This window comes from Brevibacterium sp. R8603A2, assembly GCF_023072605.1.
GTDB classification, from domain to species: Bacteria; Actinomycetota; Actinomycetes; order Actinomycetales; family Brevibacteriaceae; genus Brevibacterium; species Brevibacterium pityocampae.
In genome coordinates this window covers 1-57,671 of the sequence record NZ_JALLGN010000015.1, presented here as the reverse complement: position 1 = coordinate 57,671, position 57,671 = coordinate 1, and the positions used below count along the sequence as shown (strand labels likewise).

The following is a 57,671-nucleotide window of genomic DNA, read 5'->3' as shown; positions in this document are numbered from 1 at the left end:
GGCCGGGGTCGCCGCCCGGGCGATGGAATCCGAGCTCGGTGCCGGTACCCGGGTGCTCGTCATCGGCAGCACCGCGCTCGCCGACCTCGTCCGCGAAGCCGGCTTCACCGTGGTCGAGTCCGCCGACGACGGGCCCGACGCCCTCGTCCAGGGCTTCTTCCGCGACATCACCTGGCACGACATCGCCGAGGCCTGCGTCGCCGTGGCCGCCGGCGTCGACTGGTGGGCGACGAACCGCGACCTCACGATGCCGACCGAGCGCGGACTGCTGCCCGGCAACGGCGCCTTCGTCCGCATCGTCGCCGACACCACCGGGCGCGAACCCCGCGTCACCGGCAAGCCGGCTGCGCTCATGCTGCAGACGGCCGCCGCGACGATCGGCGGCACCCACCCGATCATGGTCGGCGACCGGCTCGACACCGACATCGCCGGCGGGCGGGCGGCCGGATACACCTCCGCACTCGTCCTCACCGGGATCCACGACATCCACGACGCGCTCACCGCACCCGCCGAGCACCGCCCCGACCGCATCATCGCCACCCTCGGTGATCTCCTCGCGCCCGCCCCCGCAGCGACGGTCGAGGCGCACACCGCACGCTGCGGGGACGCCGTCGTCACCCTGTCCGGCGGAGTGTTGAGCTCGACCGGCCCGGCGCTCGACGCGGCGGCCGCCGCCCTCGCACTGCTCGCCGAGCAGCCGGCGGACACCGCATGGGAGATCGACCCCGCATTCCCGCGGAGGGCCGATGGCTGACGATCCCCGCCCCGCTGTGTCGGAGTCCGCCCGCCCCGCTGCAGCGGAGTCCGCCCGCCCCGCTGCAGCGGAGTCCGCCCGCCCCGCTGTGTCGGATTCCCCCCGCCCCTCTGCGTCGGATTCCCCCCGCCCCACGGTGTCGGATTCCCCCCGCCCCACCCCGGCGAGCGTCGCCGGTCGGCGTGACACCGCGGCCTGGGAAGCCGAGCTCGCCCGTCTCCGCGCGCTTAAGCCGGCCGAGTCCCTCGCCGCGGCCGAGGCGCTGCTCAGCGACCTCGACGAGGGGCTGCGTTCCCTGTGAGCAGCCGCCCGCCCGGCGCGGATCCCGGCCCGCCCCGGCCGGATCCCGGCCGGTCGGATGCGGAAACCGGCAGTCCGGCCCGCCTCGACCGCGCGCTCGTCGCCCGCGGCCTCGTCCGCTCCCGCACCCGCGCCGCCCGGGAGATCGCCGCCGGCCGCGTGTTCGTCGACGACCGGGCGGTGACCCGAGCATCCCACCCCACGCACCCGGGATCCCGCCTCGAGGTCCGTGCCGCGGACCCCTGGGTCGCCCGGAGCGCCCACAAGCTCCTCGGCGCACTCACCGACCTCGACTGCGAGGACGCCCCGCGCGCGGCGGTGTGCCTCGACGCCGGGGCCTCGACCGGCGGTTTCACCCAGGTGCTGCTCGACCGCGGGGCCCGGCGCGTCCACGCCGTCGACGTCGGCCACGCGCAGCTCGACCCCGCACTCCGCTCCGACCCCCGCGTGCACTCCCTCGAGGGCCACAACCTCCGTGAGCTCGAGCCGTCCTGGCTCGCCCCCGACACCGCCGTCGACCTCGTCGTCGCCGACGTGTCCTTCATCTCCCTCACCCTCCTCCTCGACCGACTGCTCGCCGTCGCCCGCCCCGGCGGTCTGCTCCTCCTCATGGTCAAGCCCCAGTTCGAGCTCAGCCGCGCCGCGCTCGACAAGCACGGGGTCGCCCATTGCGCGGACGACCGCGCAGCCGCCGTCGTCCGGGTTTTCGACGCGGTGACCCGTCTGGGCGGCGCGGTGCTCGGCTGGGCGCCCTCCCGCCTGCCCGGCCCCACCGGCAACCGGGAGTACTTCGTGTGTGTTCGCGCGCCCCTGTCGGTAGGATCGTCCTCAGTGCCGCCGGAGCCCCAGGTCACGGCGGCCGACATCAGCCGCCGGATCAGCGAGGAGGACACATGAGCCGCACCATCGTCGTCGTCCTCCACCCGCACCGCGTTGACGCCCGGTCCGCCGCCCTCGAGGTGTGCCGGACGCTCGACAGCGACGGCATCCGCCCGGTCATGCTCGAGACCGAGTACCGCGCGCTCGTCGCCTACACCGGGGTGCCCGACACGGAGATCCAGGTCGTCCCCGACGCCGAGCTCGACTGCCTCGCCGAAGGCTGCGAGCTCGTCATGGTGCTCGGCGGCGACGGCACCATCCTCAAGGCCGCCGAACGCTTCCACCGCTCCGGCGTGCCGATCATGGGGGTCAACCTCGGCCACGTCGGGTTCCTCGCCGAGAGCGAGCGGGAGGACCTCGCCGAGGCCGTCCACCGCGCCTCGGCCCGCGACTACATCGTCGAGGAGCGGATGGCCCTCGACATCACCGTCTACGACCGCGACGCCGTCATCCACCGCACCTGGGCGCTCAACGAGGCCACGATCGAGAAGAGCGAGGACTGCCGGATGATCGACCTCGTGCTCGGGGTCGACTCGCGCCCGGTGTCGAGCTTCGGCTGCGACGGCGTCATCCTCGCCACCCCCACCGGCTCCACCGCCTACGGCTTCTCCGCCGGTGGCCCCATCGTGTGGCCCGACGTCGAGGCCCTCCTCATGGTGCCGATCAGCGCCCACGCGCTCTTCGCCAAGCCGCTCGTCGTCTCACCGGCGGCGCGCCTCGGCGTCGAGTTCCTGCCCTCGGCCCCCGGCGTGGGTGCCGTGCTGTGGTGCGACGGCCGACGTGAGATCGACGTCCCGCCCGGCGCCCGCATCGAAGCCGCCCGCGCCCGCACCCCGGTCGCGCTCGCCCGTCTCAACACGAGTCCCTTCACCGACCGCCTGGTGGCGAAGTTCCACCTGCCCGTCACCGGCTGGAGGGGACCGGTGAGGAACCCGCAGTGATCGTCGCGCTCCAGCTGGAGAACCTCGGCGTCATCCCCGCCGCCCGCCTCGAGCTGTCCCCGGGGCTCACCGTCGTCTCCGGTGAGACCGGGGCCGGCAAGACGATGTTCGTCACCGCGCTCGACCTGCTCACCGGCGCCCGCGCGGAGTCCCACGTCGTGCGCGCCGGGGCCGAGCGCGCAGTCGTCGAGGGCGTGTTCGACCTCAGCGGCGCCGACCCATCGGTCGCCGAGCGGATCGTCGAGGCCGGGGGAGAGGCCGAGGACGAGGCGATCATCGCCCGCATCATCCCGCGCGCCGGCCGGGCCCGGGCCACCGCCGGCGGGCGTACCGTGCCGCTCGGCGTCCTGAAGGACGCCGGCCACGGACTGGTGAGCATGCACGGCCAGTCCGAGCAGATGACCCTGCGGCAGGCCGCGACCCAGCGCGAGCTCCTCGACACCGCCGGGGGAGAGCCGGTGGCCCGGGCGCTCGCGGACTACCGGGAGGCCTACACCCGCTGGCGCACGCTCACCGCCGAGCACGAGCGCCTCCACGCCACCGCGGCCGAGCGCGCCGAGAAGATCGCCTACCTCACCGCGAGCCTCGAGACGATCGACCGGATCCGCCCGCAGGCCGGGGAGGACGTCGAGCTCACCGCGCTCGCCGCCCGCCTGGGCGCGGCGGAGGACCTCAAGTCCGCGGTGACCGGCGCCCACGACCTGCTCGTCGGCAGCGACTGGGAGGAGACCGCGAACGCCGCCGACCTCATCAACCGCGCCGCCGCCGAGGTGTCCCGCGCCGCCGCGACGGACGACACCCTGAGCCCGCTCGCCGCCGCCGTCACCGACGCCGCCCTCCGCCTCGCCGACACCGCCGCCGAGCTCTCCGGCTACCTCCAGGAGTTCGACGACCTCGGTGCGATGTCGCTCGAGGACGCCGAGGCCCGCCGCGCCGAGCTCGGCTCGCTCGCCGCGTTCGGCCCCGACGTCGAGGCCGTCCTGGCGTTCGAGCAGCGCGCCGGGGCCGAGCTCCTCGAACTGCAGAACTCCGAGAGCTCGCTCGGCGACATGGACGCCCGCGTCGAGGCCGCCGCCGCGGCGGTCGAGGCCGCCGGGGACACGCTGCGCACCGCGCGCGAGCACGCCGCCGCGGAGTTCGCCGCCGCCGTCGGCGCCGAGCTCGCCGCCCTGTCGATGCCGCGCGCCCGGCTGAGCTTCGAGATCGCCCCGGCCGCCCCGCACGCGCTCGGCGCCGACACCGTGCGGATGCTCTTCACCGCCCACGATGCCGCCGCCCCCGGCGACATCGGCAAGCTCGCCTCCGGCGGCGAGCTGTCCCGGGTGATGCTCGCGATCGAGGTCGTCAAGGCCGGGCACAGCGCATTCCCCACCTTCGTGTTCGACGAGGTCGACGCAGGGGTGGGCGGTCGCGCCGCGATCGAGATCGGCCGCCGCCTGGCGATCCTCGCCCAGCACTCGCAGGTCATCGTCGTCACCCACCTCGCGCAGGTCGCCGCCTGGGCCGACCAGCACCTGACGATCGTCAAGGACGACGCCGCCGACGGCGCGGTGTCCGGGGTCCGCACGCTCGATCGGGAGGGGCGCCTCAGCGAGCTCGCCCGCATGCTCGGGGGCATGGCCGATTCCGAGAACGCCCTCGCCCACGCCGCCGAGCTGCTCGACACCTCGACCGCGGAGAAAGCCGGGTTCGCCGAGGACGGCGTGACAGAATGAGGGCACCATGAGACTGCGCAAGGGCCGAGAGACCATTCCCACCGACACCCTCGTCGGACCGGCCGTCGTGCGCGCAGACCCGCGCACCAAGGACCTCACCAAGCGCCTCCAGGCCGGGGAGATCGCTGTCATCGGCCACGCCGACATCGACCGGGTGTCCGCCGAGGCCCTCGTCGCCTGCCGGCCCGCCGCCGTCGTCAACGCCGCCCGCTCGATCTCCGGGCGGTACCCGAACATCGGGCCCCGGATCATCGTCGAGGCCGGCATCCCGCTCGTCGACGGGGTCGGCGAGGAGGTGCTCGCCGCGGTCGCCGAGGGCGAGGAGCTCACCCTCCACGACGGCGAGCTGCTCCGCGGTGAGGAGGTCGTCGCCGCCGGCCAGGTGCAGACGCTCAGCCGCATCGAGACCTCCATGCGGGAGGCCGAGGCGGGGATGAACACCGTGCTCGTCGACTTCGTCGAGAACACCATCGAATACATCCGCAAGGACTCGGACCTGCTCGACGAGGAGATCGTCGTCCCGCACGTCCGCACCGACTTCACCGACCGGCAGGCCCTCATCGTGGTGCGCGGCTACCACTACAAGGAGGATCTCGCGATGCTCCGGCCCTACATCCGCGAGTACCGCCCGGTGCTCATCGGGGTGGACGGCGGGGCCGACGCGATCCTCGAGGCCGGTCACACCCCGGACATGATCGTCGGCGACATGGACTCGGTGTCCGACGCCGCCCTGACCTCCGGCGCGGAGCTCGTCGTCCACGCCTACCGCGACGGCCGCGCGCCCGGCGTCGAACGGCTCCAGGAGCTCGATCTCGAGTGCGTGCTCTTCCCGGCCTCCGGCACGAGCGAGGACATCGCGATGCTCCTCGCCGACGACAAGGGCGCCCCGCTCATCGTCGCCGTCGGCACCCACGACACCGTCATCGAGTTCCTCGACAAGGGCCGCCGCGGCATGGCCTCGACGTTCCTCACCCGCCTCCGCGTGGGCTCGAAGCTCGTCGACGCGAAGGGCGTGTCGCTGCTCTACCGGCAGCGGATCTCCAACACCCAGCTGTGGGTGCTCGCCCTCGCCGGCCTGCTCGCGGTGTTCGTCGCGCTCTCCGCGACCGCCGCCGGGCAGACGGTGTTCGGGCTCATCGCCGCCCAGTTCGACGGCATCGCACGCTGGTTCCAGAGCCTGTTCGGACTGGGCTCGGCGACCGCGGACGTCGCGGCCGCCGGCCTCGCCCCCCTCATCCCAGGAAGACTCCCGCTGTGATCGATTTCCGCTACCACCTCGTCTCGCTGATCTCGGTGTTCCTCGCGCTCGCGGTGGGCATCGTGCTCGGTGCCGGGCCCCTCAAGGAGCCGATCGGCGATTCCCTGCAGAGCCAGGTGGACGCACTGCGCACCGACCGGGACAACCTCCGCTCCGAGCTCGACGCGGAGCGTGCCTCCGCCGAGGAGCTCGACCAGTTCGTCGTCGCCTCCGCCCCGGAGCTGCTTGCCGACTCCCTCACCGACGCCGAGGTCGCGCTCGTCGGCTCCCCGGGGGCGGATGCCGACGCGCTCACCGCGCTCGACGAGCGGCTCACCGAGGCCGGCGCCGAGGTCGTCATGCAGGTGTCGCTCGCCGAGACCGCGCTCGACCCCGAGGGGGCCGGGGACCTCATCGAGACGCTGCGCGGCATCGACCCGAGCCTGCCGGACGGCGCGGCCGAGGCGCTCACCACCGCCCTGGCCCGTGCGCTCACCGCCGGTGCCGGGACGGCGGGCGGCAGCGGTGAGGAACCCGCGGACGCGGCGCAGCCCGGATCCGGCACCGCGCCGCGCGGCGCGGAGCCCACCGCGGCGCCCGAGGACGCCGGGCCCACCGTCTACACCGCCGACCAGGCCGCCCAGGTCGTCACCGCGTTCTCCGACGACGGTCGGCTCACCGGCTCGGACTACGCCGCCGCGACCGCCGTGATGTTCGTCGCCCCGCCGGCCGCGGAGACCTCCGCGGAGGCCGAGGCGACCGAGTCGACCGCCCCACCGCAGTCCGAACCGGATTCCACCGGCGCGACATTCGCCACCGCGCTCGCCTCCGGTGCACCCACCGTGGTCACCGGCACCCGCGCGTCGGCCGAGCGCGGCCTGCTCTCCGCACTGCGCTCCGACGACTCCGGCATCACCACCGCCGACGGCCTCGAGGTCACGGCCGGCCCCGTCATCGCCGCGCTCGCCCTCGAACAGGCGATCGCCGGCAACCCGGGCGCCTTCGGCTTCGCCGACAACGCGCAGTCCGTCGTGCCGAGGGCCGAGCAGTGATCCGCAGCCTCGTCCTCGCCGGAGTCGGCGCGGCCGCCGGGTTCGGCGTCGCCCGTGCGCTCACCGCCGCCCGCCCGCTGCTCGACCGAGCCGGTCGCCTCGACCGCCCCAACCACTCCGGGGCGAGCGTGTCCCTCATCGAGGGGCCTGCCGTCGCCGCCGGGCTCGCCGTCGCAGCGCTCGCCCTGCCGCGACCCGCCCACCGGTTCGCCGCCGTCACCGCGACCGCCGCGGCCGGCGTGCTCGGCGGGATCGACGACCTCATGGAGACCGGGTCCGCGAAGGGCCTGCGCGGCCACCTCAGCGCGCTCGCCCGCGGCGAGGTCACCACCGGCGGGCTCAAGGTCCTCGGCATCCCCGCCGCATCCCTGCTCGCCGCCGCGGTCGTCCGGGAGCCCCGCCCGCTCGCGGGTTCGGCGGTGTTCGGCCGCTGCGTGGACACCGTGCTCGCCGGCGGCGTCATCGCCGGCAGCGCGAACCTCGTCAACCTCCTCGACCTGCGACCCGGCCGCGCCCTCAAGGCTGCGGGACTCGTCACCGTCCTGGGGCCGCTGCACGGGCCGGCCGCGGTGCTCTCCGGCGGCGTGCTCGGCACCGCGGCGGCAGTGTGGGGCGAGGACCTCGCCGGACGCACGATGCTCGGCGACACCGGCGCCAACGCGCTCGGCGCAGCACTCGGCACCCGCACCGCCCTGCAGGGCTCCCGCGGGGAGCTCCTCGGCGTCCTCTCCCTGCTCGTCGCGCTCACCCTCGCGAGCGAGAAGGTCTCGTTCACCCGCGTCATCGAGGCCACCCCGGTCCTGCGCGAGCTCGACGCCTGGGGCCGGACGCCGGCCGCCCCCGCCGCTCCGTGACCTCCCGCTGGGTCCGGCTCCTCGCCAACGCCGCGCTCGCGGTCTCCGTCATCACCCTGCTCTCGCGCTTCGTCGGGTTCGCCCGCTGGCTCGTGTTCTCCCCGACGGTCGGCGCCGGCGCGGTGGGCACCGCCTACCAGACCGCCAACCAGGTGCCGAACATCCTCTACGAGGTCGTCGCCGGCGGCGCACTCGCCGGCGCGGTCGTGCCGCTGCTCGCCGCGCCGCTCGCCCGGGCGGACCCGCGCGCCGTGTCCCGCATCGCCTCGGCGCTGCTGACCTGGGCGATCACGCTCACCCTGCCGCTGGCCGTGCTCGTCGCGGTGTTCCACCGGCAGCTCGCCGGCGTGTTCGTCGAGGCGGAGTCCGACACCGGCCGGTTCGCCGGCCACTTCCTCCTCATGTTCGCCCCACAGCTCGTGCTCTACGCGATCGGCGCGGTCCTCACCGGGGTGCTCCAGGCCCACCGGCGCTTCCTCTGGCCGGCCTTCATGCCGCTGCTCTCCAGCCTCGTCGTCATCGCCACCTACCTGGCCTACGGCGCGGTCGCCGGCGGGCCGGAGACCGCGGAGCCGAGTGCGCTCGCGCTGCTCGGCTGGGGCACCACCGCCGGGGTCGCGATGCTCGCCCTGCCGCTCGCCCTGCCGACCGCCCGCACCGGGGTGCGGCTGCGCCCCAGCTGGAGGTTCCCCGCCGGTGTCGCGAGCCGTGCAGCACGCCTCGCGACGGCCGGGATGACCGCCCTGCTCGCCCAGCAGGTGTCCGTGCTCATCACCCTCGTCGTGTCGAACACCGTCGGCGGCACCGGCGTGTTCGTCGTCTTCAGCTACATCCAGGCGGTGTACCTGCTGCCCTATGCGGTGCTCGCGGTGCCGATCGCCACCGTCGTGTTCCCCACCCTCAGCCGGCAGGTGGCCGAGGCCTCCGCGGAGGTCGCCGCGACGGTGGCGACGACCACCGGGATGATCATCCGCGTCGGCTTCGCCGGCTCGGTCGTCCTCGTCGCCGCCGCCGCACCGCTCGCCGCGTTCTTCTCCTCCTTCGACGCCGCCGCCCGCAACCCGGACGTGCCCTTCGGCACGATGGCCGCCGGGATCACGCTCATCGCGCTCGCCGTGCCCGGCTGGTGCATGGTCGCCTGGGCCTCGCGCGTGTTCTACTCCCTCGAGCACTCCCGGTACGCCGCGATCGGCACCACCACCGGCTGGCTCCTCGTCGCGGGCACCGTGGCGCTCGGCGGGCTGGTCCTGCCCGGGCTCGTCGCCGGCGGGATCACGCTGCCGGGCCTCGCCGGCTCCCGCGCCGCGGCCGGCCCGGCCGGTGCCGGGGGAGCGCTGAGCGTGAGCGAGGCGACCCTCCTCCTCGTCTGCGCGGGCCACGCACTCGGCATGATCGTCGCCGGTGTCCTCCTCGTCGTCCTGCTGCGCCGGGCGGCCGGGCCGGAAGCGGTGCGCGGCACCGTGGGCGGCACGCTGCGCACGCTCGTCCTCGCCGTGGCCGCTGCGGTCGGCGCCGCGTGGACCTCCCACCTCCTGCTCGCCGCGTTCGCCGGCCTGCCGCCCACCGTGGGAGCCGTGCTCGCCGGGGTCCTCGCCGCGCTCGCCGGGCTCGCCGTCATGGGCGCCGGCCTGCTCGCGGTCGACCGCGGGCTGCTGCGTGCCGGGCTGCGTCTGGCGGCCGGCCGGGGCGAAGACCGGCCCGGCGGTGCGGCGGGCTCCGCGCGCCCGCACCCCTCCGATGCGGACCGTCCCGGGTCGGACCCGGCCGGGTCGGATTCCGCTCCCCGGATCGAATAGGCTGGAGACCGACGTCGACGAGGGGAGCGGTGGTGGCACGACATGGTGAGGCCCGCGCGCACAGCGCCGCCGGTGCAGCGGATGGAGGACCCCTGCGGATCCTGCTCGTGCTGGCCACCTCGACCGGCGGCGTCGGCACCCACGTCGCCGCCCTCGCCCGCGAGTACGCCGCGGCCGGGCACGCCGTCGGCGTCATCGGCCCCGCCGCCACCGAATCCCACTTCGGATTCACCGACCATCCCGGCGTCCGCTTCGCCCCGCTCGAGCTCGGCACCTCGGTGGGTCCGCGCGACTCCGCCGCGCTCGGCCGCCTGTCCCGCCTCGTCACCGCCTTCCGCGCCGACATCGTCCACGCCCACGGCTTCCGCGCCGGCCTCGTCACGCTCGCCGCGCTCGGCCGGATCCGCCGCCGCGAGCGCCCCGTGTCGGTCGTCACCTGGCACAACCAGGCCGCCGGCACCGGCGCCCGGGGCCTGGCGGAGAAGGCCGTGGAGCGCTACGTCGCCCGCCGCGCCGACCTCACCGTCGGGGCGAGCGAGGACCTCGTGCTGCGCGCCCGCGCCTGCGGGGCGCAGACGGCCGTGTTCGCTCCCGTCGCCGCCCCGGACGCCGCCTTCACCGAGGACGTCAACATCGCGCTCCTGCGCTCGCAGAAGATCCGTGAGCTCGGCCTGCCGCGCGGCTCCGTGCTCGTGCTCGCCGTCGGCCGCATCGCCCCGCAGAAGAACTACCGACTGCTCCTCGACGCGTTCTCCCGGATCACCGCCGAGCACCCGGAGGCGCACCTGCTCATCGCCGGCAGCGCCGACGCCCACGAGCTCGCCGCCCTCGAGCAGACGGTCGCCGAGCAGCGGCTGCCGGTGCGCTTCCTCGGGCAGCGCTCCGACATCGCCGCCCTCAACCAGGCCGCCGACGTCTTCGTCCTCACGAGCGGCTGGGAGGCGCGCGCCCTCGTCATCCAGGAGGCGATGATGGCCGGCCGCGCGATCGTCGCCACCGCCGTCGGCGGCGTGCCCGGGCTGCTCGGCGACGCCGGCCTCCTCGTCCCGCCCGGGGACCCCGAGGCGCTCGCCGCCGCCCTCGGCACCCTGCTCGCCGATCCCGCGGAGCGGTCCCGGCTGGGCCGGCGCGCCGCGCTCGCCGCCGTCGACCTGCCGCGCGAGCCCGAGGTCGCCACCACCCTCCTCCACCACTACCGCGCCGTCCTCGGACGGTAGGCTGAACCGCAGACCCGACGACCGTGAGGATGACGATGAGCCCGACCGCGATGACCTCTGCCGACACGACCCCGGTGACCCCGGAGGAGTCGGCCGACCCCGCAGGCGTCCCCGCGCTGCCCGCCGACCTCCGCATCCTCCACGTGCTCACCGGCACCGACGGCGTCGTCGAGGAGGTCGCCGCACTCGCCGTGGCCCGGCACCTGCAGGCCGGCTACAAGGTCGCCGTCGCCTCCGACCGGCGCACCTTCTCAGCCCTCGACCTGCCCGTCGACGACCCGCGGCTCGTCCATCTCGACATCGACGTCAAGACCGGCCCCCGCCCCGGCGATCCGGGCCGCGCCTATGCGCTCCACCGCTACTACCGGCACATCGACGTCGTCCACGCCCACGGCCTCCATGCCTCCGCGATCGCCGGCCTCGCGATGACCGGCCTGCCGGAGTCCCTGCGCCCGGCCCTCGTCGCGACCGTCGGCCGCTTCCAGCCGCGCAGCCCCTTCGCCGCCGCCGATGCCCGGGTCGTGGCACGCACCGCCGCCGTCGTGCTCGGCACCACCGAGCCCGTCGTCGAGCACTTCGCCGAGGACGTGCCCGTGGTGTCCCGCGCCCGGCTGCTGAACCCGGACGTCCGCACCGTCTACGAGCCCGTGCGGAGCCGTGCGCAGATCCGTGAGGCGCTCGGCGTGCGCGCCGGCACCTTCCTCGTCGCCGTGCCGCTCGAGCTCGTCGACCACCCGGCACTCACCACCGCGCTCGAGGCGGCCGTCCGGCTGAGCGAGCACCGCCCCGACCGCCGCTGGGCGACCGTCTTCACCGGCGCCGGCCGGCTCCGCAGCGTCATCGCGAGCGAGTTCGTGCCCCGCCGCGCGGACATCATCCTCGCCGACGTCGTCGCCACCGTCGACGTCGTGGCCGGCTCCGACATCGTCGTCGCCGGCGACCGGATGTCCGCGATCGGTCCCGAGGGCGTCATGCAGCTCGCCCGCCCGGCCATCCACCTCGGTGCCCCGCGGGGTGCTCGTGCCTGGGGCGACTCCGCCGTGCACGTCGACACCGACGACACCGACGGCCTGCTCGCCGCGATCGCCCACCTGTCCGACAGCCCGGCCGCCCGCGGCGCCTCCGCGATCGCCGCCAAGCGGCGGGTCATCGACATCAGCGGCCACGGCTACCTCGCCGGCGAGCTGCTCGACGTCTACGCCGCCGACGCGCTCCCGAACCGGCGCTGACCCCCACCCGCCCCTCCCAGCTGATAGGATCGAGTTCCGTGGTGAATCGATTGAGCACAAGCGGACAGCACGGCACCCGTCATATCTTCGTGACCGGCGGTGTCGCCTCATCTCTCGGCAAGGGGCTCACGGCCTCCTCCCTCGGGCATCTTCTCGCACAGCGCGGCCTCGCGGTCGCCATGCAGAAGCTCGACCCCTACCTCAACGTCGACCCGGGGACCATGAACCCGTTCCAGCACGGTGAGGTGTTCGTCACCGAGGACGGCGCGGAGACCGACCTCGACATCGGCCACTACGAGCGCTTCCTCGACACCGAGCTCGACGCGAGTGCGAACGTCACCACCGGCCAGGTGTACTCCAACGTCATCGCCAAGGAGCGCCGCGGCGCCTACCTCGGCGACACCGTGCAGGTCATCCCGCACATCACCGACGAGATCAAGACCCGGATGCGGGCGCAGGCCGAGCGCACCGACGGCGAGGCCCCCGACGTCATCATCACCGAGATCGGCGGCACGGTCGGCGACATCGAGTCCCAGCCGTTCCTCGAGGCCGCCCGCCAGATCCGCCACGACATCGGCCGCGAGAACGTGTTCTTCATCCACGTCTCGCTCGTGCCCTACCTGGGCCCCTCCGGCGAGCTCAAGACGAAGCCCACCCAGCACTCCGTGGCCGCGCTGCGCTCGATCGGCATCCAGCCCGACGCGATCGTGCTGCGCTCCGACCGCCCGCTGCCGGACTCGATCCGCAACAAGATCGCCTCCTCCTGCGACGTCGACTTCGAGGCCGTCGTGTCCTGCGTCGACGCCCCGAGCATCTACGACATCCCGCGCGTCCTCCACGACGGCGGGCTCGACGTCTACGTCATCCGCCGCCTCGACCTCGGCTTCCGCGACGTCGACTGGGACACCTGGGACCGGCTCCTCGAGCGCGTCCACCGGCCCAAGCACACCGTGGAGATCGGCCTCGTCGGCAAGTACATCGACCTGCCCGACGCCTACCTGTCGGTGACCGAGGCCTTGCGCCACGGCGGGTTCGCCAACGACGCGAAGGTCAACATCCACTGGATCGCCTCCGACGACTGCGAGACCCCCGCCGGGGCGGCCGAGCACCTCGGCGGCCTCGACGCGATCTGCGTGCCCGGCGGGTTCGGGATCCGCGGCATCGAGGGCAAGCTCGGCGCCCTGACCTACGCCCGCACCGAGGGGATCCCCCTGCTCGGCCTGTGCCTGGGCCTGCAGTGCATGGTCATCGAGTACGCGCGCAGCGTCACCGGCATCGCCGAGGCATCCTCGAGCGAATTCGACCCGGGCACCCCGGAGCCCGTCGTCGCGACGATGGCCGAGCAGCTCGACTTCGTCGAGGGCGAGGGCGACCTCGGCGGCACCATGCGCCTGGGCACCTATCACGCCAAGCTCCTGCCCGGCAGCGTCATCGCAGAGACCTACGGCGCCGAGGAGATCTCCGAGCGCCACCGGCACCGCTACGAGGTCAACAACGCCTATCGGGAGCAGATCGAGGCGAGCGGGCTCGTGGTGTCCGGCACCTCGCCCAACGGCCAGCTCGTCGAGTTCGTCGAGCTCCCCGCCGACGTCCACCCGTTCTACGTCTCCACTCAGGCGCACCCGGAGTTCAAGTCGCGGCCCACCGACCCGCACCCGCTGTTCGCCGGGCTCGTGCGCGCCGCGCTCGACCGCCAGCGGGATCTCTGAGCCGATGGCAGAGGCCGAGCTCCGCGACGCATTCGGCGCTCCGGAGATCCTCAGCAGCGAGGTCGCGTACTCCGGCCTCGTGTGGGACGTCGTCCGCGAGACCTTCCGGCTCCCGGAGTCCGACGAGCCGCTGACCCGCGACTTCGTCGCCCACCCCGGAGCCGTCGCGGTCGTCGCGCTCGACGCCGACGACCGGATCATGCTCATCCAGCAGTACCGCCACCCGATCCGTGCCCGCGATTGGGAGATCCCCGCCGGCCTGCTCGACGTGTCCGGCGAACCGCCTCACCTCACCGCCGCCCGCGAGCTCGCCGAGGAGGTCGACCTCGCGGCCGCCGACTGGCACCTGCTCGCCGACCAGCTGTCCTCCCCGGGCGGCATCAGCGAGACGCTGCGGATCTACCTCGCCCGCGGCCTGTCCGCCACGGCCGAGGAGTTCGACCGCTCCGGCGAGGAGAGCGGGATCGTGCCCCGCTGGGTGCCGCTGAGCGAGGCGAAGGCCGCCGTCGTCGAGGGCCGCATCACCAACGCGACCGCCGTTATCGGAATCCTCCAGGCCGACCTCGCCCGGGAGCGCGGCTTCACCGGGCTCCGGCCCGCGGACTCGCCGTGGCCGGCGCGCGCCGTGCACTCCCGGGAGCCGTCCTGAGCGGACCCGGGGACCGCTGATGGCGCGCCGCGGGGCGGAACTCCTGCCCGAGGCCGTCCCCGGCCTGCGCGGACCGGCCGCCGATTACCTCGCCCACCTCGAGCTCGAGCGCGGGCTCAGCCGCAACACGCTCGACGCCTACGCCCGCGACCTCGGCCGCTACCTCACCTGGCTCACCGCGCAGGACGCGCGCGACTACACCGCGGTCACCCCGGAGGACCTGCGGACCTTCGTCGCCGGGCTCGCCGACACCGGGCTCGCGGTGCGCAGCCGCTCCCGCATCACCGTCGCGGTGCGCCGCCTCCACGCCTTCCTCCACGCCGAGGGCCTCACCGGCACCGACCCCGGCGTCGACGTCCGCCCGCCCTCGGCCACCGAGCGGCTCCCCAAGGCGCTGAGCATCGCCGAGGTCGAATCCCTCCTCGCCACCGTCGTCGGGGACTCCGCCGCGGAGCTGCGCTCGCGTGCCCTGCTCGAGCTCCTCTACGCCACCGGGGCCCGGATCAGCGAGACCGTGGGCCTCGACATCGACGATCTCGACCTCGAGCACCGGATCGTGCGGCTCTACGGCAAGGGGAGCAAGGAGCGGCTCGTGCCGCTCGGCGCGCACGCCGCGCGGGCGCTGGACGCCTGGCTGGTGCGCGGTCGGCCGCAGATGAGCGCCGCCCGGGCCGCCGGCTCCGAGGGCGCGGCCCGGGGGAGGAGCGGGGACCCCGAGCGGCGGCAGCGCGCCGGGGCGGTGTTCCTCAACCAGCGCGGCGGCCGGCTGTCCCGGCAGTCGGCATGGCAGACCATCCGCACCGCCGCCGAGCGGGCCGGGCTCGCCGCCCACGCCTCCCCGCACACCTTTCGCCACTCCTTCGCGACCCACCTCCTCGAGGGCGGCGCGGACATCCGCGTCGTGCAGGAGCTCCTCGGCCACTCCTCGGTGACGACGACGCAGATCTACACCCGCGTGACCTCGGAGACCCTGCGCGAGGTGTATGCCACCTCCCACCCGCGGGCGCGATAGGGTGGACAGCAGCCGATCACGAGAAAGGTGACCATCCGCGTGGCCGATTCGCAGCAGAGACTCGACATCCCCGGGGCCGAGGACCGCCTCGGTCCCACCGGTCGTCCGACCCGGGAGTTCCCCGAACCCGCACCGCTGAGCGCGCACGGGCCGGCCCGGATCATCGCGATGGTCAACCAGAAGGGCGGGGTCGGCAAGACCACCTCCTCGATCAACCTCGGGGCGGCGCTCGCCGCCTACGGCCGCCGCGTGCTGCTCGTCGACTTCGACCCGCAGGGCGCCCTGTCGGTGGGCCTCGGCGTCAACCCCTACGACCTCGAGCTCAGCATCTACAACGTGCTCATGAGCTCCCGGGTCGACCCGCACGACGTCATCGTGGGCTCCAACGTCGAGGGCATCGACATCCTCCCGGCGAACATCGACCTGTCCGCCGCGGAGGTGCAGCTCGTCAACGAGGTCGCCCGCGAGCAGGTGCTCGCCCGGGCGCTCGCGAAGGTCGCCGGCGAGTACGACGTCATCCTCATCGACTGCCAGCCCTCGCTCGGCCTCCTCACCGTCAACGCGCTGACCGCCGCACACGGCGTCATCATCCCGCTCGAGACTCAGTTCTTCGCCCTGCGCGGCGTCGCGCTCCTCGTCGAGACGATCGAGAAGGTGCAGGACCGGCTCAACCCCGGCCTCGAGATCGACGGCATCCTCGCCACGATGTTCGACGGCCGCACGCTGCATGCGCAGGAGGTCATCGCCCGCGTCGTCGAGGCTTTCGGCGACAAGGTGTTCGACACCGTGATCAACCGGACCGTGAAGTTCCCCGACGCCTCCGTCGCCGCCGAGCCGATCACCTCCTTCGCCCCCTCGCACACCGGGGCGGAGGCCTACCGCCGCCTGGCGCGCGAGCTCATCGCCCGCGGAGGCGCCCCCTGAGCACCGGCGGATTCGTCGTCGAGCTGGACAACTTCTCCGGCCCGTTCGACCTCCTGCTCGGCCTCATCGGCAAGCGCAAGCTCGACATCACCGAGGTCGCCCTGTCCGAGGTGACCGACGAGTTCCTCGCCTACGTCTCCGAGCTCAAGGGCCGGACCGGGCTCGAGGAGCTCTCGAGCTTCCTCCTCGTCGCCGCCACCCTGCTCGACCTCAAGACCGCACGCCTGCTGCCGAGCGGGGAGGTCGAGGACGAGCTCGACCTCGAGCTCCTCGAGGCCCGCGACCTCCTCTTCGCCCGGCTCCTCCAGTACCGCGCATTCAAGGGCGTGTCCGCGGAGTTCGCGGTGCAGATGGCGACCGCCGCGACCCGCACGGCCCGCTCGGTGCCGCTCGAGCCGGAGTTCGCGAACATCCTGCCGCCGCTGCAGAGGACCGCCACCCCGCGCGTGCTCGCCGCGCTCTTCGCCACCGTCCTCCAGCGCGACCGCACGCCCCCGACGGTGTCGATCGACCACCTCCATCTGCCGCAGGTCAGCGTGCCGGAGCAGCGCTCGCTCATCCTCGCCCGCCTGCAGCCCGGCGTCACGCTCGACTTCGCGGAGCTCGTCGCCGATGCCGGGGACACCCTCGTCATCGTCGCCCGCTTCCTCGCGCTCCTCGAACTGTTCAAGGCCGGGCTGTGCGCCTTCGACCAGCCCGAACCGCTCGGCGCCCTGCGGATCAGCGGGGTGGAGCCGGAGGCGGGAGTCGCGGACGCCGGGGGAGGCACCGCGGGCGGGGCCGGGACGGCCGCACTCACCGACACCGACGAATGGGAGACCGCCGATGACTGACACCGGATCCGAGGCCGACCGCACGGGCGAGGGGACTGCGGTCGAGGGTGCCGGGACGGCGCCCGGAGCGGGGACACCGGCCGGGGAGGCCGCCGTCGATGAGGCCCTGCTCACCGCGCTCGAGGCCGTCCTCATGGTCGTCGACGAGCCGCTCGAACCGGTGCAGATCGCCGAAGCGCTCGGCACCACCCCGGACGAGGCGCTCGCCGCGCTCACCGAGCTCGCCGCCGACTACGACGGCCGCCGCGGCTCACGCCGCCGCGGCTTCGAGCTGCGCCGCGCCGCCGGCGGCTGGCGCATCTACTCCCGGGCGGACCACCACGGCACGGTCGCGGACTTCATCACCGCAGGCCAGTCCGCGAAGCTCTCCCAGGCCGCCCTCGAGACCCTCGCCGTCATCGCCTACCGGCAGCCGGTCACCCGCGCGCGGATCTCCGCGATCCGCGGCGTCAACGTCGACGGCGTCGTGCGCACCCTGCTCATGCGCGGACTCATCGTCGAATCCGGGGCGGATTCCACCTCGGGCGCGGTGCAGTTCGTCACCTCCCGGGTGTTCCTCGAGTCGATGGGCCTCGAGAGCCTCGACGAGCTGCCCGACATCGCCCCCTACCTGCCCGCCGGCGACGACGTCCCGACAGTCGACTGACGGGCCGACTGCGCGTCAGGGGTCGATCGAGTGCGGATCTCGGCCCGAAACCGCACTCGTTCGACACCTCAGCGCGCGATCGGGGCCTCGGTAGCGGGAGGCGAGGCGCGGGGGCGCGGGCGTGGTCGGCGGGAGGCGTGCGAGTTTGAGACAATGGACCCCATGAATGCCTCAGATCCCCGGTCGCCCGGTCACCGTTCCAAGCGCCCCAGCCGCAAGGAGCGCGGGCGGCAGACTCCCGCTCCCGCCGTCGACGCCCACCGGCCCGACGGCGTGCGCCTGCAGAAGATCCTCGCCGAGGCCGGCCTCGGCTCCCGCCGCGCCTGCGAGCAGCTCATCACCGAGGGCCGCGTGACGGTCGACGGGGAGACGGTGCGCGAGCTCGGCACCCGGATCGACCCCGCCACCCAGACGGTGAGCGTCGACACCATGCCGATCACCGCCCACACCGACAAGGTGTACCTCGCGTTCAACAAGCCCGCCGGGGTCGTCACCGCGATGAGCGACCCCGAGGGCCGCCGCTGCCTCGCCGACTACCTGCGCGACCGCCCCGAGCGCCTGTTCCACGTCGGCCGCCTCGACTACGAGACCGAGGGCCTGCTCCTCATCACCAACGACGGCGAGCTCTCCAACCGGCTCACCCACCCCTCCTACGAGATCTCCAAGACCTACCTCGCCGAGGTCCGCGGCCCCGTCCCCAAGGACGCCGGCGCCCGCCTGCGCGAGGGAATCGAGCTCGAGGACGGGATCTCCCGCGTCGACTCCTTCAAGCTCGTCGACTCCACCCCCGGCTACGCGCTCGTCGAGGTCGTCCTCCACTCCGGGCGCAACCGGATCGTGCGCCGCCTGTTCGACGCCGTCGGCACCCCCGTGCAGCGCCTCGTGCGCACCCAGTTCGGCCCGATCCCGCTCGCCGAGCAGCGCCAGGGCAAGGTCCGCGACCTGCGCCCCGACGAGGTCGGCGCGCTCACGGAAGCCGTCCGCCTGTGACCCTGCCCCACGTCCACATCATCGGCACCGGACTGCTCGGCACCTCGCTCGGCCTCGCGCTGCGCCGGGCCGAGTACCCGGTGACGCTGTCCGACCAGTCGCCGACCGCCGTGCGGCTCGCCGCCGACATGGGCGCCGGCACCGCCGCGGAGCCCTCGACCGCGGACATCGTCGTCGTCGCCACCCCGCCGGACGTCGCCGCCCGCACCATCGTCGCCGCACTCGACACCTGGCCGGAAGCCACCGTCACCGACGTCGCGAGCGTGAAGACCGCGGTCCTCGCCGAGGCCCGCGCGCTCGCCGGGGACCCGGTGCTCGCCCGCTACATCGGCTGCCACCCGATGGCCGGCCGGGAGCGGTCCGGGGCGATCGCCGCCCGCGACGACCTCTTCCTCGCCCGCCCCTGGGTGGTGTGCTCCGACGAGGACACCCCGGCCGACCGCCTCGCCGCCGTCGTCGCGCTCGCCGAGGCCACCGGCGCCGCCGTCGTCCACCTCGACCCCGAGTTCCACGACTCCGCCGTCGCCCGCGTGTCCCATGCCCCGCAGGTGCTCGCCTCGCTCATGGCCGGCCGGCTCAAGGACATGCCCGCCGACGGGGTGGCGCTCGCCGGGCAGGGGCTGCGCGACGTCACCCGGATCGCCGCCTCGGACCCGGGGCTGTGGACGCAGATCCTCGCCGGCAACGCCGCCGAGGTGCGCACGGTGCTCGCCGATGTCCGCGCCGACCTCGATGCGCTCATCGACGCCCTCGACCTCGCACCGGGTGCGCTCGCCACGATCGCCGGGCTGTTCGCCGCCGGCAACGAGGGCCACGACCGGATCCCCGGCAAGCACGGCCAGGCCCCGGCCCGGTACTCCTCGGTCACCGTGTTCATCGACGACGCACCCGGCACTCTCGCCCGCCTGTTCGCCGACGTCGGCGAGCTCGACGTCAACGTCGAGGACATCCGCATCGACCACGCCACCGGCATTAAGCTGGGCAGTGTGGACATCTCCGTCATCCCGTCCGCCCAGGTCACCCTCACCGAAGGACTGGCCGCGCGCGGCTGGTGGGTGCCGGAGGCGGCAATCGACACCGAAGGAAGAGAATGACAGTCATCGCCATCGACGGGCCCAGCGGCGTCGGCAAATCGAGCGTCTCCCGCGAGGTCGCCCGGCGCAGCGGGTACGGCTACCTCGACACCGGTGCGATGTACCGGGCCGTCGTGTGGCTGTGCCTCAACCGCGGGACCGCCGACCCCGGCGACGTCGTCGAGCTCGTCCGCGGCGCCGACCTCGAGATCTCCACCGACCCCGACATCGCCGAGGTGACGATCGACGGCATCGACGTCACCACCGAGATCCGCGAGCCCGAGGTGTCGGCGAACGCGCAGATCGTGTCCGCCGTGCCCGAGGCGCGCACCGAGCTCATCGAGCTCCAGCGGCAGATCATCGCCGCCGCCGCACCCGGGATCGTCGTCGAGGGCCGCGACATCACCACCGTCGTCGCCCCCGAGGCGGAGGTCCGGATCCTCATGACCGCCGACGAGTCCGTGCGCATCGCCCGCCGCTCGAAGGAGCTCCACGGCAGCGCCGACGCCGCGGCCGTGCAGGCCACCCGCTCCCAGATCGTCGACCGCGACGCGAAGGACGCACAGACCACGAGCTTCCTCACCGCCGCCGACGGCGTCCACACCCTCGACACCACCGACATCGATTTCGAGCAGTCCGTGGCAGCCGTCATGGGTCTGGTCGAGAAGGCCGAACATGACTGAATCAGACCCCACCGGCGGCTCCGCCGGCACCTCTTCCGGCACCTCCTCCGCGGCCGAGGACTTCCTCGCCCGCCCCGACGAGGACCTCGCCGACCGCGTCGCCGGGATCGCCGACGACGAGGCCGAGCAGCGCGCCTCCTCGCTGCGCGCCGGCCTCGAATCCTATGAGCTCGAGGACGAGGACCGGGCGCTGCTGAGCGCCTACGAAGACGGCGACACCGGCCCCGAGGTCACCGGGCCCGCTCCCGTGCTCGCCGTCGTCGGCCGTCCCAACGTCGGCAAGTCCACCCTAATCAACCGCATCCTCGGCCGCCGCGAGGCCGTCGTCGAGGACGTCCCGGGCGTCACCCGCGACCGCGTGAGCTACTCCGCGGAGTGGAACGGACGCCCGCTCACCCTCGTCGACACCGGCGGCTGGGACATCGATGCCAAGGGCATGGCGTCCCGGATCGCCGAGCAGGCCGAGGTCGCCGTCGAGATGGCCGACGCCGTCGTGTTCGTCGTCGACGCCACCACCGGCCCGACCGCCACCGACGAGCACGTCGTGCGGATGCTGCGCCGGGCCGGGAAGCCCGTGGTGCTCGCGGCGAACAAGGTCGACGACGAGCGCGGCGAGCTCGCCGCAGCCGAGCTCTGGTCGCTCGGCCTCGGCGAGCCGCACCCGGTCTCCGCGATGCACGGGCGCGGGGTCGCCGACCTCCTCGACGTCCTCGTCGACGTGCTGCCAGAGGTGTCCGGCATCGACGCCCTCTCCGAGGTCGGGGGACCGCGCCGCGTCGCCCTCGTCGGCCGGCCCAACGTCGGCAAGTCCTCTCTGCTCAACCGGCTCGTCGGGAGCGAGCGGGTGCTCGTCGACAACGTCGCCGGCACCACCCGCGATCCGGTCGACGAGCTCGTCGAGCTCGGCGGGCGGCAGTGGCGCTTCGTCGACACCGCCGGCATCCGCAAGCGCGCCCGGCAGGCGAGCGGTGCCGACTTCTACGCCGCGCTGCGCACGCAGACCGCGCTCGAGCGCGCCGAGGTCGCCGTCGTCCTCCTCGAGGCCGACCAGACGCTGAGCGAGCAGGACGTCCGCATCATCAAGACGGTGACGGAGACCGGCCGCGCGCTCGTCCTCGCCTTCAACAAGTGGGATCTCATGGACGAGGACCGCCGGCACTTCCTCGAGCGCGAGATCGAGCAGGACCTCCAGCACGTCGAATGGGCGCCGCGGGTGAACATCTCCGCCAAGACCGGACGGCACGCCGACCGGCTCGTGCCGGCGATGGAGCGCGCGCTCGACAGCTGGGACACCCGGATCCCGACCGGCCGGCTCAACGCCTTCCTCGGTGAGCTCGTCGCGGCCAACCCGCACCCGGTGCGCGGCGGCAAGCAGCCGCGCATCCTGTTCGGCACGCAGGCCTCGAACCGGCCGCCCAAGTTCGTCCTCTTCACCACCGGGTTCCTCGAGCCCGGCTACCGCCGCTACATCACCCGGCGCCTGCGCGAGACCTTCGGCTTCGAGGGCACCCCGCTCGAGATCGGCATGCGCATCCGCGAGAAGCGGAAGCGGCGGTGAGCACCGCGTCCGGCAACCCGGCAGGGCACCTCGGGCCCGGCGGGGAGCCGCTCACCGCTCCGGCGAGCAGCGCGGAGGCAGCCGCGGGCGCGCTCTGGCCGCGCTACCTCGTCGTCGTGCTCGGGGTGGCCGGGCTCGCCTACGGCGTGCACTTCTTCCAGTCGCTGCAGTCGATCGTCGCCCCGGTGTTCCTCGCGATGAACCTCGTCATCGTCGCCTACCCGCTGCAGCGCTGGCTCGTGCGGGTCCGGGTGCCGCGGTTCCTCGCCGCGATGGTCACCGTCGTCGTCGTGCTCGTCGTGCTCCTCGGGTTCTTCGGCCTCACCGCCTGGTCGATCGCCGAGCTCGTCATGGTCATCCCCGAGTACACCGAGGAGATCACCGCGACCTACGGCGAGGCGCTCGCCTGGCTGTCGACGCTCGGGGTGACGAGCGGGTTCGTCGAGCAGCAGCTCGCCGCCTTCGACGTATCCACCCTGTTCTCCACCGTCGGCTCGCTGCTGTCGAACGTCAGCCTCGTCCTCACCGCGCTCATCACCGTGATCATGGCGGTGTTCTTCGTCGCGATGGACTCGATGTCGTTCCCGCGGCGCCTGCAGGTGACCTCGGCGATCCGTCCGCGGTTCGGCCGCGCGATGCAGATCTTCGCCGCCGGAGTGCGCCGGTACTGGGTCGTCGCGACGATCTTCGGCCTCATCGTCGCCGTCCTCGACCTCGTGGCGCTGTGGATCATCGGAGTTCCGCTCGCGCTCGTGTGGGGCGTGCTCGCGTTCCTCACCAACTACATCCCCAACATCGGCTTCGTCATCGGCCTCGTCCCGCCCGCGCTCATGGCGCTGGTGAGCGGCGGCTGGTGGGACGCGCTGTGGGTGGTCATCGCCTACTCGGTGCTCAACTTCGTCATCCAGTCGATCATCCAGCCCAAGTTCACCGGCGAATCGGTGGGTGTCACCCCGTTCATGTCGTTCCTCTCCCTGCTGTTCTGGTACTGGGTGCTCGGCTGGATGGGCGCACTGCTCGCGCTGCCGGCGACCCTGCTCCTCAAGGCGCTCCTCGTCGATGCGGACCCGCGCGCCCGCTGGGTCAACAACCTCATCGCCTCCGACCTGTCCACCGGGTCGAGCCTGCCGGTGCGCCCGATCCGTGCCGCCCAGGGGATCACCGGGCGCTCCGTCGTGGTGCCGGGCGACCCCGGCGAGTTCGACCGGATGCGGGCGGCCACCGGTGCGAGTGCTGCGGGCGCCTCGGGCGCGGGGGCGGCGGCACCGGACAGCCAACCGGCGGAGCCCGCGCATGGGAACGTGGCCGACCGCGGCGCTGCGGGAAGCTCCGCGGAGAGCTCCGCGGTGGACGGTGCCGCGGCCACGGGGACGGGCGCCTCGGGCGCGTGGCCCGATGTCGAGGAGCCGGCGCCGGAGGAGCTCGTCATGCGCGCCCCCTTCCTCCGTCCGCCCGAACAGGTCGCCGACGAGTCCGTCGACCCCAACGATCCGGAGGGCGTGGAGAGCGCGGGATCCGGGGACGGAACCGGATCCACCCGGGGCGACCGGCGCGAGGGGTCCGACGGCGGAGACGGCCCGGCCGGGGGAGACCCGCGGACCCCCTGACGCGGGCGGCATCTGCGGTTACCATGACGTATGGCTGAAATACTCGAGATCCACCCCGACAACCCGCAGCCCCGCCTGATCCGCAAGGTCGCCGAGGTCATCGCCTCCGGAGGGCTCGTCGCCTATCCCACCGACTCGTGCTACGCGCTCGGCTGCGCGCTGGAGAACAAGCAGGGGATCGAGCGGATCACGCGGATCCGCAAGCTCGATTCGAAGCACCACTTCACGCTCATGTGCGACGACTTCGCCCAGCTCGGGCAGTTCGTCATCGTCGACAACTCCGCGTTCCGCACGATCAAGTCGCTCACTCCCGGGCCGTACACCTTCATCATGAAGGCCACGAAGGAAGTGCCGCGGCGGATGATGCACCCGAAGAAGCACTCGGTGGGCGCACGCATCCCGGAGAACCGCACCGCACTCGCGCTCGTCGGGGACGTCGGCGAACCGATCCTGTCCTCGACCCTGCTGCTGCCCGGAGCGGAGGACCCGCTCACCCACGCCGCGGACGTGCAGGACGAGATCGGCAACGAGGTCGACATCATCATCGACTCCGGCGTGCCCGGGGTCGTCCCGACGACCGTCGTCGACTTCACCGAGGGCGCCCCGGTGGTCCGCCGGGTCGGGGCCGGGAACGTCGACCGCTTCGACATCGACGAGACCTGACCACTCGATTTCAGGCGGTTCCTGTGAACGGATCCGCAGGATTCTGCGATCTCGATCGGGTCGGTTGAGATTGCGGAGAACGGCGGAATTGCTCTCAGGAACCTCCTGAAATTGCGGTCTCAGGGGGTGATGTCCCGCTTGCGGATCTTCCCCGTGGGGCCCTTCGGCAGGGCGTCGACGAACCGGATGATCCGCGGGATCTTGTAGGCCGCGAGCTGCTCACGGCAGAAGGCCTCGACCTCGGCCTCCGTCAGCGTCTGCCCGGGCATCGGGGTGATCACCGCTGTCACCGTCTGCCCGTAGTGCTCGTCGGGGCTGCCGATCACGGCGGCCTCGAGGACCTTCGGATGCTCGTAGAGCACCTCCTCGACCTCGCGCGGGTAGACGTTGTAGCCGCCATGGATGATGAGGTCCTTGATCCGGTCGACGATGGAGAGGTAGCCGTCGGCATCGAGCCGGCCGAGGTCCCCGGTACGGAAGAAGCCGTGCTCGTCGAAGGCCGCCGCGGTCGCTTCGGGATTGTTCCAGTACCCGGCCATGACCATCGTGCCGCGCAGGTACACCTCGCCGACCTCGTCGACGGCGCAGTCCGCGCCGTCCGGGCCGACGACCCGCACCTCGAGCTGCGGCACCGGGATCCCGACCGAGCCGGGGACGATCCGCCCGTTCCACGGGTTGAAGGTGCCGAAGGCGCTCGTCTCGGTGAGTCCGTACCCTTCCGCGATCTGCGCCCCGAACCGGGTCTCGAACTGCCGCATGAGCTCGACGGCGATCGAGGCGCCGCCGGACAGGGCGAGACGCAGCGTCGTGGGCACCCGGTCCGACTCGACCCGGAGGATCGCGTTCCACATCGTCGGCACCCCGGCGACCACGGTGAGCCGGTCGTCGATGATCGTGTCGTAGAGCTCGCGGGCGTCGAACCGCGGCAGCAGGGTGAGCGGCACGCCGCTGGTCAGCGACACCGTCGCGACCGAGGCGAGCCCGAACACGTGGAACAGCGGCAGCGCGGTGCCCGAGCGGTCCTCGGGCCCCATGCCGGAGATCTGCCGGCCGACCTCGGCGACGGCGAGCAGGTTGCCGACGGTGATCATCGCACCCTTGGGCCTGCCCGTGGTGCCCGAGGTGTAGAGCAGTGCGGCGAGATCGCCGGGGTCGCGCGGCAGCGGTGCGAAGTCCGCCGGATCGCTGACCGGCTCGGGGTCGCCGGCGAGCAGCTCGATGGTCTCGAAGCGGGTCCCCGTGGTCGAGGCGGATGCCCGTCCGGCCTCGGCGACGGCCGGGTGGGCGAGGACGAGCCGGGCGCCGGAGTCGGTGATGAAGAAGTCGAGCTCGCGCTGGGTGGACAGCGGGTTCACCGCGACGACGGCGATCCCGAGCGCCTGCGCGCCGAAGAACTCCGCGAGGAACTCCGGGCAGGTCGGGGCGATGAGGACGATCCGGTCCCCGGCGGCGAGACCGGCGGCGGAGAACCGCTCGGCGGCCCGGGCGATCGCGGTGACGAGGCCGGCGCGGGTGAGCTCCACCCGGTCGGCCCGCCGCGGCCCGCGCACCGCGACGGCGCTCGGGTCCGCTGCGGCATTGGCGATGAAGGCGTCGACGGGGTTCCGCGGCGCTGCGGAGGCGGTCGAGGGGGCGGGTGCGGTCATGAGACTCCTGTCGGGACGGTGATGTCTGTGGGACGGGTGTCGGCAGATGCCGACGAGTCGGTGGGGCGGGTTCCGGTGGTGCAGATGCGGGCGTCGGCGTCCGGCTCGGCGCTGAGCCCGAGCGCGTTGACCCACAGCGTGGTGAGCGTGTCGACGAGCTCATCGATCCCCTGCGAGGTGCGGAAGCGGGGGTTCTCGCGATCATCGACGAAGATGTGGAAGCACATCCGGCTCACCATCGAGGACAGCGCCTGGGACACGAGCAGCGGGTCGAGGTGCGGGTCGACCGCCCCCGTCTCCTGGAGCTTCGCGATGCCCTGGGCGTTGCGTTCGACGAAGGCCCGCGCCCGGCGCAGCCGCACCTCGCGGATGCCGGCATCGACGTGCGCCACCTGGTCCATGAGCCCCATGAGGTCGGCGTTCTCCCGGTAGGACTCGATGTATTCGCGGTTGGCCCGCCGGATCCGCGACACCCGGTCGAGGACGACCTCACCGGAGTGGTCGGGGGAGAGGACCGGGGTGTAGGCGCTCTCGATGATCGCAGCGAGGATGTCCTCGCGGTTGCGGAAATACGTGTAGAGGGTGCCGGTCGAGCAGCCGGCGCGGTCGGTGATGTCGGAGAGCTTGGTGTCGAAGTACCCCTGTTCGGCGAAGACGGCGCGCGCGGCCTGCACGAGGTTCGCTCGGGTGCGCTCGGCTTTGGCGCCCATCCGGCCCTCCATTGGATCGGTGTCGATGAATTCGTGACGAACGAATGTTTGGTCAGGCTTGAAATTGAGGCCTGCCTCAACTATAGATAGATGGTGAGGTCGGTCACAAGGACGTCACCGTTTTCAATCGGAGAGGAACCACATGGATGTGAACTCGAAGACCGCAGTCGTCACGGGCGGCGCCGGCGGGATCGGGCGAGCCCTCGCGGAGGAGCTCATCCGCCGCGGCGCGCGCGTGCTCATCGCGGACATCGCCCCCACTGTCGGCCAGGTCGCCGAGGAGATCGGCGCCGCCTCCTGGCAGGGCGACGTCGCTGCCGCCGACGGGGTCACCGAGCTCCTCGCCGCCGCCGAGGCCGCCCACGGGCCCGTCGATCTCTACTTCGCCAACGCCGGCATCGTCGGCCCCACCGGGATCGGCGAGGACGAGGACGAGTGGGATCGCGTGTTCGACATCAACGTCCGCGCCCACATCCGTGCGGCCAAGGCCCTCGTCCCCGGCTGGCAGGCCCGCGGTGAGGGGTACTTCGTGTCCACGTCATCGGCTGCGGGACTCCTCACCCAGATCGGCCAGGCCGGCTACTCGACCACCAAGCACGCGGCCGTCGGCTTCGCCGAGTGGCTCAACATCACCTACGGCGACGACGGCATCCGCGTCTCCTGCCTGTGCCCGATGGGCGTCAACACCCCGCTGCTCACCGGCGGGGAGCGCGCCGCGGACGCGGCGGACCGGACGGCGAACAAGGCCGTGACGTCTGCCGGGCGGGTGCTCGAGCCCGCCGAGGTCGCCGAGGTCGTGCTCGCCGCGGTCGAATCCGAGACCTTCCTCATCCTCCCGCACCCCGAGGTGCTCGACATGTACCGCATGAAGGGCTCCGACTACGACCGCTGGCTGCGCGGCATGCGCCGCTACCGACGCACACTCGCCGGCGGATCCGCGAGCTGAGCGGCCCGTCGCCGGGCACCCGTCCACCACACACACCCGCCACCCACCACCCCACCCGCTGACGCACCCGACACCCCACACAGGAGTGACCATGTTCGAAGAGACCGCACGCGCCAAGAAGTACCGCGAGGACCTGCTCGCCTTCATGGACGAGCACGTCTACCCGGCCGAATCCGTCTACGAGGAGCAGATGGCGGCCGCCGACAGCCCGCACACCCAGCCGCAGATCCTCGAGGACCTCAAGGTCGAGGCCCGCAAGCGCGGTCTGTGGAACCTGTTCCACCCGCACGAGGAGTGGGGCCCCGGCCTGACGAACCTCGAGTACGCCCCGCTCGCCGAGATCATGGGCCGCTCGATCCACCTCGCCCCGGAGGCGACGAACTGCAACGCCCCGGACACCGGCAACATGGAGGTGTTCACGCTCTTCGGCACCGAGGAGCACAAGGAGAAGTATCTCAAGCCGCTGCTCGACGGGAAGATCGCCTCCGGCTTCGCGATGACCGAGCCCGCCGTCGCGAGCGCGGACGCCACGAACATCGAGATGACGATGGAGAAGGACGGCGACGAGTACGTCCTCAACGGCCGCAAGTGGTTCACCTCGAACGGCTGCCACCCGTTCATCAAGGTCCTCATCGTCATGGGCAAGACCGACCCGAGCGCGGAGACCCACCGCCAGCAGTCGATGATGGTCGTGCCGATCGACGCCCCCGGCGTCACCGTCAAGCGCAACCTCACCGTGTTCGGCTACGACGACCGCGAGGGCCACGCCGAGGTGCTCTTCGAGAACGTCCGCGTGCCGTCCAAGGACGTCCTCAAGGGCGAGGGCGAGGGATTCGCGATCAGCCAGGCCCGCCTCGGCCCGGGCCGCATCCACCACTGCATGCGGGCCATCGGCATGGCCGAGCGCGCCCTCGAGTTCATGTGCCGCCGGGCGGAGTCCCGCGTGCTGTTCGGCACCAAGCTGTCGGAGAAGGCGAACATCCAGGACTGGATCGCCGAATCCCGCGTCGAGATCGACCAGGCCCGCCTGCTCACCCTCCACGCCGCGGACATGATGGACAAGGTCGGCAACAAGGAGGCGCGCACCCTGATCTCGGAGATCAAGGTCGCCGCCCCCAAGGCCGCCCTCAACGTCATCGACCGGGCCATCCAGGTGCACGGCGGCGGCGGTGTGACCGGGGACTTCCCGCTCGCGGAGATGTACGCCCACGCCCGCACCCTGCGGATCGTCGACGGACCCGATGAGGTCCACAAGATGACGATCGCCCGCAAGGAGCTCAAGAAGTACCGCTCCTGAGCACCGCCGCAGCCGCGGTCCCGGCCATCGCCGGGGCCGCGGCACCACCGACTTCCACCAGCATTCGAAGGAGAAACCCATGACCCAGCGCACAGCGATCGTCACCGGCGGAGCCCGCGGCATCGGTGCCGCCGTGAGCGAACGGCTCGCCGCGGACGGCATGAAGGTCGCCGTCCTCGACCTCAATGAGGCGGACGCCCAGCAGGTCGTCGACCGGATCGTCGCCGCCGGCGGCGAGGCGACGGCGATCGGCGCCGACATCACCGACGAGGCCGCCGTCGAGCAGGCCGTCGCCTCCGTCGCCTCGACCCTCGGCCCGCCGACCGTGCTCGTCAACAACGCCGGCATCATCAAGGACAACATGCTGTTCAAGATGACCCCGCAGGAGTTCCAGGTGGTGCTCGGCGTCCACCTCACCGGCAACTTCCTCATCACGAAGGCGTGCCAGAAGCACATGGTCGAGGAGAAGTTCGGGCGCATCATCTCGATGTCCTCGACCTCGGCGCTCGGCAACCGCGGTCAGGCGAACTACTCCGCGGCCAAGGCCGGCATCCAGGGCCTGACGAAGACCTACGCGATCGAGCTCGGCAAGTTCGGCGTGACCGCGAACGCGATCGCCCCCGGCTTCATCGAGACCGACATGACGAAGGCCACCGCCGAGCGGGTCGGGATCTCCTTCGAGGACTTCACCGCGGGTGCGGCGAAGCAGATCCCGGTCGCCCGCACCGGCAAGCCCGAGGACATCGCCCACACCGCCTCCTTCCTGGCCAGCGAGGGCGCCGGCTTCGTGTCCGGCCAGGTCATCTACGTCGCAGGAGGGCCGAAGAATTGAGCACCGAACCCCTGAGCGCCCAGCAGCGGCGCATCGACGAGGCGGTCGCGGCGGCACAGGCCGCCACGACGGACGGGATGAGCGCCGGTGAGCGCTACGGAGTCCTCTACGACCACGGCCTGGCCTGGGTGAACTTCCCTGCCGGCGACGGAGGCCTCGGGGTGTCGACGAGCCTGCGCGAGTACGCCGCGCAGCAGGTCGCCGCCGCCGGGCTCGAGACGCCGCCGAGGGGCAGCAACACGATCGGCTTCGGCATGGCCGGCCCGACGATCGTCGCCTACGGCACCACCGAGCAGAAGAAGATCCTGCGCGACATCTACACGCTCGACACGATCTTCTGCCAGCTCTTCAGCGAGCCCGGCGCGGGCTCCGACCTCGCCGCCGTCGCGACCCGCGCGGTCGCCGAGGGCGACGTGTACAAGGTCAGCGGCCAGAAGGTGTGGACCTCGGGCGCGCAGAACGCCGACATGGCGATCCTCGTCGCCCGCACCGACACCTCCGTGCCCAAGCACCAGGGCCTGAGCTACTTCCTCATCGACATGCACGCCCCCGGCGTGGAGGTCCGCGGGCTGCGCCAGATCACCGGCGAGGCCGAGTTCAACGAGGTGTTCCTCACCGACGTCGAGGTCCCTGCGGCGAACATGCTCGGCGAGCCCGGGCAGGGCTGGAAGGTCGCCAACACCACGCTCAACAACGAGCGCGTGGCGATCGGCGGCGGGTCCCCGCGCGAGGGCGGGATGATCGGCGTCGTCGCCCAGGCGTGGCGCGATCACCCGGAGTACCGCGACCCGCTGCTCCAGGACCGCCTGCTCGAGCTGTGGGTCGAGGTCGAGGTCGCCCGCATGATGGGGGAGCGGCTGAGCCAGAAGCTCGCCGCCGGTCAGCCCGGACCGGAGGGCTCGGGCGCCAAGCTCTCCTTCGCCCTGAACAACCAGGAGCTGTCGAGCCTCGACATCACCATGCGCGGCGTCGACGGCCTGCGCTACGACACCTACGAGATGCGCCGCCCGAGCGAGTACTCGATGACCGGCCGGATCCCCGGCTACCGGTACCTGCGCGCCAAGGGCAACTCGATCGAGGGCGGCACGAGCGAGATCATCCGCAACATCATCTCCGAACGAGTCCTCGGTCTGCCCGGTGAGCACCGGGTCGACAAGGACGTGGCATTCAAGGACCTTCCGAAATGACCGATATCGATCTCCTGCCCAGCGAAGTCGAAGAGGATCTGCGGTCCAGCGTCCGCAAGCTCTTCACCGACCGCAGCGACGCCGAGTCCGTCGCGAAGCTCTACGACGACCCGCACACCGACACCTCCGGACTTGACCGGGCCTGGGCCCAGGAGCTCGGCCTCGCGGCCCTGCTCGTGCCCGAGGACCTCGGGGGAGCGGGCGCGAGCGCGGCCGAGGCCGCAGTCGTCGCCGAGGAGATCGGCCGGGCCGTCGCGCCCGTGCGGTTCCTCAGCTCCGGCGTGCTCGCGACCACCCTGGCCGTCGGCGTCCGCGCCGGCGACCTCGCCGGCCGGCTCGCCGCCGGCGAATCGTTCGCCGCGATCGCGTTCACGGCGTCCTCCCCGCAGATCCGTGCCGAGCTCACCGTGGGCGGCGACGGGGACTCCGCCACCGTGTCCGGGACCGTCGCCGGGGTGATGGACGGTGCGGGTGCCGACGAGTACCTCGTTGTCACCGGCACCGGTTCCGACACCGTCGTCGCGCTCGTCGCGGCCGAGCACGTGCGCACCGAGGCGTTCCTCAGCTTCGACCAGACCCGTCGCCTCGCCGACGTGACCTTCGAGTCCGCGCCGGCCACGGTGCTCGGACGCGGCGAGCAGGCCGCGCAGGCCGTGAGGACCGCCGAGATCTTCGGTCGCATCATCCTCGCCGCCGAGCAGTACGGTGTGGCGCAGCGGGCCTTCGACCTCACGCTCGAGTACATCAAGGGACGCCGCCAGTTCGGCCGTGCGATCGGCTCCTACCAGGCGATCAAGCACCGGATGGCCGACCTCTGGCTCGAGGTCTCGCAGACCGGGGCGGCCACGATCTACGCCGCCCGCGTCGCCGCCGCCTGGCAGGCCGGGGAACAGACGGAGGACGAGGTCGAGCTGTGCTCGCTCGTCGCCGGCTCCTACGCCTCGACCACCGCGGTCCACGCCGCGGAGGAGGCCGTCCAGCTCCACGGCGGCAACGGCATGACCTGGGAGTACCCGCTGCACCTCTACCTCAAGCGGGCCAAGGCCGACGAGCTCATCCTCGGCCACGCCGCCGCCCAGCGGCGCGCGCTCGCTCCGCTCATCGATCTGACAGCATGACCCATAGGCGGCTCCGGCCGCCGCCGGCCGGCGGGCGCTCCGCCGGTCCGACCACAGAGAGGACCTCTCATGACTGATGCAGTCATCGTCTCCACCGCCCGCACGCCGATCGGCAAGGCCTACCGCGGCGCGTTCAACAACACCCAGTCCCAGGAGCTCGCCGGCCACGCGATCAAGCACGCCGTGCAGCGCGCCGGGCTCGAGGGCGGCGAGGTCGAGGACGTCATCCTCGGCGCCGCTCTCCAGCAGGGCGCGCAGGGCGGCAACGTCGCCCGCCAGGCGCTCCTGCGCGCGGGCCTGCCCGTCACCGTCTCCGGCATGACGCTCGACCGCCAGTGCTCCTCGGGCCTCATGGCGATCGCCACCGCGGCCAAGCAGATCGTCCACGACGGCATGGACATCGCCGTCGGCGGCGGCGTCGAGTCGATCTCGCTCGTCCAGAACGACAAGCAGAACACCTTCCGCGCCAAGGACCCGTGGCTCGTGGAGAACCTGCCGGAGATCTACCTCCCCATGCTCAACACCGCGGAGATCGTCGCCGAGCGCTACGGCGTGCCGCGCGAGGCGCAGGACGAGTACGCCCTGTCCTCCCAGCAGCGCACCGCCGCCGCGCAGGAGGCCGGCCGCTTCGACGCCGAGATCGTCCCGCTCGAGTCGACGCAGATCGTCGTCGACAAGGAGACGAAGGAGACCTCGGAGAAGCAGGTCACCCTGAGCAAGGACGAGGGCAACCGCCCGCAGACCGACCTCGCCAGCCTCGCCAAGCTCCAGCCGGTGCTCGCCCCGGGCGTGGCCTCGCAGAACCCGACCGTCACCGCCGGCAACGCCTCGCAGCTGTCCGACGGCGCGTCGGCCTCCGTGCTCATGTCCGACGCCGAGGCCTCCCGCCGCGGCCTCGAGCCGCTCGGCATCTACCGCGGCATCGCGGTCGCCGGCTGCGGCCCGGACGAGATGGGCATCGGCCCGGTGTTCGCGATCCCGAAGCTGCTCGAGCGCCACGGCCTCACCGTCGACGACATCGGCCTGTGGGAGCTCAACGAGGCCTTCGCCGTGCAGGCGCTGTACTGCCGCGACAAGCTCGGGATCGACCCGGAGAAGTACAACGTCGACGGCGGCGGCATCTCCGTGGGCCACCCCTACGGCATGACCGGAGCACGGCTCGTCGGCCACGCCCTCATCGAGGGCAAGCGCCGCGGCGTCAAGTACGTCGTCGTGACGATGTGCATCGGCGGCGGCATGGGAGCCGCCGGCCTGTTCGAGGTCGCCTGATCCATCCCACCGGGGCGGGTGCGTCGACGCACCCGCCCCGGGCCCTCCCCTCGGCCACGCCCACTGCACCACCACGATCCCATCGTTGCGTCCCCCTGGTGCGCGCCGGTCGATCCCGGTCGTCCGCCCTCCCCGCCCCAACCGCTGATCCGATCACATCGACGTGAAGGAATGACCACCATGAGCTTCTTCGAAACCCGCCCCTGGCTGAAGACCGTCGCCGACGACGAGCGGCTGAACAAGCAGATCGAGGAGACGACCACCCTCGCGCTCTTCGACCGCGCGGTGGAGAGCTTCCCCGACCGACCCGCGATCAAGTACTACGGCTACGAGCCCACCTGGGCCGAGCTCGACCGGATGGTCGATGCCTTCGCCGCCTACCTCGTCGACCAGGGTTTCGAACCCGGCGACCGGCTGGGCGTCTACCTCCAGAACGTCCCCCACTACTACGTCGCGGTGTACGGCGCGTGGAAGGCCGGCGGCGTCGTCGTGCCGCTCAATCCGATGTACCGCGACGAGCTCGCCCACGTGTTCTCCGACGCCGGGGTCAAGGCGCTCGTCGTGTCCGCCGCGGCCTACCTCGACCGCGTCAAGCCCTACGCCGAGGGCCTGCCGATCGTCGTCACCTGCAACGAGAAGGACTACCAGCGCACGGACGACGAGCGGATCTTCGGCATGTTCGCCGACTCCTACGACACCGGCAAGCCAGACTTCGCCACCGTCGTCGCAGAGTACGACGGGAAGTCCGTGCCGGACCCCGTGCTCACCCCCGACTCGGTCGGCATCATCGGCTACACCTCGGGCACCTCGGGCCGTTCGAAGGGCGCGGCGGTCACCCACCGCGGCCTGTCCGTCAACGCCCAGATGCTGCGCGACTACCAGGGCTTCGACGAGACCGCGACGATCTTCACCCTCGCCCCGGTCTTCCACATCACCGGGTTCGTGTGCCAGTTCCTCGCCGCCGCGGCCTGCGGTGCTGCCCTGTCGATGAACTACCGCTTCGACCCCGCGGCCGCGCTCCAGACGTTCCGCACCGACAAGCCGCAGTACATGGCCGGCCCGGCGACGGCCTACATGGCGCTGCTCGCGCACCCGGACTTCACCTCCGACGCCTTCGACTCCTTCACCTCGATCATGTCCGGCGGCGCCCCGCTGCCCGAGGCGATCGTCAAGAAGTTCGAGGACCGCACCGGGCACTACATCGGGCAGGGCTACGGACTCACCGAGACGACTGCCCAGTGCGTCGTCGTGCCCCGCCACCTGCGTGCCCCCGTCGACCCCGAATCGGGCAACCTGTCCTGCGGCCTGCCGTTGGCGAGCGTGATGCTGCGGATCCTCGACGAGAACGGCCAGGAAGTCGGCCCGAACGAGGTCGGCGAGATCTGCGTGCGCGGCCCCATGGTGTCCCTGGAGTACATCAACAACCCGGAGGCCACCGCGGAGAACATCCCCGACGGGGAGCTGCGCACCGGCGACGTCGGCTTCATGGACCCCGACGGCTGGGTGTTCATCGTCGACCGCAAGAAGGACATGATCAACGCCTCGGGCTTCAAGGTGTGGCCGCGCGAGGTCGAGGACGTCCTCTACACCCACCCGGCGATCCTCGAGGCCGCTGTCGTCGGCGTCCCCGACGAGTACCGCGGTGAGAACGTCGTCGCGTTCATCAGCCTGCAGCCGGGCGCGGAGATCACCGAGGACGAGATCGTCGCGTTCTGCCGCGAGCACCTCGCCTCCTACAAGGCACCGCGCCAGATCAACTTCATCGACGCGTTGCCCAAGACCGCATCGGGCAAGATCCTGCGCCGCGAGATGCGCAAGGTCGGTGCCGAGCAGGCGGAGAACGGCTGAGATGACCCGGACACCGATGCATGAGCAGTGGGAGGCGGTGGCCGAGGAGCTCGCCGGGATGCGCGACCTGTGGCCGGCCGAGGTCCCCCGGGAGTACAGCGAGCCGCTGCCCGGTGCGGTGCTCGCCGACTACACGCAGAAGTGGGCGGTGGAGCGGCCGGACATCGTCGCCATCCACTTCTACGGGCGCGATGTGTCCTATGCGGAGCTCGAGCGCTCGGCCGCCGCGTTCGCCGGGTGGCTCAGGTCCCAGGGCGTGCGCGCCGGCGACCGGGTGGGGGCGTACCTCGTCAACTGCCCGCAGCTGACGATCGCGTTCCTCGGGATCCTCCGCCTCGGCGCCGTGTACGTGCCGATCAACCCGCTGTTCAAGGCCGGCGAGCTCGCCTACGAGCTCGCCGACGCCGGGGTCGGCGTGGTGCTCGCGCACCCGGAGTTCGCCCCGCTCCTCGACGCGGTGCGCGGTGCGGACGGGGTCGATCCCGACCTCACCGTCGCCTACACCCGGATGGCGGACATGATCGACGGCGAACCGGTGCCGCGCGCCCCGTTCGGTGCGATCGACCCGGAGCAGCCCTCGGACTGGCAGGCGATCATCGACAGCCCGCCGGCCGACCCGGTGCCGGCGGACCGGGACGCGCTCGCCGCGCTCAACTACACCGGCGGCACCACCGGCATGCCCAAGGGCTGCGAGCACACGCAGGGCCACATGGTCTACACCGCGGTGAGCGCGCTCCTGGGCCAGGGGCGCACCCCCGGGGCCGGTGGAGACGTGGCACTCGGCTTCCTCCCGATGTTCTGGATCGCCGGGGAGGACATGTGCATGCTCAACCCGCTCGTCGACGGGTCCACCGTCGTGCTCATGACCCGCTGGCACCCCGAGGTCGCGCTCGAGCTCATCGCCTCCCAGCAGGTCACCTCGATCGTGGCGCCGGCGGACAACTACGTCGAGCTCATGGAGCTGCCCGGGTTCGCCGGCGCCGACACGTCCTCGCTGCGCAACTGCACTGCGGTGAGCTTCGTGCGCAAACTCGACCCGGAGCTGCGCGGACAGTGGCGGGAGGCGACCGGCGTGCTGCTGCGCGAGGCGTCCTACGGGATGACGGAGACGCACACCGCCGACACCTTCACCCTCGGCCTCGATGCGGATGACCAGGACCTGTGCGCCGAGCCGATCTACTGCGGCTACCCGGTGCCCGGCACCCGGATCGTCGTCGTCGATGCCGACCTCGCACCGGTGCCGGTCGGGGAGACCGGGCAGATCCTCGTGCACTCGCCCTCAGTCCTCACCCGCTACTACCACCGGCCCGAGGCGAGCCGCGACACGCTCGTCGACGGCTGGCTGCTCACCGGGGACACCGGCCGGTTCGACGCGCACGGGGCGCTGACGTACCTCGCCCGGACCAAGGAGATGATCAAGGTCAAGGGGATGAGCGTGTTCCCCGCCGAGGTCGAATCCTTCCTCAAGGGCCACCCCGACGTCGTGCGGGTCGCCGTCGCCCCGCGCGAGGACCCGGAGACCGGACAGCGGCCCGTCGCCTTCGTCGAGCTCACGGAGGACTCCGCGGCGACGCCGGAGAGCATCCGGGACTGGGCGCGGGAGCAGATGGCGTCGTACAAGGTGCCCGAGGTCGTCGTCGTCGACACGATGCCGATGACCGCGACCGGCAAGATCCGCAAGGTCGACCTGCTCAAGGAGCTGCCCACCGCATGACCACGCTGCTCGTCGCGAACCGGGGCGAGATCGCCGCCCGCATCATCCGCACCGCGCAGGACCAGGGGCTGCGCACGCTCGCCGTCCACCCCGCCGACGACGCCGACAGCCTCCACGTCCGGCTCGCCGATTCGGCCCGGCAGCTCGAGGGGATCGGGCCGCGCGCCTATCTCGACATCGCGCAGCTCATCCGGATCGCCGTCGACGAGGGGGCCGAGCTCGTCCACCCCGGCTACGGGTTCCTCGCCGAATCCGCCGCGTTCGCCCACGCCTGCCACGAGGCGGGACTGACCTTCCTCGGCCCGTCCGCCGACGTCCTCGAGATCGCCGGGACGAAGACCTCGACGAAGGACCGGGCGGCCGCCCTCGACATCCCCGTCGCCGAGGCGACCGGGGTCCTCGAGACCGCCGCGCCGGCCCTCGAGCTCCTCGAGCGGCACCCGGCGGGCATCGCGATCAAGGCGCTCGCCGGCGGGGGCGGGCGCGGCATCGCCGTCGTCACCTCCCCGGAGGACGTCGAACCGGCGATCGCGCGCTGTGCGGCGGAGGCCGAGCACGGGTTCGGGGACGCGCGCGTGTTCGCCGAGACCTGGTTCCCCGCAGCCCGCCACATCGAGGTCCAGTGCATCGGCACGCCCGACGGCGTGTACGCGCTCGGCGACCGCGACTGCTCGCTGCAGCGCCGTCGGCAGAAGCTCGTCGAGCTCGCCCCGGCCCCCGGACTGTCCGCAGACCTGCGGGCGGACCTCCACCGGGCGGCGGAGAAGCTCCTCGACTCGCTCCACTACCTGTCGCTCGCCACCGTCGAGTTCCTCGTCGCCGCCGACGACTGGGTGCTCCTCGAGGTCAACCCGCGGATCCAGGTCGAGCACACCGTCACCGAGGCGGTCACCGGGCTCGACCTCGTCGCCTGCCAGATCGCGCTCGGCCTGGGTGAGGACCTCGCCGTCCACGGCGTGGCCGAGGACATGACGTGGGAGCCTGCCGGCAGCGCGATCGAGGTGCGGGTGGCCGCGGAGACCCTCGCCGCCGACGGCACCGTGCACCCGGCCACCGGCACGATCGAGCGCTTCGACCTGCCGAGCGGGCCCGGGATCCGCGTCGACACCTGGGTGCGCGGCGGCACCCGTGTGGGCGCCCTCTACGACACCGTCATCGCCAAGGTCATCGCCCACGGGCCGGGCCTCGAGGCCGCCGAGCGCCGGACCGCCGGCGCGCTCGCCGAGCTCGGCTGCACCGGGCTGGACACGAACACCGCGTTCCTCCGCGCCGTCCTCGAGCGCGCGCCGCTCGGTGAGGCGCACACGACGTGGATCGACGAGCACATGGGAGCGCTCGTCGCCCGGGCCGCGGAGCTCGAGGCGGACGACGGTGGTGCGGGCGGCGCCGGCACCGGTTCCGGAGGTGCGCCGGGAGGTGCGGGCGCCTCGTCGGCCGAGGGCGCCTCGGCTCCGGCTCGCACCGCGCCCGCACCCGGGCCGGGGGAGGAGCTCGTCGCCGCCCCGCTCAGCGGCACGATCGTGTCCCTCGACGCGAAGCCCGGTGAGCTCGGACTCATCGAGGCGATGAAGATGCACCACCCGATCCCGGCGCCGGCCCATGCGGAGGCGCGCGCCCTCGTGGCGGTCGGGGACACCGTCGCAGCCGGTGACCCGGTGTTCCTCGTGCGGACCTCCGACGACCCCGCCGCCCAGGCGGAGGCCGCCCGGGACGAAGCGCACCCGCTCGTCGACGAGGTCGTGCAGCGGCATGCCGACGTGCTCGACGAGGCGAAGCCGGAAGCGGTGGAGAAGATCCACGCCCGGCAGCGGCGGACCGCCCGGGAGAACCTCGACGACCTGCTCGTGCCCGGCTCGTTCGTCGAGTACGGGCCGCTCGTCATCGCCGCCCAGATGGCCAGGCGCTCGCTGGAAGACCTCATCGCGCGCACGAGCGGAGATGGGCTGATCGGCGGGATCGGACTCGTCGACACGCCCAGCGGGCCGCTCGAGGCCGTCGTCATGAGCTACGACTACATGGTGCTCGCCGGCACCCAGGGCTCGCGCAACCACGCGAAGACCGATCGGCTCATCCAGGTCGCGGCGTCCAAGGGGCTGCCGGTGGTGCTGTTCGCCGAGGGCGGCGGCGGGAGGCCCGGCGACACCGACCGGGCCCCGGGCGCCCACCTCAACGTCCACACCTTCGCCGCGCTCGCCGGGCTCAAGGGCCGGGTGCCGCTCGTCGCGATCGTGTCCGGGCGGTGCTTCGCCGGGAACGCCGCGCTCGCCGGGGTGTGCGACGTCATCATCGCCACCGAGGACGCGAACCTCGGGATGGGCGGGCCGGCGATGGTCGAGGGCGGCGGCCTGGGACGCTACCGGCCCGAGGACATCGGCCCGGTCGACGTGCACACCGTGAGCGGTGTCATCGACCTGCTCGTCGCCGGCGACGCCGAGGCCGTCTCCGCCACCCAGCAGTACCTGCGCTACTTCGTGCCGGCAGGGGACGGCGGTGCCGGGCCGGGTGCCGTGTCCCCGGATACCCAGCAGGGCGCCTCGGCCGCGGACTCCGGTGCCCCGGATCCGGAGCGCGCGCGGGCCGTGGTCCCCGGGGACCGGCTGCGCGCCTTCGAGATGCGCGAGGTGATCCGCAGCGTCGTCGATGCGGACACGTTCCTCGAGCTGCGCCCGGATCACGCACCGGGCGCGATCACCGGTTTCGCGCTCGTCGCCGGCCGGCCGATCGCGATCATCGCCAACGACAACCACCACCTCGGCGGGGCGGTCGACGTCGATGCCGCGAACTCCTTCGTGCGGCTGCTCGAGACCGCGCAGGCGCACGGGATCCCCGTCGTGTCCTTCGTCGACACCCCCGGGTTCATGGTCGGCCCGGAGGCCGAGCACGAGCCGGGCGTCACCGCGTTCGGTCGGTTCTTCACCACGGGGGCGGGGTTGAGCGTGCCGTTCGGGGCGGTCGTCGTGCGCAAGGGCTACGGGCTCGGCGCGATGGCGATGGCCGCCGGCTCCTTCCACGCCACCCGCTTCACCGTGGCCTGGCCGAGCGGGGAGATGGGGCCGATGGGCCTGGAGGGCGCGGTGCGCCTGGGCTATTCGAAGGAGCTCGCCGCGGTCGAGGACCCGGCCGAGCGCGAGGCGCTCTACGAGAAGCTCGTCGCGGAGTCCTACGAGCAGGGCCGGGCGATGACCGCGGCGATGTTCTTCGACGTCGACGACGTCATCGACCCCGCCGACACCCGCCGCTGGATCAGCACCCTGTTCTGACAGTGCCCGACCGGGCGTCCGACCGAACTGTGGGGCTTTCGGCGGAGGATGATGGCATCAACGCCACCACCCTCCGTCGGAAGTCCTACACTCGTACGCCCGGTCTCAGCGGATCGCCTCGGCGATCGGGGTGGACCCGTCGAAGAAGTTGACGGTCTCCCGGACTCCGGCACCGTCACGCAGGACGTGGGTGATGACGGCTGCGACGTTGTCGCGGGAGGTGACCTTCTCCTCGTCGGTGAGCGTGCGGCCCTCGGCCTCGCCGTGGGAGTCGACGACCTGGATCTGCTCGCTCGCCGGGCCGAGGGTGAGGCGGCCGGGGCCGAGGATCGTGTAGTCGAGCTCGGTCTCGCGCAGGTGGGCGTCGGCGTCGTGCTTGGCCTTGGCGTAGGGGAAGAAGGAGTTGTCCTCCTCGAGCCGGTCGACGTCGATCCCCGCGGTGACGTAGGAGACGATGACGAACCGCTGCACGCCGGCCTGCTGCGCGGCCTTCATCGCGCGCACGGCCGCTTCGAAGTCGACCGCGTGCGTGCGCTGCGGGTCGCCCCCGCCGGCGCCGGCGGAGAACACCACGGCCTTCGCCCCCGTGAACTGCTTGGCGAGGTCCTCCTCGGTCGCGGTCTCGATGTCGAGGACGACGGGATTCGCGCCGGCCTCCCTGACGTCATCGCGCTGGTCCTCCTTGCGGATGACGGAGTCGACGGTGAACCCGGCCGCGGTGAGCCTGGGGGCGGCGAGCAGGGCGATCTTGCCGTGTCCGCCGAGGATGACGATGCCATCAGTGTCGGTCATGGGGTTCTCCTTCCGCGCCGGACCCGGCGCCGAGATGTCCCGCAGCGGACCGGTCCGTCACCCGTGATCTGGCCGGGGCTCCGCGGACCATGAGGCTGCGGCTTCCACTGGGCACAACACCGCGCGGAGCGAGATATTCCGAACGGCCCCCTCCGGGCGGGCCGGCTCACACGAGGGAGCCGAACGCCGCGAACCACCCGCGCCGGCGGTGGAGGAGCAGCGGGATGACGACGAGGAGGGCCGCCGAGGTGCCCGCGACGAGGTCGACCATCGTGTCCGTGTTGTTCCGTTGCGCGTTCGTCCCGACGACGATGTCCGCGGTGAACTCGGACATCTCCCACAGGAGCGCGACGAGGCCGCTCACGGCGATGACGACGACGGCCTCGAACCATGGTGGGGTGGTGAGATCGGTCCGCCGGTAGGCGATGCCGAGCGCGTAGACCGTGCCGAGCGCGATGAGGATGCCGGAGTAGAAGTGGACCACGGTGTCCCACAGTCCCCACACCGCATAGAAGTGGAGGTGGCTGCCGAGGAACGGGCCGGAGAGCAGCAGCGCCGCGTAGAGCCCCTGGAGCCACGCGGGGATCGGGGTGCGCGCCCAGTGCTCGAGGAGGAGCGGCACCAGACCGGCGGGAATCAGCAGCGCCGGGATGATGATGTCGGACCACTGCCGGGTGAGCACGGAGACCACGACCGCGGCGAGGCAGATGACCTCGGTGGCGAGGAGGGGCAGGTGCCGCTGGAAGGCACCGGCCCGGGTGTCGGTGGTGCGTGCGTTGTCGACCGTTCTCACGGGGGCGACCCTAACAGCCCGGCCTGACGTGCCCGTCCAGGCGTCCCGGTCCTACGATGGTGGTCATGCGTGCACTCGACCGGGATATCCTCAGGCTCGCCGTCCCGGCACTCGGGGCGCTCGCCGCCGAACCCCTGTTCCTCCTCGCCGACACCGCGATGGTCGGGCACCTGGGGCCCGAGGCGCTCGGCTCGCTCGCGATCGCGAGCACGATCCTCCAGACCGTCCTCGGCCTCATGATCTTCCTCGCCTACGCGACGACCCCGCGCGTGGCCCGCCGGCTCGGCGCCGGTGACACCCCGGGCGCGATCGGCGCCGGCTTCGACGGGATCTGGCTCGCGCTCATCACCTCGGGCGTCCTGCTCGTCATCGGGCTGCCGCTCATCGACACGGCGATCGGCTGGTTCGATCCCACGCCCGAGGTGGCCGCCGGCGCCTCGGCCTACCTCACCATCTCCTGGTGGGGGCTGCCCTTCATGCTCACCGTCGTCGCCGCGACCGGGCTGCTGCGCGGGCTGCAGGACACGCGCACCCCGCTCTACGTCGCCGCCGGCGGCTTCCTCTCCAACATCGGGCTCAACGCGCTCTTCATCTACGGTCTCGACATGGGCGTGGCCGGGTCCGCGCTCGGCACGCTCATCGCCCACCTCGGGATGTGCGCGATCTACCTCGTCATCGCCGTCCGCGCCGCCCGCCGCACCGGGGCCTCGCTGCGCCCGGACTGGGCGGGCGTCATCCGGGCGGCCCGCACCTCGGGCTGGCTGCTCGTGCGCAACGGCTCGCTGCGCGCTGCGATGATCCTCCTCATCGTGCTCGCCACCGGTCTGGGCACCGTGCAGCTCGCCGCGATCCAGGTCATCCAGACGCTGTTCAACGCGCTCGCCCTCGTCCTCGACTCGCTCGCGATCGCCGGGCAGGCGCTCATCGGCCTCGAGCTCGGGCACCGCCGGCGGGAGCGGGTGGCGGCGATCAACCGGCGGCTCATCCAGTGGGGGATCGGCTTCGGGGTGGTCGTCGGCGTGCTGCTCGCCGCCGCCTCCCCGGTCCTCGGTGCGGTGTTCACCGGCGATCCCGAGGTCGCCGCCCTCATCGGCACGCTCGCTCTCATCCTCGCCGCCGGGATGCCGATCGCCGGGTACGTCTTCACCCTCGACGGTGTGCTCATGGGAGCCGAGGACGCCCGCTACCTGGCGCTCGCCCAGTTCGGGGCGCTGCTCGGGTACGCGGTCCTGCTGCTCCTCGTGTTCACGCAGTGGCCGACGGTCCACGTGCTGTGGGCGTGCTTCGGGATCGGCTTCGTCGCCTTCCGCGCGATCAGCCTCGGCTGGCGGGTGCGCAACGACGGCTGGATCCTCCGCGCGGAAGCCCGCAGCTGAGCCGACGCGCGCCCTGCACGCGCGGGCGAGCATCCTCGATGCGACTGTTTCAGCGAACGACAACCCGATCACGGCCTCGGACCCGCCCTCCGGCCGCGATTCCGTTGTCACCGGCAGATACGATTGCATCGACATCGTCACCGGGCCGGCAGCGGCCCGTCCGCCCGCTGAAGGAGGCCCGCATGCGCATCGTTCCGGTTCCCCGCGACGGCGAGGACATCCTCCTGCCGTTCCTCGTGCTGTGCTGCAACTGGTCGATGGACCGCCCGCCGCTCGACGCCGAGGCGGTCCGCGCCGACGACCACCTCAACCGCTACATCGAGGGCTGGGGAAGGACCGGGGACCTCGGCGTCATGGCGGTGAGTGAGGACGGCGGACCCGAGCAGTCCGACAGCGAGGCGAGCGACGGCGAGGCGGGTGACGGCGACGCCGACCCGAGCGCCGCAGGACCCGAGGCGGATCCCCGCGTGCTCGGGGCGGCCTGGCTCCGCACGATGGGGGAGAAGCCGGGCTACGGCTGGGTCGCCGACGACATCCCCGAGCTCTCCATCGCGGTCCTGCCCGCGGCGCAGGGTGCGGGGCTCGGCCACCGGCTCATGCAGACCCTGCTCCAGATGGCACGGCTCACCGGGGTCACGGCCGTCAGCCTCGCGGTCGAGGAGACCAACGGCGCACGCCACCTCTACGACGAGCTCGGCTTCGCCGTGGTCGGCCGCACCGAGGGCTCCGACATCATGGTGCTCGACCTCGCACCGCGGGAGGGCTGACGCCGTGCTCGAGGACCTGCTCGACCGTGCCGCCGGTGCCGCGGGCCCGCCCCGCTGGTCGCCGTGGATCCGACTCCTGCGGCGGGTGTTCCCGCGGATCCGGGCGCGCGGGGCCGCGGTGTAGGCGCCGGGGAGGTGCGTCCCCGATGTGACGTGAGCGGGTTGCTGCGTGACCGTGGTGATGCGACGCCGTCCCCGGTGACGTCCCTGCTGTGACGTGAAATCTCTGCTCGCGGCGCCTTCACATTCCTGCTCCGACGCGGCGGCACGATCATCACGGGACGAAGGGCCCGCTGTGATGTCACAGCTGTGACGCGCCTCAGCCAGGGGTGTCACAGCGGGGGCGTCTCATCTCACGGCGGTGCCCTCGAGCTCGACGAGCTGACCCCGGGATCGCCGACCGGATCACCCCGATCATCGTCGTCGCCGGCGCCGCTCCCGCGGCTCCGCGGCCCTCACCGGAGCGGCCGCACGCGTCCCATCCGCTCCACGGCCTCGGTGAGGATCGCCGGCGAGGTGGCGAAGTTCAGCCGGACGTGGCGCTCGCCGCCGGTGCCGAACACGTGGCCGGAGCTCAGCGCCACCCGGGCTTCGTCGAGGAACAGCTTGGCCGGGCCCGCCAGATCCGACACCACCGCGAGTCCGTCCTGCGCGGCCGGCGGTTCGGTGCCGAGGTAGCTGCAGTCGAGCCAGGCCAGGTAGGTGCCCTCGGGCTCGCGGAAGCCGGCCTCGGGCAGGTGCTCGTCGACGAGTTGTCGCAGCAGGGCGCGGTTCGCATCGAGTCCCTGCAGCAGCGCCGCGAGCCACTCCTGTCCCTCCCGGAGCGCGACGGTGTGGGCGATGAGGCCGAGGTGGCTCGGGCCGTGGCTGACCTCCTCGGGCATACGGGCGAGGTCCGCTGCCGCGTCCTCACCGGCGATCGCGAGCGCGGCCTTGAGCCCGGCGAGGTTCCAGGCCTTCGACGCCGACATCAGTGCGAAGGCGTCCTGGGCTCCGGGCACGCTGAGATAGGGGGTGAAGTGCGCGCCGGGCAGCACGAGCGGTGCGTGGATCTCATCCGACACCACCCGCACCCCGTGGGCGCGGGCGAGCTCCGCGATCGCGGTGAGCTCCTCGAGGGTGTGCACCGTGCCGGTGGGGTTGTGCGGGTTGCTCAGCAGGTAGGCGGCCCCGCGCCCGCCCTGCGTCACCTGCCGGAACGTGTCTGCGAGGACGTCGAGGTCCACCCGGTGATCCGCGCCGAGGGGCGCCTCGACGATCCGCCGGCCGTCATGGGTGACGAAGGCGTAGAACGGCGCGTAGACCGGCGAGTTGACGACGACAGCGTCACCGGGATCCGTCACCAGCCGGAGCACCTCGACGACACCGAGCATGACATCGGGGACGATCGCCGTCCGCTCCACGGCCAGTCCGTTCCACGACCAGTGCGCCCGGGCGAAGGCGGAGAACGCCTCGGCGTACGCGGTGCCCTGCGGATAGCCCGTATCACCGGCGTCGATGGTGCGGTGCAGCGCCGCGGCGATCGGCGGAGCGAGCCGGACGTCCATCTCCGCGACCCACAGCGGCAGCACGTCGTCGGGGTGGGCGCGCCACTTCATGCTCGTCCGCTGCCGGAGCTCGTCGAGCCCGAGCGAGAGGGGATTGGGAACCGCGGCTCCCTGGGCCGCGCTGGGAATGCCGCTGCCTGCGGTGTCGGAGACCTGGATGCCGTTCCTCGGTGATTCCACCATTCGACCTGCCACCTCGTTCATCGGGGTCGAGCCGCGCCGTTCGCGTGCTCGGACGGAGACCCCAGCATCGCACCACCCGCGGGTCGAATCCACCCCGCAGCCGGCGCCCCGGCAGCGGCGTCACTGCCGGGACGCACCCGCCTCGCGACCGCACCTACCACTGCAGCGACAGCGGCGGGAGCGGCTTCGCGTAGAGCCAGTCGTGGACTAGCGGTTCGATCGGGCGGCCGACCACCGCCTCGCCGAGCGCGAGGAACGCCTCGGTGGTGACGTTCGCGCCCCGGTACTGCCCGGTCCAGCGGTGGAGGATCCGGAAGAAGTCTTCGTCCCCGATGTGGAGGCGCAGCGTGTGCAGCGTGAGCGCCCCGCGCTTGTACACCCGGTCGTCGAACATGTCGGCGGCTCCCGGGTCGGCGAGCACGAGGTTCTGCGGCAGGTCCGCCAGCCGCACGTGCTGCTCGCGGGCGCGCTGCTGGGCTGACTTCTGGCCCGACTCCTCGGACCAGATCCACTCCGCGTAGCAGGCGAAGCCCTCGTTGAGCCAGATGTCGGACCAGGACTTCGGCGTCACCGAGTTCCCGAACCACTGGTGAGCCATCTCGTGGGCGATGAGCCGTTCGGCGTTCCACGTCTGCGCCAGGTGGTTGCGCCCGAGGATCGACAGGGGCTGCGATTCGAGCGGGATCTCGAGCACGTCGTCGGTGACGACGATCCCGTAGTGCCCGAACGGGTACTCGCCGAACCGGCGCTCGAACACCGTCATCATCGCGTGCTGCTTGGCGAGGATCCGCTGCGCCTGCTGCCACAGGCCCGCACTGCACGCGAGCGTCATCGGCACCTGCGAGGGCACGTGCGAGCCGCTGTCGACGCTCCCGCGCCGGTACTGACCGATCTGCATCGTCGCAAGATAGGTGGCGAGCGGTTCGGCGGACTCCCAGGTCCACGCGGTGCGCCCGGCCCGCCGGCGGGTGTCGACGAGCTCGCCGTTGGATACCGCCGTGTACTCCGAGTCGACGAGGATCGTCACCCGGAACGTCGCCTTGCTGCTCGGATGGTCGTTGCAGGGGAACCACGTCGCCGCGCCCGTCGGCTGGCCGGCCACGAGTACGCCGTCGGCGAGCTCCTCCCAGCCGACGTCGCCCCATGTGCCCATCGCCGGGCGGGGGGTGCCGGAGTACTGGATCTCGATCTCGAGCTGCTCGTCGGCGAGGAACTTCTCCTGCGCTCGGATGACGAGCTTGTTCCGCGTCTGCTTGTAGCGGTGCCGACGGCCGTTGACGAGCACCCGACCGGCCGCGAGGCCGACGAGATCGAGCTCGATCGTCCGGGCATCTGCGAGCATCGAACCGCGCAGGGTCGCCTGCCCGGCGAGCCGGTTGGGCAGGATCTTGTAGTCGAGGTGCAGATCGTAGTGCACGATCCGCACCGCGGCCGTCCCTGAATGCGGGGTGCAGCGGTCGAGCACCGTCACGTCGGACTCCCTTCAGCGGTGGTGGCCGGGGCGGGCGCCTCGGCGGCGAACGAGGACTCCGGCAGTGCGGGCGCATCGACCCACGGCACCACCGGGTTGCCCGTGAAGTAGGCGTCGGCGGGGACGAACTCCCCGCGCATGACGAGCGAGGTCGGGCCGACCGTCGACGACCGCCCGAGGGTCGCCGCCGGCAGGATCACGCTGTTGGGTCCCAGCGTCGCTCCGGCCTCGAGCTCCACGGTATCGAGTGCCATCACCCGGTCGTGGAACAGATGGGTCTGCACGACGCAGCCGCGGTTGACCGTCGAATTGTCAGCGAGGTCGACGAGGTCGGCCTCGGGCAGCCAGTAGGTCTCGCACCACACGCCGTGTCCGATCCGCGCCCCGAGCGCCCGCAGGTACCACACGAGCGCCGGCGTGCCGACGGCCGAGCGCGCGAACCACGGGGCGGCGACGAGCTCGACGAAGCAGTCGGCGACCTCGTTGCGCCAGATGAACGACGACCACAGCGGGTGCTCCCCGGCGCTGACCCGCCCGACGAACAGCCACTTGGTGACGACGGCGATCCCGGCGGTGACCGCACCGGCGAGCATCATCACGACACCGGACAGGGCGGTCATGACGACCGCCGGCCACACCCCGGCAGTCACCGGTCCCGTGCCCGAGGCGCCCGCTGCCGGGCCGGCGCCCGTCACCTCGGCAGCGGCGGTGAGCAGACCGGTGAGGGCGAGGAACACTCCGGCGACGACGACCCCGGCGGTGAGCACCGCGAGGATCCGCAGCGTCTCCCAGGTGCCGCGCAGCGCCTTGAGCCGCAGCGGCGGATCGTAGGTCAGGGATTCGTCGGCGGCGACCTCCGCGCGGCGGAGCTCGACGGGCGGAGAGCCGATCCACGAGCTGCCCTTCTTCGCCTTCTGCGGGGCGGCCGACAGCACCGCGACGAGCGAATTCGCGCGCACCCGGCGCCCGGCGGCGGCCATCCCGGAGTTGCCGAGGAAGGCGCGCTTGCCGACCTTGGCCCGCCCGATCCGCATCCACCCGTGGCCGAGCTCGTAGGAGGCGACCATGGTGTCGTCGGCGAGGAACGCCCCGGAGGCGATCTGCGTCATGCTCGGCACGAGCAGCACCGTCGAGGCCTCGACCCCGCGGCCCACGCGGGCGCCGAGGATCCGCAGCCACACGGGGGTGAGCAGGCTGGCGTAGATGGGGAACAGGAGGTCGCGGGCCATGTCCATGATCCGCTCGGTGGCCCACACCCGGAAGCCCATCGCCGAGCGCACCGGGTAGGTGCCCTCGCGCAGGCCGAGCGCCAGTCCGCGCACGGCGAGGACGATGAGGACCGCGGTGCACACGAACCACACGGCGGCGAGCACCGGCGCCCAGGCGAGCAGCGCGAGCGGAGCCGCGAACACCTCGACCCCGGAGACGGCGACCATGAGCGCGAGCCCGGGCACGGCCGCGGCGTAGGGGATCGCGGCGTGGAAGATCGAGCCGACGGCGTAGAACCAGAACGGGGTGTGGCGGCGGCGCGAGGGCGGGTCCGGGAACGTGTTCTTCGCCTTGCCCACACGGGCAGCGGGGGAGCCGGAGTACACCTGGTTCTTCCGCACCTTGCCGGTGACTGCGGAGCCCGGTTCGACGTGGGCGCCTGCCCCCACCCGGGCACCGGGCATGAGCGTGGAGCGGGCGCCGACGGTGGCGTTCGCGCCGACGTGGATCGGGCCGATCCGCAGCAGGTCCCCATCGACCCACCAGCCCTTGAGGTCGACCTCGGGTTCGATCGCCGCGCCGTCCTCGAGCGTGAGCAGGCCGGTGATCGGCGGGACCGAGTGGAGGTCGGCGTCGCGGCCGATCCGGTTGCCGAGCAGGGTGGCGTAGCGGGTGACCCACGGCGCGGAGGCGACGGACACGGCCGCGGCCTGCTCGGCGATGTGCTCGGCGAGCCACAGCCGCAGGTGCACCCCACCGGAGCGGGGGTAGACGCCCGGGCCGACCCCGCGCAGGAGCAGGCGCGCGGCCGTCGCGGAGATGAGCATGCGGCCCCACGCGGTGACGAACACGAGGTAGAGCGCGATGACGAACCACCACGGGGTGGTGACGAGCGGCGCACCGAGGGCGCCGGCGACGTTGCACACGACGAGCGTGAGGACGACCCAGCGCATGCCGGAGAGGATCTGCACCGGGATCCCGAGGAGCGTCTGCAGGAGCTGCATCGAGCGGCCGGTGCGGCGCACCCGGCGCGGCCGGCGGTGGACGTTCTCCGGGGCGTCGGCGCCGGTGCACAGCTCGACGAGCGCCCCGAAGCGCGGGTGGGCGTAGACGTCGCCGACGGTGACCTGCGCGTGCTCGGTGCGCAGCCGGGACACGAGCTGGGCGGCGGCGAGCGAGCCGCCGCCGGCGTCGAAGAAGTCGGTGTCCATGCCGGGCGTGCCGCCCAGCACCGCCGCCCACTGCTGACCGATCCACTCCGCGTGCGCGGGCAGGGGGCCGGCCGCCTCGTCCTCGGCGACCGCGGCGAGCGGCCACGGCAGGGCGTTGCGGTCGACCTTGCCCGAGGTCTTCGTCGGCAGCTCGTCGACGATCGTCAGGCGGGGGACGAGCGCCGGCGGGAGCACCCGGCGGAGCTGCTCGGCGTAGGCGGCGAGCAGTGCGGGCTCGTCCGCCGCGGCCGGGCGCTGCGAGGGAGCGAGGTAGCCGATGAGCAGCTGGGTGCCGCTGGGCGTCGTCTTCACCGCGGCCGCACCGCCGGCGATCCCGGGCAGCGCCTGGAGAGCCGAGTCGACCTCGCCGAGCTCGATCCGCCGTCCGCCGAGCTTGACCTGTTCGTCGGCGCGGCCGACGAACAGCAGGCCGGCCGGGTCGTTGACGACGAGGTCGCCGGAGCGGTAGGCGCGCTCCCAGCCGAGGGTCGGCATCGGCGCGTACTTCTCCGCGTCCTTGACCGGGTCGAGGTAGCGGGCGAGGCCCACCCCGCCGATGATGAGCTCACCCGTCGCCCCCTCGGGAACGGGGACGCCCTGGGCGTCGACGACGGCGAGGTCCCAGCCGTCGAGCGGCAGCCCGATCCGCACCGGACCGGTGGCGCCGAGCGGGGCGGCGCACGCGACGACGGTCGCCTCGGTCGGGCCGTAGGTGTTCCACACCTCGCGGGTGCCGTCGGACAGGCGGGCGGCGAGCTCCGGCGGGCAGGCCTCGCCGCCGAAGATCAGCAGCCGCACGTTGTCGAGCGTCTCCGCCGGCCACAGCGCGGCGAGCGTGGGCACCGTGGAGACGACGGTGATGCGGCGGCTCGACAGCCACGGGCCGAGGTCCATGCCGGACTTGACGAGGGCGCGCGGGGCGGGCACCAGGCAGGCGCCGTGCCCCCAGGCGAGCCACATCTCCTCGCAGCTCGCGTCGAAGGCCACCGACAGGCCGGCGAGCACCCGGTCGCCGGGGCCCAGCGGTTCCGCGGTGCAGAAGATCCGGGCCTCGGCGTCGACGAACGCGGCGGCCGAGCGGTGGGTCACGGCCACGCCCTTGGGGGTGCCGGTGGACCCGGAGGTGAAGATCACCCAGCAGTCGTCTCCCGGCTCCGGGGCGCGCAGGGCAGGGGTGTCGGCGAGCGGCCGGTCCGTGGTGCGGGTGATCGTCGGGCGGATCTCCTCGCTCGGCGCCGCGGGGTCGGTGACGACCGCGGCGACACCGGCCTCGGAGAACACGGTGCGGGCGCGCTCGTCGGGATCGTCGACGTCGACGGGGACGTAGGCGGCGCCGATCATGAGCACGGAGAGGATCGAGACGTAGAGGTCGAGGGTGCCGCTGGAGACGCGGACGCCGACTGTGTCGCCGGGTCCCACGCCGGCCTCGTGGAGCGCGAAACCCAGAGCGCGCATCTCGGACACGAGCTCCGTGTAGCTCAGGCTGCGGCGGCCGTCGTCGAGCGCGGGCGCCTCGGGATGGGTCGCGGCGACGGAGAGGATGATGTCGATGAGGGTGCGCGGCAGCGGGGTGCGGTGCGTGCCGGGGAACTGCGGGGGGTGGATGCTCACAGGCCTCGTTCTCGATCTCGTGCGAACGGCGATGTCTCACCCGGAGTCTACGTCGGGCAGGTGACGGGGCCCGGAACCCGCGCCGAGGCGTCGGCCACAGCGAGGAGGGGAGGGCGCCGGGTCGGCGATACTGGACCCGACCGCACGGAGTCGGACCCCAGGGGCGCGCGGGTGGGAAGGAGGATGTCGTGGAGTGGACCATCGAGCAGGCGCCCGACGGCGTCGACCCCGCGCACGCCCTCCTCACCGGTCTCGTCGCCCGCGTGCACTCGGTGCCGGCCGAGGCGGTGCGCATCGAAGCGACCGTCCGCGGCCGGCGGGCCCGGGCCGGCGCCGCCCCGGTGGCAGTGTCGCTGTCCCGGACGGCCGGCTGGGTCGCCGCGGCGTGCAGCGGGCCGGGAGAGCCCGGCAGCGTGGGCATCGACGCCGAGGCGTGGGCCCCGTTCCGCGATTCCGGCACCCGCGCCGGCTCCTTCGCCGATGTCGTGCTCGCCGCGGAGGAGCGGATCTGGTTCCGCGCCGCCGCGGGTGGCAGCGAGGCCGACCGCCTCGCCGCACTGCTGCGCACCTGGGTGCGGAAGGAGGCGGTGCTCAAGGCGCTCGGCACCGGCTTCGACACCGCCCGCGGCGGTCTCGACCCCGCTGCGATCGTCCTCGGCCCGCCCTGGGACCCGCCGACCTGCACGAGTCATCCGGAGGTCGAACTCGCCGACCACCTCGCCGGCGGTGACGATCCGGTGCTCGTGAGCACCGCGCACCGTGCGAGCGGGCAGGCGAGCAGGCAGGCGGACTGACGGACCCGCGGGCCCGACGGCCACCCCTTCCCTCCCGACGTCCCGGCACCTAGCGTGTGAGGCGAGGGCCGGGACCGGGCCGGCCGGGAGAGGAGTTCCGCCATGACCTACGACGTCGCCGCCCTGCGCCACGGGTTCCCCGCGCTGTCGAGCGGGATCGCCCACTTCGACGGCCCCGGGGGAACCCAGACCCCGCGGTCTCCTGCACACGGTCGGCGGCGACCCACGCGGCGACGGTGTCCGGCGGCAGAACGGGGGAGAGCGGAGCGGGATCAGGCGCCGCGTTCGCGGATCCCGTGGCGGGGCCGGGCTCGGTGGTGCGGCTGGTCGGGTCGGTCATGGCGGTCCCTCTCTCCGGTATGCGGCCACGGTAGTCCACGGCCCGCCCGGCGCGAGGTGCGGTGCACCGGGACCGAGGGGTGCTGTGCGACGGGACGGCGCGTCCCATTCCGGGACACCGGCGAGCAGGCGCACCGGAGTCGGGGCGTAGCATGGACGACAGAGCCGATCCGGACGGGGAAACCGCTGGTCACCACCTCGTGAGCGGTAAGGAACCCTGTCGCCGGGGGCGCCGGGTCGGATGCCGTCCGACCGGTCCCCGAACCGCCCGGTCGGACCCGTACCCGACGCATACCCGGAACCGGCCGGCAGGCCGACCGGGGCAGGAGACCTGATGACCGCAAGCCCGCAGCTGTTCTCCGCCGACCGCCCGCCGCACGCGCTGCCCGAGCAGGACGTGCTCTCCGCTCTCGACACCGACGACTCCGGACTCGATTCGACGCGCGCCGCCGAGATCCTCGCCGCGACCGGCCCGAACGCGCTGCCGCCGAGCGAGCAGGAGACGACGCTGCAGCGGCTGCTGCGCCAGTTCCACGACCCGATGATCTACGTGCTGCTCGCCGCCGCGGTCTTCACCGGCATCCTCGGCGAGGTCATCGACACGATCGTCATCCTCGCCGTCGTCCTCATCAACGCGCTCGTCGGGTTCTTCCAGGAGGGCAAGGCCGCCGATGCGCTCGAGAGCATCCGCTCGATGCTGTCCCTCGACAGCGAGGTGCTGCGCGACGGCGACTGGACCGAGGTCGACGCGGAGGAGCTCGTGCCCGGTGACATCGTGCGGCTGCGCGCCGGCGACAAGGTCCCTGCCGACCTCCGGCTGCTCCGCTCCGTCAACCTCCGCATCGAGGAGTCCGCGCTCACCGGGGAATCGGTGCCGGCGGAGAAGGCCGTCGACCCGGTCGCCGCGGACGCCGTGCTCGGGGACCGCTCGTCGATGGCCTACTCCGGCACCGTCGTCGCTGCGGGCTCCGGCACCGGCGTCGTCACCGCCACCGCCACCGGCACGGAGATCGGGCGCATCACCACGATGCTCAGCGAGGTCGAGTCGATGGACACCCCGCTCACCCGCTCGATGACCCGCTTCTCCTCGCTGCTCGCGATCGTCGCCGTGGTGCTCGCCGTCGGCATGGTGCTCCTGTCCTGGCTCCTCTACGACCACCCGTGGCCGCGCCTGCTCATGTCCGCGATCGGCTTCGCCGTCGCCGCGATCCCCGAGGGCCTGCCCGCCGTGCTCGCGATCACCCTGGCCCTCGGCGTGCAGGCGATGGCCTCGCGCAACGCGATCACCCGCCGCATGAACTCGGTGGAGACGCTCGGCTCGGTGACGACGATCTGCTCGGACAAGACCGGCACGCTCACCCGCAACGAGATGACCGTGCGCGAGGTCGTCACCACCGCCGGCCGGTTCGAGGTCACCGGCACCGGGTACGCGCCCGACGGCGAGATCCGCGCCGCGGATCCTGCCACCGCGGGCGCCCCGGGTGCCGGCACCGAGGACGCCGCCGCAGGCGGGACGATCGAGCTCGCAGCGCACCCCGGGCTCGCCGCCATCGCCGAGGTGGCCGCGCTCGCCAACGACTCCCGTGTCGTCGAGCGCGACGGGGAATGGGTCCTCAACGGGGAGCCGACCGACGGCGGCATCCGCACCTTCGCCCTCAAGTCCGGCGCCCACCCGCAGGCCGAGCGGCTCGCCGAGGTGCCCTTCGACTCCGAGTACAAGTACATGGCCACCCTCGATGCCGGGGCGGACGGCACCCGGCTGGTCCACCTCAAGGGCGCACCCGACCGGCTCCTCGACCGCTGCGACCGGCAGGGGGACGGCCCCGATGCGGGCACCCCGCTCGACCGGGCCCACTGGGAGGCGGAGATCGACCGGCTCGGCGCCTCGGGCCTGCGCGTGCTGGCCGCCGCCGAACGGCGCGCCGACCCGGGCACCGATGAGCTCACCACGGACGACGTCGATGCGGGCGGCTTCGTGCTCCTCGGCCTGTTCGGGATCATCGATCCGCCGCGCGAGGAGGCGATCGAGGCGATCCGCACCGTGCAGCGCGCCGGCGTTCGGGTGCGGATGATCACCGGTGACCACGCCGGCACCGCGACCGCGATCGCCCGGGAGATGGGGATCGGTGATCGCGCGATCACCGGGGCGGAGCTCGAGGCGAGCACCGACGAGGAACTGCGGGAGATCGTCCGCGAGCACGACGTCTATGCGCGCACGAGCCCGGAGCACAAGCTGCGGCTCGTGCAGGCGCTCCAGGCCGACGGCGAAGTCGTGTCGATGACCGGCGACGGCGTCAACGACGCCCCCTCGCTCAAGCGCGCCGACGTCGGCGTGGCGATGGGCATCAAGGGCACGGAGGCGACCAAGGAGGCCGCCGACATCGTCCTCACCGACGACAACTTCGCCTCGATCGCGGCCGCCGTGGAGATGGGCCGGACGATCTACGACAACCTCCGCAAGGCGATCATCTTCATGCTCCCGACGAACGGCGCGCAGGGTCTCGTCATCCTCGTCGCGATGGTTGCCGGCATGACCCTGCCGATCACCCCGCTCCAGGTGCTGTGGGTCAACCTCATCACCGCGGTGACGCTGTCGCTCGCGCTGTCCTTCGAGCCCTCGGAGCCCGGCATCATGGAGCGGCCGCCCCGGGATCCGCGGGCCTCCCTGCTCGACTCCGAGGCGGTCGTGCGGATCGCCTACGTGTCCCTGCTGCTCGGCGGGGCGACGATCGGGGCGTTCCTGCTCGCGCAGTCCGGTGGGCTCGACCTCGAGACCTCGCGGACGATCGCGGTGCACACGCTCGTCGTCGGGCAGATCTTCTACCTGTTCGCCAGCCGTTTCACCACCGCGTCCAGCATGCGCCGTGAGCTGTTCACGACGAACGGCATCTCGTGGCTGTGCGTCGCGCTGATGATCGGGCTGCAGCTCGCCTTCGGGTACCTGCCGTTCATGCAGGTCGCGTTCGCCACCACCGCCGTGCCGCTCAGCGGCTGGCTGCTTCCGGTGATCGTCGGGGTCGTCGTGTTCCTCACCGTCGAGGTCGACAAGGCCCTGCGGCGGCGCGCCCGGAAGGCCACGGTCGGGGTGAGCACAGCCTGACCCGCGGTTCCCGCCTCGGGACCGGCTCCGGATCGCAAGTCGGGGGCGGATCGGCCCGAGCCGGGACAGGTTCAGACGACGCAGGCGGGGCACCCGGAATCCGGGTGCCCCGCCTGTGTCGTCCTCAGGGTGCGCTCGTGAACTCGGGCCCGTCGTGCGGCCGCGCTCAGCGCTGCCGTGTCACGGCCGGAGGACGCGCGTCACTTGCGGCCGAAGATCAGCGCGATCGCGATCGCGGCGAGCCAGGCGTCCTTGGCCAGCGCGGTGCCGTCCTGGCTGGGACGCACACCGTCCTCCTCGGTCATCGCCGGGTTGCGGAAGTACATCGCGAGCATCCCTGCGGCGAAGGTGCCCAGCGCGGCTCCGGCGATGCGCTTGGGGACCATGGGGGCGAGCAGCGCCGCGCCGACCGCGATCTCCCCGTAGCTCACGAACTTCGCGAACTGTTCCGGGGTGATCTCGCCGAGCTTCGGCACGCCGGAGGCGGCCATGCCCTGGAGACCCTCGGCCATCTCGCGCGGCATGCCGAGCTTGCCGACGCCGGAGTTGAGGATGAAGGCGCCGGGGATGGCGCGGAGCGCGGTGGTGGCGATGCTGAAGCCCATGGGGGTCCCTTCGTCGAATGCGGTCGGTGTCCGTCGAGGCTGCAGAGGCCTTGGTGCGGACGTGTCCATCAACCCCAACAGCACGCCCCGGCGGGGTATTCCGGGGTTCGAGCCCGCGTGGTCGCTGGGTGCTGGGGGAGTGCGATGGAAACCGCACCGGCGGGCGCAGCCTGCACAGTCTCCGCCCGCCGGTGCAGTTCCTGCTGCAGTCCGTGTTCCGGGTGCAGGCCTCGTCAGAAGAGCGTCGGTGTGAGCGCGGGGGCGGCGGCCGGAACTGCCTGCCGATCCCGGGAGCGTCCTCGCGCGTAGTCGTCGTCCGCCCGCGAACTGAGCCCGTACCGGTCGAGGAGCGGGCCGATCCGCCGGGACAGCTGGGCGCGGTAGGAACGCGGTGCGTGGGAGGAGTGCGCATAGAGGGCGCGGTAGCGGCGGCTCAGGTGCGGGTGCTCACGGTCGATCCAGGCGAGGAACCACTCGCGCGCACCCGGTCGCAGATGGAGGGCGCCGTGGACGACCCGGGTCGCACCGGATGCGGCGATGGCACGCACCGCGGTCTCGAGCTGTGCGGGGGAGTCGGTGAGGTAGGGGAGGACCGGCATGAGGAACACCGTGACCCGGAACCCGAGGTCTGCCGCGGCGCGCACGGTGGCGAGCCGGGCGGCCGTCGTCGGGGTACCGGGTTCCACCATCTGCTGGAGTGCGTCGTCGAACACCGCGATCGACATCGCGAGGTCGACCGGGACGTCCTCGGCGACACGGGCGAGCAGCGGCAGGTCGCGGCGCAGCAGGGTGCCCTTGGTGAGGATCGAGAACGGGGTGCCGTGCGCGGCGAGCGCGTCGATGATCCCGGGCATGAGCGCGTAGCGGCCCTCCGCCCGCTGATAGGGATCGGTGTTCGTGCCGAGCGCCACGTGCTCACCCACCCAGCGGGGCCGCGCGAGCTCGGCGGCGAGCACCTGAGCGATATTGACCTTGACGACGACCTGCGAATCGAAGTCCTCACCCGCGTCGAGGTCGAGGTAGCGGTGGGTATTGCGCGCGAAGCAGTAGACGCAGGCATGCGAGCAACCGCGGTAGGGGTTGACCGTCCAGGGGAACGGCATGGCGCTGGCCGGCGGGACCTTGTTGAGCGCGGTCTTGGCGAGGACCTCGTGGAAGGTCATCCCGGCGAACTCCGGCGTGCTCACCGTGCGGAGCAGGCCGCGGACGTTGACCATCGCCATCGGATCGAGGATGCTCTGCTGGTTCCACCTCATGGTCGTCCTCCGTCCACCTGCCGCTGCCCTCCTGATGCCGGGCGCTGTGCGCACCACCGGCGCCTGCATCGTCGGAGCGCGGGGCGCGCTCTGCGCCCGATACAACGATTCGAACACATGTTCTAACGCCGGTCAAGGGGTGAGGAAGGGGCGAGGAAGGAGGGGGCTGCGGTGACGCGGAGGGCGTCAGGTGCACTGAATGACGGAGGTCCGGAATCCCTGTGGATTCCGGACCTACGGTTCCGACACTGTGTCGGAAAAATCTGTCGGGCTAGCGGTGTTGAGTCTCAGTACATCGTCAACACCTGTCTCAATACATATTCACCACCGCGGAGCTCGATCTGTCCCGCGTCAAGTAGTTGGCAGGATTTCCTTGGTTTTGAATGTCGGGGTGGTGGGGTCGGCCAGGCCCAGGTGCACCTCCTTGGGCCGGTTCCATGAGATGGCCTCGTGGGGCCGGAGCTCGTTG

Annotated in this window: 45 protein-coding genes (1 of these 45 running past the window's edge); 36 read left to right on the top strand and 9 right to left on the bottom strand. The window is 72.4% G+C overall.

Annotation, left to right across the window (positions count from 1 at the left end):
• From MTQ12_RS13455 to MTQ12_RS13345, 23 genes are all read left to right on the top strand, one after another.
• Positions 1-754, top strand: partial view of an HAD-IIA family hydrolase gene (locus tag MTQ12_RS13455; protein ID WP_247619020.1) — the 3' portion only. The gene continues 227 nt to the left of window position 1, outside the view; 754 of the gene's 981 nt are visible here — the last part of the coding sequence; its start codon lies off the left edge, out of view; the stop codon is at positions 752-754.
• The gene (locus MTQ12_RS13450; RefSeq protein WP_247619019.1) at positions 747-1,055 is read left to right on the top strand and encodes a hypothetical protein; all 309 of its coding nucleotides are present in this window, start codon (positions 747-749) and stop codon (positions 1,053-1,055) included. Before MTQ12_RS13455 ends, MTQ12_RS13450 begins: the two co-directional genes overlap by 8 nt.
• Complete coding sequence (locus MTQ12_RS13445) at positions 1,052-1,951, top strand: TlyA family RNA methyltransferase (RefSeq protein ID WP_247619018.1); 900 nt, start codon at positions 1,052-1,054, stop codon at positions 1,949-1,951. The genes MTQ12_RS13450 and MTQ12_RS13445 overlap by 4 nt, the downstream gene beginning before the upstream one ends.
• Positions 1,948-2,874, top strand: coding sequence for an NAD kinase (locus tag MTQ12_RS13440; protein ID WP_247619017.1), 927 nt, complete (start codon positions 1,948-1,950; stop codon positions 2,872-2,874). Before MTQ12_RS13445 ends, MTQ12_RS13440 begins: the two co-directional genes overlap by 4 nt.
• A complete protein-coding gene (gene recN / locus MTQ12_RS13435) occupies positions 2,871-4,589 on the top strand; it encodes a DNA repair protein RecN (protein WP_247619016.1) in 1,719 nt (572 codons plus the stop codon). The genes MTQ12_RS13440 and recN overlap by 4 nt, the downstream gene beginning before the upstream one ends.
• Before the next feature lie 7 nt (positions 4,590-4,596).
• Positions 4,597-5,847, top strand: a complete 1,251-nt coding sequence (gene steA / locus MTQ12_RS13430; protein WP_137320020.1) for a putative cytokinetic ring protein SteA — start codon at positions 4,597-4,599, stop codon at positions 5,845-5,847.
• Positions 5,844-6,878 carry a copper transporter gene (locus MTQ12_RS13425; RefSeq protein ID WP_247619015.1) on the top strand — a complete coding sequence of 345 codons (1,035 nt, stop codon included), beginning with the start codon at positions 5,844-5,846 and terminating at the stop codon, positions 6,876-6,878. The genes steA and MTQ12_RS13425 overlap by 4 nt, the downstream gene beginning before the upstream one ends.
• Positions 6,875-7,732 carry a hypothetical protein gene (locus tag MTQ12_RS13420; protein WP_247619014.1) on the top strand — a complete coding sequence of 286 codons (858 nt, stop codon included), beginning with the start codon at positions 6,875-6,877 and terminating at the stop codon, positions 7,730-7,732. Before MTQ12_RS13425 ends, MTQ12_RS13420 begins: the two co-directional genes overlap by 4 nt.
• Positions 7,729-9,528: a lipid II flippase MurJ gene (locus MTQ12_RS13415; protein ID WP_247619013.1), complete on the top strand. Its 1,800-nt coding sequence runs from the start codon at positions 7,729-7,731 to the stop codon at positions 9,526-9,528. Before MTQ12_RS13420 ends, MTQ12_RS13415 begins: the two co-directional genes overlap by 4 nt.
• 32 nt (positions 9,529-9,560) lie before the next feature.
• Positions 9,561-10,745: a glycosyltransferase family 4 protein gene (locus tag MTQ12_RS13410; protein ID WP_247619012.1), complete on the top strand. Its 1,185-nt coding sequence runs from the start codon at positions 9,561-9,563 to the stop codon at positions 10,743-10,745.
• A 35-nt stretch (positions 10,746-10,780) separates the two neighbouring features.
• Complete coding sequence (locus MTQ12_RS13405) at positions 10,781-11,974, top strand: group 1 glycosyl transferase (RefSeq protein WP_247619011.1); 1,194 nt, start codon at positions 10,781-10,783, stop codon at positions 11,972-11,974.
• A 41-nt stretch (positions 11,975-12,015) separates the two neighbouring features.
• Complete coding sequence (locus tag MTQ12_RS13400) at positions 12,016-13,683, top strand: CTP synthase (protein ID WP_348983883.1); 1,668 nt, start codon at positions 12,016-12,018, stop codon at positions 13,681-13,683.
• 4 nt (positions 13,684-13,687) lie between these two features.
• Complete coding sequence (locus MTQ12_RS13395) at positions 13,688-14,332, top strand: NUDIX hydrolase (RefSeq protein ID WP_247619009.1); 645 nt, start codon at positions 13,688-13,690, stop codon at positions 14,330-14,332.
• Positions 14,333-14,351: 19 nt separating this feature from the next.
• Positions 14,352-15,344: a site-specific tyrosine recombinase XerD gene (gene xerD / locus MTQ12_RS13390; RefSeq protein WP_137320015.1), complete on the top strand. Its 993-nt coding sequence runs from the start codon at positions 14,352-14,354 to the stop codon at positions 15,342-15,344.
• Positions 15,345-15,383: 39 nt separating this feature from the next.
• Positions 15,384-16,268: a ParA family protein gene (locus tag MTQ12_RS13385; protein WP_247619008.1), complete on the top strand. Its 885-nt coding sequence runs from the start codon at positions 15,384-15,386 to the stop codon at positions 16,266-16,268.
• Positions 16,265-17,101 (top strand): ScpA family protein, encoded by an 837-nt coding sequence (locus tag MTQ12_RS13380; RefSeq protein WP_137320508.1) that lies wholly within the window; start codon positions 16,265-16,267, stop codon positions 17,099-17,101. The genes MTQ12_RS13385 and MTQ12_RS13380 overlap by 4 nt, the downstream gene beginning before the upstream one ends.
• Positions 17,094-17,747 (top strand): SMC-Scp complex subunit ScpB, encoded by a 654-nt coding sequence (gene scpB, locus MTQ12_RS13375; RefSeq protein ID WP_282599390.1) that lies wholly within the window; start codon positions 17,094-17,096, stop codon positions 17,745-17,747. Before MTQ12_RS13380 ends, scpB begins: the two co-directional genes overlap by 8 nt.
• A gap of 162 nt (positions 17,748-17,909) precedes the next feature.
• A complete protein-coding gene (locus MTQ12_RS13370) occupies positions 17,910-18,737 on the top strand; it encodes a pseudouridine synthase (protein WP_247619006.1) in 828 nt (275 codons plus the stop codon).
• The gene (locus tag MTQ12_RS13365) at positions 18,734-19,831 is read left to right on the top strand and encodes a prephenate dehydrogenase (protein ID WP_247619005.1); all 1,098 of its coding nucleotides are present in this window, start codon (positions 18,734-18,736) and stop codon (positions 19,829-19,831) included. The genes MTQ12_RS13370 and MTQ12_RS13365 overlap by 4 nt, the downstream gene beginning before the upstream one ends.
• Entirely contained in the window at positions 19,828-20,493 is a 666-nt protein-coding gene (gene cmk, locus MTQ12_RS13360; protein ID WP_247619004.1) for a (d)CMP kinase, read from the top strand. Before MTQ12_RS13365 ends, cmk begins: the two co-directional genes overlap by 4 nt.
• On the top strand, positions 20,486-22,051 hold the full coding sequence (der, locus tag MTQ12_RS13355; protein ID WP_247619003.1) for a ribosome biogenesis GTPase Der: 1,566 nt from the start codon (positions 20,486-20,488) through the stop codon (positions 22,049-22,051). Before cmk ends, der begins: the two co-directional genes overlap by 8 nt.
• Complete coding sequence (locus MTQ12_RS13350) at positions 22,048-23,658, top strand: AI-2E family transporter (protein ID WP_247619002.1); 1,611 nt, start codon at positions 22,048-22,050, stop codon at positions 23,656-23,658. Before der ends, MTQ12_RS13350 begins: the two co-directional genes overlap by 4 nt.
• A gap of 30 nt (positions 23,659-23,688) precedes the next feature.
• Positions 23,689-24,321 (top strand): L-threonylcarbamoyladenylate synthase, encoded by a 633-nt coding sequence (locus MTQ12_RS13345; protein WP_137320007.1) that lies wholly within the window; start codon positions 23,689-23,691, stop codon positions 24,319-24,321.
• A 119-nt stretch (positions 24,322-24,440) separates the two neighbouring features.
• Here the strand turns inward: MTQ12_RS13345 and MTQ12_RS13340 are convergent, their stop codons facing one another.
• Both MTQ12_RS13340 and MTQ12_RS13335 read right to left on the bottom strand, forming a co-directional pair.
• The gene (locus MTQ12_RS13340) at positions 24,441-25,967 is read right to left on the bottom strand and encodes an AMP-binding protein (protein ID WP_137320006.1); all 1,527 of its coding nucleotides are present in this window, start codon (positions 25,965-25,967) and stop codon (positions 24,441-24,443) included.
• Positions 25,964-26,677 carry a TetR/AcrR family transcriptional regulator gene (locus MTQ12_RS13335; protein WP_247619001.1) on the bottom strand — a complete coding sequence of 238 codons (714 nt, stop codon included), beginning with the start codon at positions 26,675-26,677 and terminating at the stop codon, positions 25,964-25,966. Before MTQ12_RS13335 ends, MTQ12_RS13340 begins: the two co-directional genes overlap by 4 nt.
• 142 nt (positions 26,678-26,819) lie before the next feature.
• Here MTQ12_RS13335 and MTQ12_RS13330 point away from each other — a divergent pair, with 142 nt between their 5' ends.
• From MTQ12_RS13330 to MTQ12_RS13290, 9 genes are all read left to right on the top strand, one after another.
• Positions 26,820-27,623 (top strand): SDR family oxidoreductase, encoded by an 804-nt coding sequence (locus MTQ12_RS13330; RefSeq protein ID WP_247619000.1) that lies wholly within the window; start codon positions 26,820-26,822, stop codon positions 27,621-27,623.
• Between the two features lie 91 nt (positions 27,624-27,714).
• The gene (locus MTQ12_RS13325) at positions 27,715-28,920 is read left to right on the top strand and encodes an acyl-CoA dehydrogenase family protein (RefSeq protein WP_247618999.1); all 1,206 of its coding nucleotides are present in this window, start codon (positions 27,715-27,717) and stop codon (positions 28,918-28,920) included.
• Positions 28,921-28,999: 79 nt separating this feature from the next.
• Positions 29,000-29,752 (top strand): SDR family NAD(P)-dependent oxidoreductase, encoded by a 753-nt coding sequence (locus MTQ12_RS13320; protein WP_247618998.1) that lies wholly within the window; start codon positions 29,000-29,002, stop codon positions 29,750-29,752.
• Positions 29,749-30,939, top strand: coding sequence for an acyl-CoA dehydrogenase family protein (locus MTQ12_RS13315; protein ID WP_247618997.1), 1,191 nt, complete (start codon positions 29,749-29,751; stop codon positions 30,937-30,939). Before MTQ12_RS13320 ends, MTQ12_RS13315 begins: the two co-directional genes overlap by 4 nt.
• Positions 30,936-32,057 carry an acyl-CoA dehydrogenase family protein gene (locus MTQ12_RS13310; protein WP_247618996.1) on the top strand — a complete coding sequence of 374 codons (1,122 nt, stop codon included), beginning with the start codon at positions 30,936-30,938 and terminating at the stop codon, positions 32,055-32,057. Before MTQ12_RS13315 ends, MTQ12_RS13310 begins: the two co-directional genes overlap by 4 nt.
• A gap of 69 nt (positions 32,058-32,126) precedes the next feature.
• A complete protein-coding gene (locus tag MTQ12_RS13305) occupies positions 32,127-33,326 on the top strand; it encodes an acetyl-CoA C-acyltransferase (protein WP_247618995.1) in 1,200 nt (399 codons plus the stop codon).
• A 180-nt stretch (positions 33,327-33,506) separates the two neighbouring features.
• On the top strand, positions 33,507-35,174 hold the full coding sequence (locus MTQ12_RS13300; RefSeq protein WP_247618994.1) for an AMP-binding protein: 1,668 nt from the start codon (positions 33,507-33,509) through the stop codon (positions 35,172-35,174).
• Between the two features lies 1 nt (position 35,175).
• Complete coding sequence (locus MTQ12_RS13295; RefSeq protein WP_247618993.1) at positions 35,176-36,888, top strand: AMP-binding protein; 1,713 nt, start codon at positions 35,176-35,178, stop codon at positions 36,886-36,888.
• Positions 36,885-40,148 (top strand): carboxyl transferase domain-containing protein, encoded by a 3,264-nt coding sequence (locus MTQ12_RS13290; RefSeq protein ID WP_247618992.1) that lies wholly within the window; start codon positions 36,885-36,887, stop codon positions 40,146-40,148. Before MTQ12_RS13295 ends, MTQ12_RS13290 begins: the two co-directional genes overlap by 4 nt.
• 105 nt (positions 40,149-40,253) lie before the next feature.
• Here MTQ12_RS13290 and MTQ12_RS13285 read toward each other — a convergent pair whose 3' ends face one another.
• The gene (locus tag MTQ12_RS13285; protein ID WP_247618991.1) at positions 40,254-40,940 is read right to left on the bottom strand and encodes an NAD(P)H-binding protein; all 687 of its coding nucleotides are present in this window, start codon (positions 40,938-40,940) and stop codon (positions 40,254-40,256) included.
• Between the two features lie 166 nt (positions 40,941-41,106).
• Positions 41,107-41,733 carry a hypothetical protein gene (locus MTQ12_RS13280; protein WP_247618990.1) on the bottom strand — a complete coding sequence of 209 codons (627 nt, stop codon included), beginning with the start codon at positions 41,731-41,733 and terminating at the stop codon, positions 41,107-41,109.
• A 65-nt stretch (positions 41,734-41,798) separates the two neighbouring features.
• On the opposite strand from MTQ12_RS13280, the gene MTQ12_RS13275 reads away from it, so the two are divergent.
• The gene (locus MTQ12_RS13275; RefSeq protein ID WP_247618989.1) at positions 41,799-43,109 is read left to right on the top strand and encodes an MATE family efflux transporter; all 1,311 of its coding nucleotides are present in this window, start codon (positions 41,799-41,801) and stop codon (positions 43,107-43,109) included.
• Between the two features lie 182 nt (positions 43,110-43,291).
• On the top strand, positions 43,292-43,876 hold the full coding sequence (locus MTQ12_RS13270) for a GNAT family N-acetyltransferase (RefSeq protein WP_247618988.1): 585 nt from the start codon (positions 43,292-43,294) through the stop codon (positions 43,874-43,876).
• A 455-nt stretch (positions 43,877-44,331) separates the two neighbouring features.
• On the opposite strand, the gene MTQ12_RS13265 is transcribed toward MTQ12_RS13270, so the two are convergent.
• From MTQ12_RS13265 to MTQ12_RS13255, 3 genes are all read right to left on the bottom strand, one after another.
• Positions 44,332-45,606: a MalY/PatB family protein gene (locus MTQ12_RS13265; RefSeq protein ID WP_247618987.1), complete on the bottom strand. Its 1,275-nt coding sequence runs from the start codon at positions 45,604-45,606 to the stop codon at positions 44,332-44,334.
• Positions 45,607-45,760: 154 nt separating this feature from the next.
• Positions 45,761-47,077 carry a M1 family metallopeptidase gene (locus MTQ12_RS13260; protein WP_247618986.1) on the bottom strand — a complete coding sequence of 439 codons (1,317 nt, stop codon included), beginning with the start codon at positions 47,075-47,077 and terminating at the stop codon, positions 45,761-45,763.
• On the bottom strand, positions 47,074-51,108 hold the full coding sequence (locus MTQ12_RS13255; RefSeq protein WP_247618985.1) for a Pls/PosA family non-ribosomal peptide synthetase: 4,035 nt from the start codon (positions 51,106-51,108) through the stop codon (positions 47,074-47,076). The genes MTQ12_RS13260 and MTQ12_RS13255 overlap by 4 nt, the downstream gene beginning before the upstream one ends.
• Before the next feature lie 188 nt (positions 51,109-51,296).
• On the opposite strand from MTQ12_RS13255, the gene MTQ12_RS13250 reads away from it, so the two are divergent.
• Together MTQ12_RS13250 and MTQ12_RS13245 are read left to right on the top strand one after the other, a co-directional pair.
• Positions 51,297-51,902 (top strand): 4'-phosphopantetheinyl transferase superfamily protein, encoded by a 606-nt coding sequence (locus tag MTQ12_RS13250; protein ID WP_247618984.1) that lies wholly within the window; start codon positions 51,297-51,299, stop codon positions 51,900-51,902.
• A 673-nt stretch (positions 51,903-52,575) separates the two neighbouring features.
• Positions 52,576-55,341: a cation-transporting P-type ATPase gene (locus tag MTQ12_RS13245; RefSeq protein WP_247618983.1), complete on the top strand. Its 2,766-nt coding sequence runs from the start codon at positions 52,576-52,578 to the stop codon at positions 55,339-55,341.
• Positions 55,342-55,541: 200 nt separating this feature from the next.
• On the opposite strand, the gene MTQ12_RS13240 is transcribed toward MTQ12_RS13245, so the two are convergent.
• Both MTQ12_RS13240 and MTQ12_RS13235 read right to left on the bottom strand, forming a co-directional pair.
• Complete coding sequence (locus MTQ12_RS13240; RefSeq protein WP_247618982.1) at positions 55,542-55,946, bottom strand: hypothetical protein; 405 nt, start codon at positions 55,944-55,946, stop codon at positions 55,542-55,544.
• Positions 55,947-56,179: 233 nt separating this feature from the next.
• A complete protein-coding gene (locus MTQ12_RS13235; protein ID WP_247618981.1) occupies positions 56,180-57,202 on the bottom strand; it encodes an Rv2578c family radical SAM protein in 1,023 nt (340 codons plus the stop codon).
• Between the last annotated feature and the right edge of the window lie 469 nt (positions 57,203-57,671).

What these genes read in the sequence shown, in the direction of transcription:
- MTQ12_RS13450 (WP_247619019.1), top strand. Translation starts at nt 747, where the DNA reads ATGGCTGACGATCCCCGCCCCGCTGTGTCGGAGTCCGCCCGCCCCGCT.
- MTQ12_RS13330 (WP_247619000.1), top strand. Translation starts at nt 26,820, where the DNA reads ATGGATGTGAACTCGAAGACCGCAGTCGTCACGGGCGGCGCCGGCGGG.
- MTQ12_RS13335 (WP_247619001.1), bottom strand. Translation starts at nt 26,677, where the DNA reads ATGGGCGCCAAAGCCGAGCGCACCCGAGCGAACCTCGTGCAGGCCGCG.
- MTQ12_RS13370 (WP_247619006.1), top strand. Translation starts at nt 17,910, where the DNA reads ATGAATGCCTCAGATCCCCGGTCGCCCGGTCACCGTTCCAAGCGCCCC.
- MTQ12_RS13325 (WP_247618999.1), top strand. Translation starts at nt 27,715, where the DNA reads ATGTTCGAAGAGACCGCACGCGCCAAGAAGTACCGCGAGGACCTGCTC.
- MTQ12_RS13320 (WP_247618998.1), top strand. Translation starts at nt 29,000, where the DNA reads ATGACCCAGCGCACAGCGATCGTCACCGGCGGAGCCCGCGGCATCGGT.
- cmk (WP_247619004.1), top strand. Translation starts at nt 19,828, where the DNA reads ATGACAGTCATCGCCATCGACGGGCCCAGCGGCGTCGGCAAATCGAGC.
- MTQ12_RS13295 (WP_247618993.1), top strand. Translation starts at nt 35,176, where the DNA reads ATGACCCGGACACCGATGCATGAGCAGTGGGAGGCGGTGGCCGAGGAG.
- xerD (WP_137320015.1), top strand. Translation starts at nt 14,352, where the DNA reads ATGGCGCGCCGCGGGGCGGAACTCCTGCCCGAGGCCGTCCCCGGCCTG.
- MTQ12_RS13345 (WP_137320007.1), top strand. Translation starts at nt 23,689, where the DNA reads ATGGCTGAAATACTCGAGATCCACCCCGACAACCCGCAGCCCCGCCTG.
- MTQ12_RS13405 (WP_247619011.1), top strand. Translation starts at nt 10,781, where the DNA reads ATGAGCCCGACCGCGATGACCTCTGCCGACACGACCCCGGTGACCCCG.
- MTQ12_RS13300 (WP_247618994.1), top strand. Translation starts at nt 33,507, where the DNA reads ATGAGCTTCTTCGAAACCCGCCCCTGGCTGAAGACCGTCGCCGACGAC.
- MTQ12_RS13270 (WP_247618988.1), top strand. Translation starts at nt 43,292, where the DNA reads ATGCGCATCGTTCCGGTTCCCCGCGACGGCGAGGACATCCTCCTGCCG.
- MTQ12_RS13275 (WP_247618989.1), top strand. Translation starts at nt 41,799, where the DNA reads ATGCGTGCACTCGACCGGGATATCCTCAGGCTCGCCGTCCCGGCACTC.
- MTQ12_RS13265 (WP_247618987.1), bottom strand. Translation starts at nt 45,606, where the DNA reads ATGGTGGAATCACCGAGGAACGGCATCCAGGTCTCCGACACCGCAGGC.
- MTQ12_RS13245 (WP_247618983.1), top strand. Translation starts at nt 52,576, where the DNA reads ATGACCGCAAGCCCGCAGCTGTTCTCCGCCGACCGCCCGCCGCACGCG.
- MTQ12_RS13440 (WP_247619017.1), top strand. Translation starts at nt 1,948, where the DNA reads ATGAGCCGCACCATCGTCGTCGTCCTCCACCCGCACCGCGTTGACGCC.
- steA (WP_137320020.1), top strand. Translation starts at nt 4,597, where the DNA reads ATGAGACTGCGCAAGGGCCGAGAGACCATTCCCACCGACACCCTCGTC.
- MTQ12_RS13235 (WP_247618981.1), bottom strand. Translation starts at nt 57,202, where the DNA reads ATGAGGTGGAACCAGCAGAGCATCCTCGATCCGATGGCGATGGTCAAC.
- MTQ12_RS13240 (WP_247618982.1), bottom strand. Translation starts at nt 55,946, where the DNA reads ATGGGCTTCAGCATCGCCACCACCGCGCTCCGCGCCATCCCCGGCGCC.
- der (WP_247619003.1), top strand. Translation starts at nt 20,486, where the DNA reads ATGACTGAATCAGACCCCACCGGCGGCTCCGCCGGCACCTCTTCCGGC.
- scpB (WP_282599390.1), top strand. Translation starts at nt 17,094, where the DNA reads ATGACTGACACCGGATCCGAGGCCGACCGCACGGGCGAGGGGACTGCG.
- MTQ12_RS13340 (WP_137320006.1), bottom strand. Translation starts at nt 25,967, where the DNA reads ATGACCGCACCCGCCCCCTCGACCGCCTCCGCAGCGCCGCGGAACCCC.
- MTQ12_RS13305 (WP_247618995.1), top strand. Translation starts at nt 32,127, where the DNA reads ATGACTGATGCAGTCATCGTCTCCACCGCCCGCACGCCGATCGGCAAG.
- MTQ12_RS13290 (WP_247618992.1), top strand. Translation starts at nt 36,885, where the DNA reads ATGACCACGCTGCTCGTCGCGAACCGGGGCGAGATCGCCGCCCGCATC.
- MTQ12_RS13395 (WP_247619009.1), top strand. Translation starts at nt 13,688, where the DNA reads ATGGCAGAGGCCGAGCTCCGCGACGCATTCGGCGCTCCGGAGATCCTC.
- MTQ12_RS13310 (WP_247618996.1), top strand. Translation starts at nt 30,936, where the DNA reads ATGACCGATATCGATCTCCTGCCCAGCGAAGTCGAAGAGGATCTGCGG.
- MTQ12_RS13285 (WP_247618991.1), bottom strand. Translation starts at nt 40,940, where the DNA reads ATGACCGACACTGATGGCATCGTCATCCTCGGCGGACACGGCAAGATC.